This is a genomic window from Microbispora cellulosiformans, from assembly GCF_008728085.1.
GTDB classification, from domain to species: domain Bacteria; phylum Actinomycetota; class Actinomycetes; order Streptosporangiales; family Streptosporangiaceae; genus Microbispora; species Microbispora amethystogenes.
The window spans coordinates 1-57,671 of sequence record NZ_VYTZ01000011.1; the positions used below are offsets into that span (position 1 = coordinate 1).

Below are 57,671 nucleotides of genomic sequence, written 5' to 3' on the forward strand. Positions count from 1 at the left end.
AACACGTACGACACCCGGCCCGAGGCGATCGACCCGGTGTTCGCGTTGGCGGCGTAGTCGTGATACATCATCCCGGCGAACACCCCGGTCGACGACCCCCGCAGCGACCCCGGGTCGATGCCCGCCCGCTCCATCGCCTCCCACGAGGTCTCCAGCAGCAACCGCTGCTGCGGATCCATCACCAACGCCTCGTTCGGCGAGATCCCGAAGAACCCCGCGTCGAACTCCGCCGCCTCGTGCAGGAACCCACCCGACTTCACATAACTGGTGTTCGCCCGCTCCCCACTCGGATCGAACAACCCCTCCACATCCCAGCCACGATCAGCCGGCCAATCCGAAATCGCGTCCACACCATCGGACACCAGCCGCCACAAATCCTCCGGCGAGGACACCCCACCCGGATAACGGCACGCCATGCCCACGATCGCCAGCGGCTCGTCGATCGAGCCCGCCGTGGCCGCCACCGCCGTACGCCTGCTGTCCGCGCCGACCACCTCGGCCGCGATGTACTCGGCGACCGCGAGCGCGTTGGGGTAGTCGAACACCAGTGACGCCGGCAGCCGCAGCCCGACCTGGGCGTTCAGCGCGTTGCGGAACTCGACCGCCGACAGCGAGTCGAAGCCCAGCTCACCGAACGCCCGATCGGGCTCGATCGCCTCCGCCCCGGCGTGCCCCAGCACGGCAGCCGCCTGCGTACGCACGATGTCCAGCAGCGCCGCCACGCGGTCCGCTTCGGACAGCGGCGCCAGCCGCTCGACCAGTTGCGCCGCCGCCGCGGGAAGTCCGGCCGCGTTTCTGCGGGCCGGTCGCCGGACCAGGCCACCCAGCAGAGCGGGCGCCTCCGAGCCGGCCGCGGCGAGCGCGGTCAGGTTCAGCCGGATCGGCACCACCGCGGCGGCGTCCGAGGCGCAGGCCGCGTCGAACAGTTCCAGCCCCTGCTCCGCCGACAGCGGCTCCACACCGGTACGGCTCAGCCGCTGCCGCTCGACGGCGGTCAGCTCACCACCCATGCCGCCCTGGGCGTCCCAGAGACCCCAGGCCAGCGACTGGGCGGCGAGGCCACCTCCCCGGCGGTGCGCGGCCAGCGCGTCCAGGAACGCGTTCGCCGCGGCATAGCTGCCCTGACCCGGCGTCCCGAACACTCCCGAGGCCGAGGAGAACAGCACGAACGCCGACAACTCACGATCACGCGTCAGCTCGTGCAGGTTCAGCGCCGCGTCCACCTTCGGACGCAGCACCCGATCCACCCGCTCCGGCGTCAGCGACCCGATCACACCGTCGTCCAGCACACCCGCCATGTGCACCACGGCCGAGACATCCACCCCGGCCAGCAAAGCGGCCAGCGCGTCACGATCGGCCACGTCACACGCCGCCACCGACACCTCGGCGCCGAGCCCGGCGAGCTCGTCGATCAGATCGGCGGCGCTCTCGGCCGAGGCGCTCCTGCTGGTCAGCAGCAGACGACGCACCCCGTACTCCACGACCAGGTGCCGTGCCACCATCCGGCCCAGCATCCCGGTGCCACCCGTGACCAGCACCGTCCCCTCGGCGGAGAACGACGTCACCGGCTCGGTCTCAGCGGTCGCGGCGGGCACGCGGACCAGGCGGGTCGCGTAGATCACCCCGTCGCGGACCACGACCTGCGGCTCGCCGGTCGCCAGAACGGTCGCGAGGTCCACCGAGTCATCCGTGTCCAGCAGCAGGATCCGGCCCAGGTTCTCCGACTGCGCCGTACGCACCAGCCCCCAGACGGCGGCACCGGCCAGGTCGGTCACATCCTCGCCCGGCAGCCCCACGGCACCCGACGTGACCACCGCCAGCACCGCATCCGCCGACGACTCCTCCCCCGGCCACGACTGCAACGCCGACAACACCGCATGCGTCGCCCCGCGCACCGCGTCCGCCGACACACCCGGCTCACCGCGGACCACGACCACCTCGGCCGGGTCGGTCGGAGCGGTGGCCGGTGACGCGCCGCCGATCGGCGTCCACGAGAGCTGGAACAGCGGGGCGGCCTGGCGCGATCCGGCCGCGTCGAGCCCGCCGGCCGGGATCGTCCGTACGGTCAGCGACTCGACCGACGCGACCGGGGCGCCGGTGTGGTCGGCGACGGCGATGCTCACCGCGTCCGAGCCGACCGTCGTGACCTGGACACGCACCGCCTGCGCGCCGGTCGCGTGCAGGGTGACCCCCGCCCACGAGAAGGGCAGCGCCGCCTCCTCGCCGATCACGCTGGTCAGCCCGATGGCGTGCAGGCACGCGTCCAGCAGCGCCGGGTGGATCCCGAACCGATCGGCCTCCTCCTGTACGGACTCGGGGAGCGCCACCTCGGCGAAGACGTCGTCACCGCGCCGCCAGGCCGTCTTCAGGCCCTGGAAGACGGGTCCGTACGTGATTCCGGCCTCGGCCAGGTCGGCGTACAGGCTGCCGATGTCGACCGGGACGGCGCCCGCGGGGGGCCATTCGGACGCCGCGGCCGGCTGCTCCGTCACGCCCGGGGCCAGCAGTCCGGTGGCGTGGCAGACCCACGGGGCGTCGACGTCCTCACTCCGTGAGTGGACGCTGAGCGCCCGGCGGCCCGACTCGTCGGCGGCGCCGACGGAGACGCGCACCGCGACGCCGCTTTCGGGCAGCACCAGCGGAGCCTGCAGGGTCAGTTCCTCAAGCACCTCGCAGCCGACCTGGTCACCGGCGCGGATCGCCATCTCGACGAAGCCGGTGCCGGGGAACACCACGTTGCCGAGAACCTGGTGGTCGGTCAGCCATGCCTGCGTACGGGAGGACAGCCGCCCGGCCAGCACCACGCCGTCCGACTCCGGCGACGTCACGACAGCGCCCAACAGCGGGTGATCCGCCGAGTCCAGGCCCGCCGAAGCGATGTCGGCCGCCCCTGTGAAGGCCCCGGCCCATGCCTCCCTCCAGTAGTCGAGGGTGTCGAGCCAGTAGGACTCGCGCTGGAAGGCGTAGGTGGGCAGGTCAACGCGGGCGGCGCCGGTCTCGGCGTAGAAGGCCTGCCAGTCGACCGGCACGCCGGCGGTGTGGAGCTGGCCGAGGGCGGCGACGACCGTGCCGGGTTCGGGGCGTCCGGCCCGCATGGTGGCGGTGAAGATCGCGCTGTCGGCTGCCTCGTCGAGGGTCTGCTGGGCCATGGCGGTGAGTACCGCGTCCGGGCCGAGCTCCACGAACCGGGTCACGCCCTGGGCGGCGAGGGTGGTGACGGCGTCGGCGAAGCGGACCGCGCCGCGCACCTGGCCCACCCAGTACTGCGGGGTGCCGAACGCCTCGTCGGCGAGGCCGCCGGTGACGGTGGACACGATCGGGATCGACGCCGACCCGTAGTTCACGGAATCCGCCACGCTCTGGAAGTCGGCGAGCATCGGCTCCATCAGGTGGGAGTGGAAAGCGTGGGAAACGCGCAACCGGCGCGTCTTCCTCCCCTGCTCCGCCAACCGCTCCGCCAAAGCCAGGACCGGGGCTTCCTGCCCTGAGACGACCACCGCGCGGGGGCCGTTGATCGCGGCGATGTCCACCCCGTCGGTCAGGAGCGGGGTCACCTCGTCTTCGGTGGCCTGAACGGCGACCATCGCACCGCCGGACGGGAGGGCCTGCATCAGCCGGCCCCGGGCCGCCACCAGGCGGCACGCATCCGGAAGCGACAGCATCCCGGCCACGTGCGCGGCGGCCAGCTCACCCACGGAGTGACCGGCCAGGTAGTCCGGCCGCACCCCCCACGACGTCAGGAGACGGAACAGCGCGACCTCGACGGCGAACAGTCCGGCCTGAGCGTAGGCGGTCTGGTCGACCGTCTCGGCGTCGGAGCCCCAGATCACCTCACGCAACGGCCGGTCCAGGTGCGCGTCCAGCTCAGCGACAACGGCGTCGAAGGCCTCGGCGAACACGGGGAAGGTGGCGTGGAGTTCCTGGCCCATGCCGAGCCGCTGGGCGCCCTGACCGGTGAACAGCACGCCGACCTTCCCGGTGGAGCGGGCGACGCCCTGCACCACCCCGGGAGCGGTGCGACCCTCCGCCAGTGCAGCCAGCCCGTCCAACAGGGCGGCCCGGTCGGCACCGGTGACCACCGCCCGCCGCTCGAACGACGCTCGCGTCGTCGCCAGCGAGAACCCGATGTCCGCGACGCTCAGGGAGGGGCGCTCCTGCACGAAGGACAGCACCCGCGCCGCCTGCCCAGCCAACGCGTCCGCTGTCTTCCCCGACACCACCCACGCCACCGGAGCACCGGCCTGGGCCTCAACCTCACCCGCGACCACTGCGGCGGGAACCGGAGCGGGAGCCTCGGCGAGAGTGACATCGGCGGCAAGGTCGGCGGGGGCCTGCTCGATGATGACGTGGGCGTTGGTGCCACTGATGCCGAACGACGACACACCCGCGCGGCGCGGACGGTCCACCTCCGGCCACGGCATCGCCTCGGTCAGCAGCTGGACCTGACCCGCCGACCACTCGATGTGCGGAGACGGCTCGTCCACGTGCAGCGTCTTGGGCAGCACCCCGTGCCGGATCGCCTGCACCATCTTGATGACACCGCCGACACCGGCGGCGGCCTGGGCGTGACCGATGTTCGACTTCAGCGACCCCAGCCACAACGGCCGGTCCTCCGGACGCTCCTGCCCGTAGGTGGCAAGCACCGCCTGCGCCTCGATCGGGTCACCCAGCGTCGTACCGGTCCCGTGACCCTCGACCGCGTCCACGTCCTGCACCGACAAGCGGGCGTTGGCCAGCGCCTGGCGGATCACCCGCTCCTGCGACGGACCGTTCGGCGCCGTCAGGCCATTCGACGCGCCGTCCTGGTTCACCGCCGTACCCCGGACGACGGCCAGCACCCGGTGTCCCAGCCGGCGCGCGTCCGACAACCGCTCGACCAGCAGCACACCACAGCCCTCGGCCCACGCCGTGCCGTTCGCGCCCGAACCATACGCGCGGCAGCGACCATCGGGCGACAGCCCCCGCTGGCGGGAGAACTCGATGAAGGCCTCCGGTGTGGCCATCACCGCCACACCACCGACCAGCGCCAGCGAGCACTCCCCCGACCTGAGCGCCTGCCCGGCCAGGTGCAACGCCACCAGCGACGACGAACACGCGGTGTCGACCGTGACCGACGGGCCTTCGAACCCGAACACGTACGACACCCGGCCCGAGGCGATCGACCCGGTGCTGCTGTTCGCCGCGTAGTCGTGGTACATCATCCCGGCGAACACCCCGGTCGCCGACCCCCGCAGCGACGCCGGGTCGATGCCCGCCCGCTCCATCGCCTCCCACGAGGTCTCCAGCAGCAACCGCTGCTGCGGATCCATCACCAGCGCCTCGTTCGGCGAGATCCCGAAGAAGGCCGCGTCGAACTCCGCCGCCTCGTGCAGGAACCCACCCGACTTCACATAACTGGTGCCGGGTCGGGAGCCTTCGGGGTCGAAGAGCTCCTCGACGTCCCAGCCGCGGTTCACGGGGAACTCGGAGATCGCGTCCACGCCTTCGGCGACCAGCCGCCACAGGTCCTCCGGCGAGGACACCCCGCCCGGATAACGGCAGGCCATGCCCACGATCGCCAGCGGCTCGTCCGTCGCGTCCGTGGCGGACCGTACGGCGGTGACCTTCCGGCCCGCCCCGGTGAGTTCGGCGGCGAGGTGGCGGGCGAGCGCGGTCGGCGACGGGTAGTCGAAGACCAGTGAGGCGGGCAGCCGCAGGCCGGTCTCGGCGCTCAGCGCGTTGCGGAACTCCACCGCCGACAGCGAGTCGAAGCCGAACTCGCCGAAGGCCCGGTCCGGCTCGATCGCGTCGGTGGAGGCGAAGCCCAGCACCTGCGCCACGTGTCCGAGCACGAGCCGCAGCAGCATGGGCTGCCGCTCCTCCTCGGGCAGGTCGGCCAGCCGCCGCGCGAGCGCGCCGTCGGCGGATCCGGCGCCGGCGCTGCGCCGGCGGACCGCGGGGACGACGCCGCGCAGCAGATGGGGCAGGTTCTCGGCCTGGGCGCGCAGGCCGGGCAGGTTCAGGGTCAGCGGCGCCAGTACCGGCTCGGCGGTCGTGAGGGCGGCGTCGAAGGCGGCCAGCCCGGTGTCGGCGGTCAGCGGGACGAAGCCGCCCTGGGAGAAGCGCGACTGCTCCAGGGTGCCGGCCATGCCGGCCGCCCACGGGCCCCAGGCCAGCGACTGGGCGGTGAGGCCACCTCCCCGGCGGTGTGCGGCCAGCGCGTCCAGGAACGCGTTCGCCGCGGCATAGCTGCCCTGACCCGGCGTCCCGAACACCCCCGACGCCGAGGAGAACAACACGAACGCCGACAACTCACGATCACGCGTCAACTCGTGCAGGTTCAGCGCCGCGTCCACCTTCGGACGCAGCACCCGATCCACCCGCTCCGGCGTCAGCGACCCGATCACACCGTCGTCCAGCACACCCGCCATGTGCACCACGGCCGAGACATCCACCCCGGCCAGCAAAACGGCCAGCGCGTCACGATCGGCCACGTCACACGCCACCACCGACACCTCGGCGCCGAGCCCGGCGAGCTCGTCGCGCAGTTCGGCGGCGCCGGGCGCCTCCGGGCCGCGGCGGCTGGCCAGCACCAGGCGGCGCACGCCGTGCCGGGCCACCAGGTGCCGGACCACCAGCTCGCCCAGCGCACCGGTGCCGCCGGTGACCAGGACGGCTCCGTCGCCGAACCCGGCGGGCTCGGCCTCCGGCGTCGCCGTCGGCACCCGGACCAGGCGGGCCGCGTAGATCACCCCGTCGCGGACCACGACCTGCGGCTCGCCCGACGCCACCACGACCGGCACGTCCACCGAACCGTCGGTGTCCACCAGCACCACCCGGCCGGACAACTCCGACTGCGCCGAACGCACCAGCCCCCAGACGGCGGCACCGGCCAGGTCGGTCACATCCTCACCCGGCAGCCCCACGGCACCCGACGTGACCACCGCCAGCACCGCATCCGCCGACCGCTCCTCCCCCGGCCACGACTGCAACGCCGACAACACCGCATGCGTCGCCCCGCGCACCGCGTCCGCCGACACACCCGGCTCACCGCGGACCACGACCACCTCGGCCGTCGACGGTCGCGCCGCGTTCAGCGGGAGGGGCGACCACTCCACCCGGTAGAGGTTCTCCGGCAGGACCGGCGACGACGCCTGCTCGGCGGAGATCGGGCGCAGCGTCAGCGAGTCGGCCGACAGCACCGGCCGTCCGCCCGTGTCGGCGACGTCCAGCGTCACCGTCCCGGCGCCGGCCGGGGTCAGCCGTACGCGGACGGCGGGCGCGCCGGCGGCGTGCAGGGCGACCCGTGACCACGCGAACGGCACGACGGCCTGCTGCTCGAACAGCCCGGCGAAGGCCGCGGTGTGCAGGCAGGCGTCCAACAGGGCCGGGTGGATGCCGAAGTCGGCGGCGGACGACGCCGCCTGCTCGGGCAGCGCGACCTCGGCGAACACCTCGTCGCCGGAGCGCCAGACGGCCCGCAGTCCCTGGAAGACCGGGCCGTAGCCGAGGCCGGCTTCGGCGAGGTCGCCGTACAGGTCGCCGAGGTCGACCGGGACGGCCCCGGGCGGCGGCCACTCGGCCGGCACGTCCTCGGCGGGGGCGACCCCTGCGGTCAGCACGCCTTCGGCGTGCAGGGTCCACGGCAGGTCCGTGCCCGGCTCGTCGAGGCGGGAGTAGATCGCCACCGTGCGCAGGGGGGACGCGGCGTCCTGCGGGCCGAGCACCACCTGGATCCGGACGCCGCGATGCACGGAGTCCGCCTCCGGCAGCGCCAGCGGCGCGTGCAGGGTCAGCTCGTCGAGCACGGCGCAGCCGACCTGGTCACCGGCGCGGATCGCCAGTTCGACGAACGCCGTCCCGGGCACCAGGACCCGGCCCATGACGCGGTGGTCGGCGAGCCATGGCTGCGCGCGGGTGGACAGGCGGCCGGTGAGGACGACCTCCCCGGAGTCGGGCATCTGGACGACCGCGCCCAGCAGCGGGTGCCCCGGGGCGTCCAGCCCGGCGGCCGCCACGTCGGCGGTCGGAGCGGCCTCCACCCAGTATCTGCGCCGCTGGAACGCGTACGTCGGCAGGTCCGCCCGCGTGGCGCCGCTCCCGGCGAAGACGGCCCGCCAGTCGACGGGAAGGCCGCTCGTGTGCAGCCCGGCGAGGGCGGCGACCATGGCGGCGGGCTCCGGCCGGTCCTTGCGGAGGGTCGGGAGGAGCGTGCCGGTTCCGGTGGTCTGCCGGGCCATCGCGGTGAGCACCGCGTCGGGGCCGAGCTCGACGAACCGGGTCACGCCCTGGGCGGCGAGGGTGCTGACGGCGTCGGCGAACCGCACCGCGCCCCGCACCTGCTCCACCCAGTAGCGCGCGGTCCCGAAGCCCGAGTCGGCGAAGGCGCCGGTGACGGTCGACACGATCGGGACGGACGGCCGCCCGTAGGTCAGCGACTCCGCCACCTCGGCGAAGTCGGCCAGCATCGGCTCCATCAGGTGGGAGTGGAAGGCGTGGGAGACCCGCAACCGGCGCGTCTTCCGCCCCTGCTCCGCCAACCGCTCCGCCAAAGCCAGCACCGGGCCCTCCTGCCCGGACACGACCACCGCGCGGGGCCCGTTGACCGCCGCGATGTCCACCCCGTCCGTCAGGAGTGAAGTCACCTCGTCCTCGGTGGCCTCGACCGCGACCATCACCCCACCGGACGGCAGCGCCTGCATCAGCCGGCCCCGCGCCGCCACCAGACGGCACGCGTCGGCGAGCGACAGCATCCCCGCGACGTGCGCGGCGGCCAGCTCACCCACGGAGTGCCCGACCAGGTAGTCGGGCCGCACCCCCCACGACTCGACGAGGCGGAACAGGGCCACCTCCACCGCGAACAACCCCGCCTGCGCGTACGCGGTCTGGTCGACCAGGTCGGCGTCCTCGCCCCAGATCACCTCACGCAACGGCCGGTCCAGGTGCGCGTCCAGCTCGGCGACGACGGCGTCGAAGGCCTCGGCGAACACCGGGAAGGCGGCGTGCAGTTCGCGGCCCATGCCCAGGCGCTGGGCGCCCTGGCCGGTGAACAGGAAGGCGGTGTCGCTCTCGGCCGCCGAGCCCCGCACGATGGCCGCCGACGGCTCGCCCGCGCTGAGCTCGGCCAGGCCACGCAGCACGGACTCCCGGTCGGTCGCCAGCACCACCGCCCGGTGCGCGAGCGCGGCCCGGCTCGTCGCCAGGGAGTAGCCGAGATCGATGACGGACATGTCCGCCGACTCGTCCAGGTGCTCCAGCAGCCGGGCCGCCTGGGCGCGCAGGGAGTCGGCGTCGCGTGCCGAGACCGGCAGCGGCACGGGCGTCGCGGCCGGCCACCCGCGCGGGCTCACCGGAACGCTCTCCGCCTCCGGCTCGGCGGGGGGCGCCTCCTCCAGCACGACGTGGGCGTTGGTGCCGCTCACCCCGAACGACGAGACGCCGGCCCGGCGCGGCCGGTCGCCCGCCGGCCACGGCCGCCGCTCGGTCAGCAGCCGGACGTTCCCCGCCGTCCAGTCCACGTGTGAGGACGGCTCGGTGACGTGCAGAGTGCGCGGCAGCACGCCGTGCCGCATGGCCATGACCATCTTGATCACGCCGCTGACCCCGGCGGCGGCCTGCGCGTGGCCGATGTTGGACTTGATGGAGCCCAGCCACAGCGGCTGGTCCGCCGGCCGGTTCCTGCCGTAGGTGGCGAGCAGGGCCTGCGCCTCGATCGGGTCGCCGAGGGTGGTGCCGGTGCCGTGGCCCTCCACCGCGTCGACGTCCGCCGTGGTCAGCTCGGCGCCGGCGAGCGCGTCGCGGATCACCCGCTGCTGCGCCGGGCCGTTCGGCGCGGTGAGACCGTTGCTGGCGCCGTCGGAGCCGACCGCGGAGCCGCGGATCACGGCGAGCACGTGGTGCCCGTTGCGCTGCGCGTCCGACAGGCGCTCCAGCAGCAGCAGGCCGGCGCCCTCGGCCCAGCCGGTGCCGTCGGCGCTGTCGGAGAACGCCTTGCACCGGCCGTCCCGCGCGAGGCCGCTCTGCTTGCTCATCCCGATGAACGGGCCCGGCGTGGACATGACCATGACGCCGCCGGCCAGCGCGAGCGCGCACTCCCGGTTGCGCAGCGCCTGCGCCGCCAGGTGCAGCGCCACCAGGGACGACGAGCACGCGGTGTCGACCGTGAGGGTCGGCCCCTCCAGGCCGAGGGTGTAGGCCACCCGCCCGGAGATCACCGCGGACGCGGTGGCCGTGCCCAGGTAGGCCTCGGCCACCTCCGGCGCCGCGTCCAGCAGGCCCGCGTAGTCCTGCATGCCGGAGCCGACGAACACGCCGACCCGCTCACCGCGTACGGAGTGGGGGTCGAGCCCGGCGCGCTCCAGCGTCTCCCAGGCGACCTCCAGCACCAGGCGCTGCTGCGGGTCCATGGCGAGGGCCTCGCGGGGCGCGATGCCGAAGAAACCGGCGTCGAAGCCGGCCACGTCGGCGACGAAGCCGCCCTCCCGGACGTAGCTGCGCTCGGTGTCGAGGTCCCAGCCGCGGTCGACCGGGAACGGGCTGATCGCGTCGACCTCGTCGGCGACGAGCCGCCACAGCTCCTCGGGCGAGGTGACGCCGCCCGGGTAACGGCAGCCCATGGCGACGATCGCGATGGGTTCGGTGGCATCGGCCTCCACCTGGCGCAGGCGCGAGCGGGTCTGGTGCAGGTCCGCCGTGACCTTGCGCAAATATTCAAGGAGCTTCTCGTCGTTGCCCATCAGCGAGTCCCCAGTTAGTCCTCAGTCGGTGCCAGGTCGGTACCGGTCAGTGCTCTGTCATCAGTTCGGAGTCGATGAAGGCGAACAGGTCGTCCGCCGACGCCGTGGCCAGCCGCTCGGCCGTGGTCGCTGCCTCCGGCGCGGACGTCAGCCCGTCCAGCAGGGCCTGCAGCTGCGAGGCCACCCGTACGCGTTCCTCGGGCGGCAGCGCGCCCGCCTGCGCGCCGATCCGGTTGAGGTCGGCGAGCACCGCGTCCGCGGACGGCTCCTCCGGCGCGCACAGCGTGGCGCGGAGGTGCTCGGTGAGGGCCTTCGGCGAGGGGTGGTCGAACACCAGCGTGCTCGGCAGGTTCTCCCCCGTCGCGGTGTTCAGCCGGGTGCGCAGCTCGACCGCGGCGACCGAGTCGAAGCCCATGTCCTCGAACGACCGGCCGGGCTCGACCTCGGTCGCGTCGCCGTAGCCGAGCACCGCCGCCACCTGCGTACGGACCAGGTCGAGCAGCGTGCGCTGCTGTTCGGCCGGGCTCATCTCGCGCAGGCCGGACAACGCGGGCGACGGCCCGGCGGGCTCGGCGGCGAAGCCGGAGCCGGCACCGGAACCGGCCGCGGCGTCCGCGCCGGTCGGCGGCAACGCGTTCAGCAGGGGCCGCGGCCGGGCCAGGGTGTAGGCGGGGACGAAGCGCGGCCAGTCGAAGTCGGCGATCACGATCTCGGTGTCGTCGTGGTCGAGCGCCTGGCCGAGGGCCTTGACGGCCCGCTCGGGCCGCATCGCCGGGGTGCCGATCCGGCGCAGCACCGCGCCGAGTTCGGCGTCGACCATGCCGCTCTCCCAGGGGCCCCAGGCGATGGAGGTGGCTGTCAGGCCGCGGGCCCGCCGGTCGCGCGCGAGCGCGTCCAGGTAGGCGTTGGCGCTGGCGTAGGCGGTCTGCCCGCCGCTGCCCCAGATGGCCGCGCCCGACGAGAACAGCACGAACGCGTCGAGCGGACGGTCGGCGAGCAGCTCGTCGAGGTGCCGCGCGCCCGCCACCTTGGCCGCGCCGACCTCGGCGAACTCCTCGACGCTGAGGTCGGCCGGCGACGCGATCCGCTGCAGGACCCCGGCGGCGTGCACGACGGCGGTGAGCGGCGGCTCGGCGGGCAGGTTGTCCAGCAGTTCGCGTACGGCGTCCCGCTGGGCGACGTCGCAGGCGACGACGCTCACCCGCGTTCCCCGGGCGCTCAGCTCCTTGGCGAGCTCGGCCGCCCCGGGGGTGGCCTCGCCCCTGCGGCCGGCCAGCACGATGTGCTCGGCGCCGCGCTCCGCGAGCCAGCGCGCCACGTGCGCGCCCAGCCCGCCGGTGCCGCCGGTGACGAGGACGGTGCCGCGCGGCCGCCACGACCGCGCGGGTGCGGCGCCGCCGAGACCGGCCCGCACCATGCGCCGGCCGAGGATCCGTCCGGACCTGACCGCGACCTGGTCCTCCCCGGTGGCCCCGGACAGGACGGCGGCGAGGCAGTCGACGGACGCGTCGTCGATCCTCTCGGGCAGGTCGACCAGGCCGCCCCAGCGCTCGGGGTGGTCCAGGGCGACACCGATGCCGAGGCCCCAGACCGTCGCCTGGCCGGGGCTCGGCGGCGCGTCCGCGGCGTCCGTGCTCACTCCCCGCCTGGTCGCGCACCACAGCGGCGCGGTCACTCCGGCGTCGCCGAGCGCCTGCACGAGCGTGAGGGTCGCGGCGGTGCCGGCGGGCAACGATGCGTGCCGGGGATGCGGGCGCTCGTCGAAGGCCAGCAGGGACAGCACCCCCGCGAGGGGCGTCCCACCGGTGAGGGCCCGGCGGACGGCGTCGGCCGTCGCGGCGCGGTCGTCGCCGGCCTCCAGCACCTCGACCGTCGCGCCCCGGCCGGCGAGCCCGGCCGTCAGCGTCGCGACCGCCTCGCGGGCGCCGTCCCCGATCTCTCCCCCGGGTACGGCGACCAGCCAGGCGCCGGTCGGCGCGGAGCCGCCGGCCTGCACCGCGTGCCAGTCGATCGTGTAGCGCCACGCGTCCAGGTCGGCGTCCGGCAGGGCCGGGGTCTCCCGCCAGTACTGCTTGCGCTGGAAGGCGTACGTGGGAAGGTCGGTCCGGGTGCCGCCGGTGCCCTCGTAGAACGCCCGCCAGTCGATCGTACGGCCGCGCACGTGCAGGGCGCCCAGCGCCGAGACGACGTCGTGTGCCTCGCCGGCGCTGCGGGAGGACCCGCGCAGCAGCGGCACGTACGCGCGGTCCTCGCCGGGCGCGCCGTCGGCGGCCAGCGCGGTGAGCACGGCGGCGGGGCCGAGTTCGAGGAAGGTGGTGACGCCGCCGTCCGCCAGCCACCGCACGGCCTCGTGGAAGCGCACGGTCTGGCGGGCGTTGCGGAGCCAGTAGTCGGCGTTGGCCAGCTCGGCGGCGCCGACCGGCCCGCCGGTGACCGTCGAGACGAGCGGGACCCGCGGCGGGTGGTAGGTGAGCCCCTGGGCCACGGTGCGCAGCTCGGCGAGCATCGGCTCCATCAGCGGCGAGTGGAACGCGTGGGACACGCGCAGCCGCCGGATCTTGCGGCCCTTGGCCTCGAACCGCGCGGCGAGCTCGCTCACGGCGGCCTCGACGCCGGAGATCACCACGGCGGACGGCCCGTTGATCGCGGCCAGCCCGACCCGGTCGTCGAGCAGCGGCGCGATCTCCTCCTCGCTCGCCTGCACGCTGATCATCGCCCCGCCGGCCGGCAGCGCCTGCATCAGCCGCCCGCGCGCCGCCACGAGCTCGGCCGCGTCCGCGACCGACAGCACGCCCGCCGCGTGCGCGGCGGCCAGCTCGCCGACGGAGTGACCGGCCAGGTAGTCGGGCCGCAGCCCCCACGCCTCCAGCAGCCGGAACAGCGCCACCTCGATCGCGAACAGCCCGGCCTGGGTGTAGAGGGTCTGGTCGATCGCCCCGCTGTCGTCGTGCCACAGCACCTCCCGCAGGGGCCGCGCCAGGTGGACGTCCAGCTCGGCGGCGACCTCTTCGAACGCCTCCGCGAACGCGGGGAACGCGGCGTGCAGCTCCTTGCCCATCCCCGGCCGCTGCGCCCCCTGGCCGGTGAACAGGAACGCCGTCCCGCCGCGGGGCTGCGCCACGCCGCGCAGCACATCGGGGCCGTCCTCGCCGTACACCAGGGCGGTCAGGCCGCGCCGCAGGTCCTCGCGGTCGGCCGCGACCAGCACCGCGCGGTGCGGCAGCGCCGCCCGCGCGGTCGCCGAGGTGAACCCGATGTCGGGCAGTGACAGCTCCGGCCTGGCGTCCAGGTGGGTCAGCAGCCGTACGGCCTGCGCGGGCAGCGCCGCACCGGTGTGCGCGGAGAGCAGCACCGGCAGGACCGGCACCGTCGAGGCGGGCGGGCGCGAGAAGGCCTGCGGGTCCTCCTCGGTCGCCGGCGGCTCCTCGACGATCACGTGTGCGTTGGTGCCGCTGAGCCCGAACGAGGAGATCCCCGCGCGGCGCGGGCGCCCGGAGACGGCGGGCCAGGGGACCGGCTCGGCCAGCAGGCGGACGGCGCCGGCCGACCAGTCCACGTTCGGCGAGGGCTCGTCGACGTGCAGCGTCTTGGGCAGGACGCCCTGACGTAGCGCCATGACCATCTTGATGATCCCGGCCACGCCCGCCGCCGCCTGGGTGTGGGCGATGTTCGACTTCAGCGACCCCAGCCAGAGCGGCCGGTCGGCCGGGCGGTTCCGGCCGTACGTCGCGATGATCGCCTGCGCCTCGATCGGGTCGCCGAGCGTCGTCCCGGTGCCGTGGCCCTCGACCACGTCGACGTCCTGGGCGGACAGCTGTGCGCTGGCGAGCGCCTGCTGGATGAGCCGTTGCTGGGACGGCCCGTTCGGGGCGGTCAGGCCGTTGCTCGCGCCGTCGGAGTTGACCGCGCTGCCGCGGACGACCGCGAGGATCGGGTGACCGTTGCGCTGGGCGTCCACGAGACGTTCGACCAGCAGCAGGCCGACGCCCTCCCCCCAGGCCGTGCCGTCCGCCGCGGCCGCGAACGACTTGCACCGGCCGTCGGCCGCGAGCCCCCGCTCCTGGCTGAACCCGACGAACGAGTCCGGCGCGGCCATGACCGTCGCGCCGCCGACGACGGCCATCGTGCACTCACCGGTCCGCAGCGCCTGGATCGCCCAGTGCAGCGCCACGAGGGAGGACGAGCAGGCCGTGTCGACCGTGACCGCCGGGCCCTCCAGGCCGAAGCTGTAGGCGATCCGGCCGGACGCCACGCTGGCCAGCCCGCCGGCGCCGCCGCCCGGCGCGTAGTCGTGGTAGACGATGCCGGTGAAGACACCGGTACGGCTGCCGCGCAGCGTCGCCGCGTCGATCCCGGCGCGTTCGAACAGCTCCCAGGTGGTCTCCAGCAGCAGGCGCTGCTGCGGGTCGGTCTCCCGCGCCTCCCTCGGGCTGATCTTGAAGAAGTCGGCGTCGAACTGGCCCGCGTCGTGCAGGAAGCCGCCCATGGTGGTGTAGGTCTTGCCGGGCGCGCCGGGTTCCGGGTCGTAGAGCCCGGACACGTCCCAGCCGCGGTTGACGGGGAACGACGAGACGGCGTCGCCCCCGCTCGCCACCAGCTCCCACAGGTCCTCCGGAGACGAGATGCCACCCGGGTAGCGGCAGCTCATCGCGACGATCGCGATCGGCTCCCCCTGCCGGGCCTCCATGTCGCGGAGCAACCGCTTGGTCCGGCTCAGATCGGCGGTCGCCCGCTTCAGGTAGTCCCTGAGTTTGTCGACGTCAATCATGTCAATCTCCACTGGAAGGGACTGTCGGCGAATCGACGCCGAGTTCGCTGTCGATGGCCGCGAACAGTTCCTCGTCGCTGGCGTAGCTGAAGTCGTTGTCGGTCGCGGCGAGGCCGCCCATCACCCGGGAGTCCTGCCAGCGGCGCAGCAGCGCCTCCAGACGGGCGGTGATCCTGCCGGACTCGTCGCCCATCACGTCGCAGTTCTCCAGGGCCGTCTCCAGCGCGTCCAGCTCCGCGAACACCGGCGACGCCGAGCCTCCGGCACTGATCTCGCCGTCCAGGTAGGCGGCGATCGCCTGACCCGTCGGATAGTCGAAGACCAGGGTGGACGGCAGCGAGAGCCCGGTCATCGCGCTCAGCCGCTTGCGCAGCTCGATCGCGGCCAGCGAGTCGAAGCCGAGCTCGGACAGCGCGCGGTCGGCCTCGACCGGCTCCTGTGAGGAGTGGCCGAGCACCACGGCGACCTGTTCCTGGACCAGATCGAGCACCGCCTGCGCCCGTGCGGCCCCGGCCAGGCCGCCGAGCCGCTGCCGCAGCGCCGCGGCGGCGTCCTCGTCGATGGGCGGCAGGTCGACCGCCATCCGGCCCACGTTCGGCCGGTCCGCGTCGATCCAGTAGCGCTGACGCTGGAAGGCGTAGGTGGGCAGATCCACCCGGCGGGCGCCGGTCTCGGCGTAGAAGGCCTGCCAGTCGACCGGAACTCCGGCGGTGTGCAGCTGGCCCAGGGCGGCGACGACCGTGCCCGGCTCGGGCCGCTCGGCCCGCATCGTGGCGGTGAACACCGCGGTGTCGGCTGCCTCGTCGAGGGTCTGCTGGGCCATCGCGGTCAGCACCGCGTCCGGGCCCAGCTCCACGAACCGCGTAACGCCCTGGGCGGCGAGGGTGGTCACCGCGTCGGCGAACCGCACCGCGCCCCGCACCTGCCCCACCCAGTACTGCGGGGTCCCGAACGCCTCGTCGGCCAGGCCCCCGGTGACGGTGGACACGATCGGAATGGACGCCGGCCCGTAGTCCAAGGACTCCGCCACCGTCTGGAAGTCGGCGAGCATCGGCTCCATCAGGTGGGAGTGGAAGGCGTGGGAGACCCGCAACCGGCGCGTCTTCCGCCCCTGCTCCGCCAACCGCTCCGCCAGAGCAAGGACCGGGGCTTCCTGCCCGGACACGACCACCGCGCGGGGGCCGTTGACCGCGGCGATGTCCACCCCATCCGTCAGCAGAGGTAACACCTCGTCTTCGGTGGCCTGAATCGCGACCATCGCCCCACCCGTCGGCAGGGCCTGCATCAGCCGGCCCCGCGCCGCCACCAGGCGGCACGCATCCGGAAGCGACAGCATCCCGGCGACGTGCGCGGCGGCCAGCTCACCCACGGAGTGCCCGGCCAGGTAGTCCGGCCGCACCCCCCACGAGGAGATCAGCCGGAACAGCGCCACCTCGACGGCGAACAACCCGGCCTGCGCGTACGCGGTCTGGTCGACCGTCTCGGCGTCGGCGCCCCAGATCACCTCACGCAACGGCCGATCCAGATGCGCGTCCAACTCGGCGACAACCGCGTCGAACGCCTGCGCGAACACCGGGAACGCCGCGTGCAGGTCCCGGCCCATGCCGAGCCGCTGGGCGCCCTGACCGGTGAACAACACACCCACCTTCCCGGCGGAGCGGGCGACGCCCTGCACCACCCCAGGAGCGGTACGGCCCTCCGCCACCGCCGCCAGCCCCGCCAGCAGGGCGGCCCGGTCGGCACCCGTGACCACCGCCCGACGCTCGAACGCCGCCCGCGTCGTCGCCAGCGAGAACCCGACATCCGCGACGCTCAGGGAGGGGCGGTCCTGCACGAAGGACAGCACCCGCGCCGCCTGCCCGGCCAGCGCGTCCGCCGTCTTCCCCGACAGCACCCACGCCACCGGAGCGACCGGAGTTCCGGGCTCGGCCGCGCTTCCGTCCGACTGCGAATCGGCTGCGGCATCGGCGGGCTGCCCGCTCTCGGCCAGGACCAGGGCGGTGGCGTCGGCCACCTCGGCCGAGGCCGGATCGACGGTGCCGACGAGCAGGGCCGGGGCGGGAGCCTCGGCGGAGCTGACATCGGCGGCGAGGTCGGCGGGGGCCTGCTCGATGATCACGTGGGCGTTGGTCCCGCTGATGCCGAACGACGACACACCCGCCCGGCGGGGACGGTCCACCTCCGGCCACGGCATCGCCTCGGTCAGCAACTGAACCTGACCGGCCGACCACTCGATGTGCGGAGACGGCTCGTCCACATGCAGCGTCTTGGGCAGCACCCCGTGCCGGATCGCCTCCACCATCTTGATGACACCGCCCACACCGGCAGCCGCCTGGGCGTGCCCGATGTTCGACTTCAGCGACCCCAGCCACAACGGCCGCTCCTCCGGACGCTCCTGCCCGTAGGTGGCAAGCACCGCCTGCGCCTCGATCGGGTCACCCAGCGTCGTACCGGTCCCGTGACCCTCGACCGCGTCCACGTCCTGCACCGACAAGCGGGCGTTGGCCAGCGCCTGGCGGATCACCCGCTCCTGCGACGGACCGTTCGGCGCCGTCAGGCCATTCGACGCACCGTCCTGGTTCACCGCCGAACCCCGCACCACCGCGAGCACCCGGTGCCCGAGCCGGCGCGCGTCCGACAACCGCTCCACCAGCAGCACGCCGACGCCTTCGCCCAGTGAGGTGCCGTCCGCGCCCGCGCCGTACGCGCGGCAGCGGCCGTCCGGCGACAGGCCCTGCTGCTCGCTGAAGTCCACCAGCATCTCCGGGGTGGCCATCAGCGTCACTCCGCCGGCGAGGGCGAGGGAGCACTCCCCCGACCGCACCGACTGGGCCGCCAGGTGCAGCGCGACCAGCGACGACGAACACGCGGTGTCGACCGTGACCGACGGGCCCTCGAACCCGAAGACGTACGACACCCGGCCCGAGGCGATCGATCCGGTGCTGCTGTTCGCGGCGTAGTCGTGGTACATCATCCCGGCGAACACCCCGGTCGCCGACCCCCGCAGCGAGCCCGGGTCGATTCCGGCCCGCTCGATCGCCTCCCAGGAGGTCTCCAGCAGCAGCCGCTGCTGCGGGTCCATCGTCAGCGCCTCGTTCGGGGAGATCCCGAAGAATCCGGCGTCGAACTCGGCTCCGTCGTACAGGAAGCCGCCGCCCTGCGCGTACACCTTGCCCGGCGTGCCGCGCTCGGGGTCGTACAGCGCGTCGACGTCCCAGCCGCGGTCGGCGGGGAACTCGGAGATCGCGTCCACGCCGTCGGCGACCAGCCGCCACAGGTCCTCCGGCGAGGCCACCCCGCCGGGATACCGGCAGGCCATGCCGATGATCGCGATCGGCTCGTCCGCACCCGGCGCGGTCCCCGATGCGGGCGCAGGGACGGCGGCGGACGCGGCCGCCGGGGCGAGCAGTTCGGCCAGGCGGTTCGCCGCGGCGCGGCTCGTCGGATAGTCGAAGATCATCGTCGCGGGGAGCCGGAGACCGGTGGCCGCGTTGAGCCGGTTGCGCATCTCCAGCGCGGTCAGCGAGTCGAAGCCCAGCTCCTTGAAGGCCCGGTCCGGCTCGATCGCGTCGGCCGACGAGTGCCGGAGCACGTCCGCGACGCAGGTCCGCACCAGATCGAGCAGCGTACGGCCGATCTCGTCGGCCCCGAGGCCGGCCAGCCGGTCGGCGAGCGAGCCGTCGGCCGTCCCGGTGTCGCGCGCGGCCCGGCGCGGCGGCCGCCGTACCAGGTCGCCGAGCACGGTGGGCAGCGCGTCCGCGGACGCCTGGGCGCGCAGCCCGGCCGCCTCCAGGCGGACCAGGGCGAGGTGGGCGTCCCCGGCGGCGAGCGCGGCGTCGAACAGGATCAGTCCCTGCTCGGGGGTGAGCGGCGGAAGCCCGTCGCGCCGCAGTCTCCGCGCGTGCTGCTCGTCGAGCGCGTCGGCCATGCCGACCCCGGTCCACGGGCCCCAGGCCATCGAGGTCGCCGGCAGGCCCGAGGCGCGCCGGTGGGCGGCGAGCGCGTCGAGGAACGCGTTCGCCGTGGCGTAGTTGGCCTGCCCGGCGGCGCCGATGGTGCCGGCGACCGAGGAGAACAGGGCGAAGACGGCCAGGTCGAGGTGCTCGGTCAGCTCGTGCAGGTGCCAGGCGGCGTCGGCCTTGGGCCGCAGCACGGCCTCGAAGTCGTCCGGCGTGAGGGTGGCGAGCACCCCGTCGGAGAGCACGCCCGCGGTGTGCACGACGCCGGTGAGCGGGTGCCCGGCCGGAATCGCGTCGATGACGGCCGCGAGCGCGGCCCGGTCGGCCACGTCGCAGGCCGCGATGACGACGTCGGCCCCCAGGCCGGTCAGCTCCTCGCGAAGCTCCGCGGCGCCGGGCGCGGCGTCGCCCCGGCGGCTCGTCAGCACCAGGTGGCGCACGCCGTACGCGGTGACGAGGTGCCGGGCCACGCGCCCGCCCAGGCCACCGGTGCCACCCGTGATCAGCACCGTTCCGTCCCGGTCGAGCACCCGTCCGCCGGGCACCGGAGCGTCGAGCGCCCCGCCGTCCGCCGTGCCGTCCACCGTGCCGTCCTTCTCCGGGACGACCGCCAGGCGTGGCACGAAGAGCTCGCCGTCGCGCAGGGCGAGCTCGGGCTCGCCCGTGGCGGCGGCGCGGGCCAACGTCTCGGGGCCGACATCGGGATCATCGGTGTCGACCAGCACGAACGCGCCGGGGTTCTCGGCCTGCGCCGCCCGGACCAGGCCCCACACGGGCGCCTGCGCCAGATCGACGGGACCGCCGTCCACGGTCACGGCTCCCCGGGTGACCAGCACCAGCGGGCCGGTCGCGGCCCGCTCGTCGGCGAGCCGGTCGCGCAGCGCGGCGAGCACCTGCCGGACGGTCTCCCGCGCATCGCCCGGCACACCACCGCCGGACAGGACCGGGCAGTGATAGACGGCGACCTCGGCGCCCTTCGCGGGTGCATCGGCGGGTGCGGAGACCGGCCGCCAGACGATCCGGTACGGCGAGAGCGCCTTCGTCTCCGCCGCCGGAGCCAGCTGCTCGGCGGAGACCGGCCGGCTGACCAGCCCCGCCACGGTCAGCACCGGACGGCCCGCGGCGTCGGCCGCCTCCAGGCGCACCGCGTCCGGCCCCTCCGGCGTCAGCCGCACCCGCAGTTCGGTGGCGCCGACCGCGTGCAGCGTGACGCCGGTCCAGGCGAACGGCAGAACGGTGTCGCCCGACCCGGTCACCAGGGCCGTGTGCAGGGCGGCGTCCAGGGCGGCCGGGTGCACCGCGAACCGCTCGGCGTCGGCGTGGGCCTCCTCGGGGAGCCGCACCTCCGCGAACAGTTCGTCGCCGCGCCGCCAGGCCGCCCGCAGGCCCTGGAACACCGGGCCGTAGGCGTACCCGCGCTCGAGGAGCCGGTCGTACGCGCCGTCGAGCGCGATCGCGGTCGCGTCGCGCGGCGGCCAGACCGCGAGGTCGGCGCCGTACGGGGTCTCGGCATCGTCGCGCAGTGCGCCGGACGCGTGACACGTCCACGGGCCGTCGGGGTCGTCGTCCCGGCGCGAGTGGACGGCGACCGGGCGGGCGCCGGACTCGTCGGCGGGCCCGACCGCGACCTGAACCAGCACGCTCTCGTCGTCCGCCAGGATCAGCGGCGCCTGGATGGTGAGCTCTTCGAGCACCGGGCAGCCGGCCTCCTGGCCCGCGGTCAGCGCCAGGTCGACGAAGCCGGTGCCCGGCACGAGCACCGTGCCGAGCGCGTCGTGGTCGGCCAGCCAGGGGTGGGTCTTCAACGAGACCCGCCCGGTGAACAGGTGCCCGTCGCCGTCGGCGAGAGCGACGGCGGCGCGCAGCAGCGGGTGGTCGATGGGCTCCTGGCCCAGGGCGGCCACCTCGACGGCCGACTCCGGGTTCTGCCAGTAGCGCTCGCGCTGGAACGCGTACGTCGGCAGGTCGACCACGCGCGCGGCGGGCCGTCCGGCGGTCCAGTCGACCTTCGCCCCGCAGACGTGCGCGTTCGCGAGCGAGGTCAGGAACCGGGTGAGGTCGCCCTGGTCGCGGAGCAGCGACCCGACCACCGCGGCGTCGGCCTCCTCGGCCTCGAAGGTGGCCTCCACGCCGTGCCGCAGCACCGGGTGCGGGCTGCACTCGACCCACAGGTCGAAGCCGTCCCGCAGCAGTGCCCGGGTGGCCTCGTCGAACCGCACGGTCTCGCGGAGGTTGGTGTACCAGTACTCCGCGCCGAAGGCGGTGGTGTCGGCGAGGTCGCCGGTCACCGTGGAGTAGAACGCGACCGACGCGGGCCGGGGGGTCACCGGCGCGAGGATCTCGATGAGCCGCTCGCGGATGGCCTCGACGTACTGGGAGTGGGACGCGTAGTCGACCGGGATGTTCTTGGCCCGCAGGCCCTCGCCGGTCAGTTCGGTGAACAGTTCGGCCAGCGCCTCGGGGTCTCCGCAGACCACCACGGAGCCCGGGCCGTTGACCGCGGCCAGGCACAGCCGCCCGCCCCAGCGCTCGATGCGGGCGGTGGCGGCCTCCGCGCCGAGCGGGACGGACATCATGCCGCCCTGTCCGGCGAGCTCCTCGCCGATCAGCCGGCTGCGCAGCGCGACCACCCGCGCCCCGTCCTCCAGGGACAGCGCGCCCGCCACGACGGCCGCGGCGATCTCGCCCTGCGAGTGGCCGACGACGGCCTCGGGGACGACCCCGTTGGCGCGCCACAGCTCGGCCAGGGACACCATGACGGCCCACAGCACGGGCTGCACGACGTCGACCCGGTCGAAGCCCGGCGCCCCGGGCTCGCGCCGCAGCACGGCGAACAGGTCCCAGTCGACGAACGGCTCCAGCGCCCGCGCGCAGGCCGCCATCCGGTCGGCGAACGCGGGCGCCTGGTCGAGCAGGTCCGCCGCCATCCCCGCCCACTGCGACCCCTGACCGGGGAAGACGAAGACGGGACGGCGGGTCACCGGCGCGGCACCGGTGACCACCTTGGCGTCGTTCTGGCCGGCGGCGAGCGCCGCGAGGCCCGCGACCAGTTCGTCCCGGTCGCCGCCGAGGACGACGGCCCGGTGCTCGAAGCGGGCGCGGGCCGTCGCGAGCGAGTGCGCGACGTCCGCCGCCTCCAGCTCCGGGCGGGCGTCCAGGTGGGACCGGAGCTGCCCGGCCTGGGCGCGCAGCGCCTCCGGGCTCTTGGCCGACAGGATCCACGACGTCACCGGGAACGCGCCGGCCTCCGCCGGGGAGTCCGATGTGGGCTCGCCCGGGGTCTCGCTATCGGAAGCGGCCGGGGAGCCGGCCGCCTGTTCGATGATCACGTGGGCGTTGGTGCCGCTGACGCCGAACGACGACACCGCGGCACGCCGCGGCCGGTCGACCTCGGGCCAGGGCGTCGCCTCGGTCAGCAGCCGGACGTTGCCCGCCGACCAGTCGACGTTCGGGGTGGGCGCGTCCACATGCAGAGTCCTCGGCAGCAGCCCGTGCCGGATCGCCTGCACCATCTTGATGACCCCGCCCACGCCGGCCGCCGACTGGGTGTGCCCCAGGTTCGACTTGAGGGAGCCCAGCCACAGCGGCCGGTCGTCGGGACGGTTCTGGCCGTACGTCGCGATGATCGCCTGGGCCTCGATGGGGTCGCCGAGCTTGGTGCCGGTGCCGTGGCCCTCCACCGCGTCCACGTCCGCGGGCGACAGCCCGGCGTGCTCCAGCGCCCGGCGGATGAGCCGCTGCTGCGACGGCCCGTTGGGCGCGGTCAGCCCGCTGCTCGCGCCGTCCTGGTTCGTCGCCGTCGCGCGCAGCACGGCCAGCACGGGGTGGCCGTTCGCCCGCGCGTCCGACAGCCGCTCCAGCAGCAGCACGCCGCAGCCCTCGCCCCAGCCGGTCCCGTCCGCGGCCGCCGCGTACGACCGGCACCGGCCGTCCGGGGAGAGCGCCCGCTGCTTGCTGAACTCGACGAAGGCGTCCGGGCTCGCCATCAGGCACACGCCGGACGCGAGGGCCAGCGTGCTCTCCCCCGCGCGCAGGGACTGCGCGGCGAGGTGCACCGCGACGAGGGACGACGAGCAGGCCGTGTCCACCGTCACGCAGGGGCCCTCGAAGCCGAAGACGTATGACACCCGGCCCGAGGCGACGGAACCGGTGCCCTGCGCGTCGGCGTAGTCGTGGTACATCATCCCGGTGAACACGCCCGTGGCGCTGCCCTTCAGCGTCCCCGGGTCGATGCCGGCCCGTTCGAACGCCTCCCAGGTGGTCTCCAGCAGCAGCCGCTGCTGGGGGTCCATCGCCAGGGCCTCACGGGGCGAGATGCCGAAGAAGGCCGCGTCGAAGTCACCCGCGTCGTACAGGAACGCACCCTCACGGGTGTACGCCTTGCCGGGTTTGCCGGGTTCCGGGTCGTACAGGTCCTCCGGCCAGCCGCGGTCGGCGGGGAACGCCGATGTCGCGTCGACCTCGTCGACGACCAGGTTCCACAGGTCCTCCGGCGAGTCCACGCCGTGCGGGTAGCGGCACGCCATCCCGACGATCGCGACGGGTTCGCCGGAGGTCCGGTGTTCCAGCTCGGCGAGCCGTCTCTTCGCCTCCCGCAGGTCGGCGGTGGTCCGCCTGAGGTATTCGAGCAGCCTCTCCTCGTTGCCCATTTCTTCTCCGCGAGGTCCCTATGCCGAGGTCTGGGAAACGGCCGAATCAGCGGGTGCGGCGTCGAGGACGCCGGAGAAGCCGGGATACTGCGCGATCGCCTCTTCGGCGGTCAGCGGCGGCAGCTTCGGTCCACGCATCATCGCCACCAGCAGCGGCAACGTCATCATCTTCTTGGGGGTGATCACCAGGGACGCCGCGCTGTAGGTCGCGCGGGCCATGGCGGGGTGCTCGGTGACCACGCGGCTCCACCGCGCGGCCATCTTGAGCTGCGACGCGCCGCCGCGGAGGGTCAGGTTGGTCCGCACGTTCGGGAACCACCGGTCCTGGCCGATCGCGACCTCCCACCAGGGCTCGCCGGCCTTCGCGATGCGCTGCTGCGCCCGCCGGGCCAGACCCTCGGTGAACCCCGTACGCTCCACTTCCTCCCGGAGCGCGAGCGCGCCGAAGGCCGAGATCGACATCCCGGTGGCGTAGTTGGGGTTGAGCGTCATCGCCGCGTCGCCGAGCACGACGAAGCCTTCCGGGACGATCCGCTCGAAGTGCCTGCGCCGGTTGGCCAGGCCGCGGTAGGCCCGGATCTCGCCGAGCGGCGTCGCGCCCGCGAGCAGGTCCGCGATGATCGGGCTCCGCATGCTGCGGGCGAAGTCGAGCCAGCCCTCCTCGTCGGTGGGCGGGTGCGCGCCCCTGGTGCCGATCAGCGCGACGATCCAGCGGCCGTCCTCGTTGGGGAGCAGCGCGGCGCCGCGGCCGGGCTCTCCGGTGCTGTTGTCGGCCTGGATCAGGATGCCCGGGAAGTCGTCGCCCGCGGACGGCGGCGCCAGGAACGACCGTCCCGCGTACGCGAAGCCGGCGTCCAGCGTGTCCTCGGCGACCTCGGGCAGGCCCAGGTCGGTGAGCCAGCGGGGAGAGTCGGAACGGCGGCCGGCCGCGTCCACGACGAGGTCCGCCTCGATCGTCTCCTCCGGCCCGCCGTCACGCTCGACGCGTACGCCGGTGACCCGGGTGGCGTCGCCGGTCAGCCCGACGACCTTGGCCGACTGGATCAGGGTGATCCGGTGGTAGCTGAGCGCCTGGCGGCGTACGACGTGGTCGAGCAGCGGGCGGCTGCAGGTGACGACGAAGGGGTCGCCGTCGAAGCGCCGGCTCCAGCCCTGCGGGGACAGCATGGCCATCCGCTCGCCGATCCGCAGGTGGTGCGCCCCGTGCGCGTAGAGCAGGTCGGTCGTCTTGGGCAGCAGCGTGTCGAGCGCCATCGCCCCGCCGCCGAACAGCATGTGGTTGTGGTGGCCCTGGGGAAGCCCGCGCCGCTGGGCGGGCGAGCTGGGAAAGGTGTCGCTCTCGATGATGGTGACCCGGTCGACGTGGCGGGCGATCGCAGTCGCCGCCAGCATCCCGGCCATCCCACCGCCGATGATCGCCGCGTGGGTCATCGTCGCACTCCCCGGCTTCAGACGCTCGCCGCTCGGCGCTGGGCCTCCTGCTCCAGCGCCGCGAAGGTGTGGTGCATGTCGCGTGCCATGCCCTTGGCCCAGAACAGCTTGAAGACCGGCGTGAACCAGCCGGTCAGCTGGACCCGGCGGGTCACCCTGACCTGGCCGGCGCCGATCTGCTCATAGGTGTTGGTGATCGCCATGGCCCCGCCGGGCATCGGCGACTCGGTCGAGTACTCCTTGCCGGGGATGACCGCGACCACCTTGAACGGGCCTCCGGGGGCGCCGCGCGGCTTGGTCCAGCCCTCCGCGCCCGGCACGAAGTCGCCCTCGAAGCGCGACACGTCGACGTGCGGGTCCCAGCTCGCCCACGAGGCCGGGTCCGACACGGTCTCCCAGACTGAGGCGATGTCGCCGGTGATGGTGGCTGACTCCGTAAGGCTCAGCATGAGGTACCTCTTCACTCATCAGGGTTCTTCGGGTGAGCTGGCCGTCGACCACGGCGGCGAACGCTCATTTGCTGATTCATTGAATCGGGATGCAACCCCGAACCGCCAGAGGATTCGCCCCCTATCATTGGCTTAGCAGGGATAGGGGTCTATTGTCCTTTTCAAGGGGAAACGCCCTGTGCGGCGCCCGGGGGAAAATCGCCCGCATAATGGGGTTAATAGCGGGAGTGTGCGCGATATTCATCGCCGGCCACTCCATGCCCTCCGCCTGACACCGGCCAGGACCGCCGGCAGCCGTCGGCTCGCTCGAAGGACGCCCGGCAGTGCCGAGAGCGCCGGCTCGCTTGCAGGACGGCCGGGGCCGGAGCGCCACCCCCGAGGCGCTCTCCCCCGCGCGGCCGTCGCGCCGCGGTCCTTGCTCGCGCGGCCCCTGTACGCGCTGTCGTGACGTGGCGGCCGTGCGTGCGGCCGTTGGGCCGTGCGTGCGGCCGTTGTTCAGGGTGCCGGGACGCCGATCGCCCTGACGGCCGTCGCCGGGCAGGGTACGGCGTGGTGGTTCCAGACCCGATGACGGGCCTGGTGCCGAGCCCGATGACCGGCCTGGTGACGGGCGCGGCGGTGCGCCGCGTGGACGGGAGGCCGGTGACTCACACCGGGTTGCGGACCACTCCGGTCTCCCTGGCCGGCAGGGCGAAGTCACGCTGGTACCACAGCAGCGGGGTGCCGCCGACGTTCAGTCGCGTCGCCACCATCGACCCGACCAGCAGGTCGTGGTCCCCCACCGCGAGGGTGCCGCTCGACACGCAGCGGAAGGCCGCCTTCGCGTCGAGCAGGCAGGGCAGGTCGGAGTCGGGCCAGTAGCCCAGCTCGCCGCCCGCGAAGCGGTCGGCGCCGTGGGTGGCGAAGGTCCTCGCCAGGTCGCGGTGCTGCTCGCCCAGGACGTTCACCACGAACTCGCGGCAGGAGGTGATGGCCGCGTGACAGCTCGATCGGCGGTCCACGCCGACCAGCAGCAGCGGCGGCTCAAGGGATCCAGACGTGACGGAACTGGCAGTGAAACCCCAGCGACGCCCATTCTCGTCCACTGTCGTGACGATTGTGAGCGGTGCCACGAGTTCCGCCATCGCCTGGCGAAAGGCGCCTGCGTCTATAAGTGATTCCACTTGCATTGTCACGATTTGAGTTTCACATCATGCCATCGTCGGGCACATCCCCTGCTGACCCCTAACACCGACCGGAATTCGGTCGCAGGCGGGCGCGGGGAGCCCACGGCGGCAACGATGGCGGCGATCCGGCGGCCGGACAACCCCTACCGGGACCACCCCTGACAGACCCTGCAGATGCGCCCGCCGTGCCCCAAGATGGACCTCCGACGCTTTCTCCCGCGGCGCCGGCCCGCTTAACTGGCACCATGAACGAACCTGCGGCGATCAGGAGCATCCTGCCGCCCGAAGTGGTGGCGGTCGACACCTTTCACGACGCCCATGACGGGATGCTCTTCGCGGCGGAGGAGAAGGCCGTGAGCCGATCCGTGGACAAGCGCCGCAACGAATTCACCACCGCGCGCATCTGCGCACGCCGGGCGATGAAGCTGCTCGGCGTGCCCGAACAGCCCATCCTGCGGGGCGATCAGGGCGAGCCGAAGTGGCCGGCGGGCCTGGTCGGCAGCATCACCCACTGCGCCGGCTACCGGGGAGCCGTTCTCGCCCCCCGTGGTGACATCGTCACCCTGGGCATCGACGCCGAGCCCGACGACGCCCTGACGAACGGCGTGCTCGAGGCGATCTCCCTGCCCGAGGAACGCCTGGCCCTGCAGAAGCTGACCCGCAAGCATCCCGGTGTCGCGTGGGACCGGCTGCTGTTCTCGGCCAAGGAAGCGGTCTACAAGGCGTGGTTCCCGCTGACGAAGCGCTGGCTCGACTTCGAGGACGCGATGGTGACCATCGACCCCGACAACGGCCGCTTCACCGCCGCGCTGAAGGTGAAGGGGCCGTACGTCTCGGGGGCTCAGCTCACCGGCTTCTCCGGGCGCTGGATCGCCACCAACGGCCTGCTCCTGGCCGCCATCGTCGTGCCCGCCCAGTCCCGCTGAGCGGATCAGGGGCCGCAGGCGACCGTCACGTCGGCGGTCCCGAAGACGTACTCGTCGGGGTTGTACCAGGAGGCGGCGCCCACCCTGCCGGCCGTCGTCGCACCATAGGAGAGGAACCAGCCCGGGTGGTTCTCGCGGGCCTCCAGCGCGGTCGGATAGTTGCTGGGGCAACTGACCTGGAGGTTGCCGTACGAGAGGCCTCTGACGTAGACGCTCTGCTTGAACTCGGGCCGGGGAAGCCCCGCGGGCTTCATGTTGGAGCACGTGAGCGTCAGCGTGACCGTGACGACGACCGGTCCGTATTTGGCCTCCTCCTGGAAGGTCTGGGAGTTGAAGAAGTTGACCTTCGCCATCTGCGCGCTGCCGTCGGGGACGGACTGCCAGAACTCGCTGAAGTGTGTGTACGACTGGTCTTCGGCCTCCCCGGTCTTCGCCGAGGCCGTGGCGCTGGTGATGTACGGGGTCGTCGACGGGCACTTCACCAGCGTGTACTTCGCCATCTGAGCGTTCGCCGCGGAGAGGTTCGACACCGTGGCCGTCACCTCGCCGGCGGCCGCGGCGAATGCCGGAGCGGCCGGGCTCAGCAGCCCCGCGGCCGTCAGCCCCGCCACCGTCAGAGCGGTGGCCACGCCCGCGCGAGCGGTTCTCGTCGTCATCATCGTTCCCTTTCCTGCACATGTCCGCGCCACGAGGGCCCGGTGAGCGGCGCGAACGCGCTGTTCACCGGTCTCGGCGCCTTGTCCCGATCACCGTAGGGACGCAGGCTTGAGTGGGAGTTCGCCGCGGCTTTACATGCGCTTAACACCCGGCTGAGAGGCCCTGCTCCGACGGCACGGTCAGGCACGCCGAGGCGCGGCAGACCCGTCCGCGCGCGGGCGCCGGGATTCGCTCCATGGCGGACAGAAGCTTGGGACGTCTTCGCCGGAGTGCTCGGATGAATGTCTCACTCCGGCGGCGTCGCCGGCATGCCTTATGTTCAGGCCGACTCCCGGTTCGCCGCACTTATCGCATGCGGCCGCCCACCCTCCGCGTGTCCCTCCCCGGGAAATGAGTCATGCTTCTACCAGCGATCACAAGGAGGGAGCGCCGTGACCGACACCCCACGTGAGGGCGGATACCGGCCGGGCTACGAGGTGGCCGCGGAGCAGGTGCTGGAGTTGATCGCCCGGCTGGGCCTGCGTCCGGGCGACCGCATGCCGACGGAGAACGACCTGGCCGGGCAGCTGGGCACCAGCCGCACCGTCGTGCGCGAGGCGGTGAAGATCCTGTCCGCGCTCGGCCGGGTGCGCGCCCAGAAGGGCCGGGGCCTGTACGTCGCCGACGACGAGGGGATGCTCGGCGCCGGGCGGCTGGCGTCGTTCTTCCTGCCCACCGACCTCGACCACGTCTACATGCTGTTCGAGTTCCGCCGGGCCCAGGAGATGGAGACCAGCCGGCTGGCCGCCCGCCGCGCCACCCCCGCCGAGCTCAGAGCGGTCGAGGAGGCCGCCGCCGTGTGCCGCCACGGCTTCGAGACCGGGCGCGAGGACCTGTTCAACGAGGGCGACGACGCCTTCCACACCGCCATCGCCACGGCCTCGCACAACATGTTCCTCCAGATCGCCGTACGCGAGGCGAGGCGGCTCCAGGCCCAGTCCAGCATGATCGGGATGCACGGCTCGGTCGGCGGGCACGCCGCCAAGGCCGTCGAGGAACACGACGCCATCTACCAGGCGATCCGCGCCGGAGACCCGGCGGCCGCGGCCCATGCCGCCGCCGCGCACGTGGACAACACCCTGGACGACTACCGCAGGGAGATCCAGCATCGGCTCTTCTCCCCGGCCGAGCGGCCCGGCCCGGCGGTCAGCACGGGCTGGCCCGGGTGAGCGGGGCCGGTACGGGCGACGCGGCTCAGGGCTGACCGGTCGGCACGGGGTCGCTCCATAGGCACTCCGGTGCGTCACACGACTGAGTCGCGGAGTCTGACTCCTCGTCCTGGCAACTCGTCGTGACGGTGGTGGTGGGTGAGGCAGAGCAAATATCACGTGCCCGGAGCCCGTCAAGTAGGGCCCGGGCGGTCCCTCCCGCGCGCGACCCCACCTGCTCCTACGGGGCGACGATGGCCTCGTCCGGAGAGCCCGGCGTGAAAGTTTCACGCTGAACGGGTCACGGTCAGCCCGCCGCGACGATCTTCCGCTGCTGGTTCGTGCTGCGGCTGTCGGCGTACCGGTCCAGGCTGGGCCGCCGCCGGTGCGGCCCATGCCGTAGTCCGCGACGTACGACTTGCTCGATGCGCTGTGGTCGATGATGTCCTACTGGATGTCGTACTTGCTCCCGGGGCCCACCGGGCCGCCCCACGGCGGTCACCACACCTCGGCCGATACCAGGGCCGACGGAAGCCTGAACATCCGACCACTCCTGTCCTGCGATTGTCGCGGCGGAGCGAATACGACACCGGGAAGCCTGTCAAGAGCCCGCACTGTGGCCTTCCTGGCGGTTCCTCCACGCCTCCGGTGCGGCCCGTCCGCGCTCCCCTGAGGCTGGTCACGCCTCCCGTGAGGCCGAACAGTATGAAACATTCATCCGTGATGTGTCGGCATTCGGCCGGGTGACCAGGGCCTCAGGGATCCGATGACGAGTCGGAAACCGGGGGCTTGACGGACCGTTAGGTTCCGCCGATAACTGGTGTCCAGACCCTCCGAGGCCGGCTCTCCCCGGGCCAGACCTCGCGGTCCGACCATCACGCCGGGCCCGGGACACACTCCCGGACCTCCCCGCGGTGGCCGCAGGCGTCAATTGCTTCATGACAGCAATTGTTAACGCTAACATTGCGAGCCCAGAAGGAAGGACCCCCTATGAGCAGGCGAAAAGAGCCCCCGGTGCGCGGCGTCATGAGCGTCGTGGTCGCGCTCCTGGCGGTCGCGATGTCCCTGGTGGCCGTCGCCCCGGCGCGGGCGGCCGTCGGGATCACGATCAACGGCGGTTCCGGCGGGCGCACGTTCGACGGTGTCGGCGCGATCAGCGGCGGCGGGGGCAACAGCCGCCTGCTGGTCGACTACCCCGAGCCGCAGCGCACCCAGATCCTCGACTACCTGTTCAAGCCCGGGTACGGCGCGTCGATGCAGATCCTCAAGGTCGAGATCGGCGGCGACACCAACTCCACCGACGGCGCCGAGCCGAGTCACCGGCACACCTCCGGCGACATCGACTGCAACCGCGGCTACGAGTGGTGGCTGATGGAGCAGGCCAAGGCCCGCAACCCCAACATCAAACTGGTCGGCCTCGCCTGGGGCGCCCCCGGCTGGCTCGGCAACGGCAACTTCTGGTCGCAGGACACGATCAACTACCTGGTCGACTGGCTGGGCTGCGCGAAGAACAGCCACAACCTGACCATCGACTACCTGGGCGGCTGGAACGAGAAGGGCCGCGACACGAACTGGTACGTCAACCTCAACTCGGCCCTGGACTCCCGCGGCTACGGCAACGTGAAGATCATCGCCGATGACAACTTCGGCTGGGGCATGGCCGACGACGCGGTGAACAACAGCGCCTTCCGCAACGCGGTCGACGTGTACGGATCGCACTATGTCTGCGGCTACCGGGGCGCCCAGCAGAACTGTCCCAGCTCCACCAACGCGATCAACTCCGGCAAGGCGCTGTGGGCCAGTGAGAACGGGTCCGACGACTACAACGACGGGGCCAAGGCGCTGGCCCGGGGCATCAACCGCGACTACATCGACGGCAAGATGACCGCCTACATCAACTGGCCGGTGATCGCCGCGATCACCCCGAACCTGCCCTTCGCCACGATGGGCGTGGCGGTCGCGCCGCAGCCCTGGTCCGGTTACTACGCCATCGGCAAGAACGCCTGGGTGATGGCACAGACCACCCAGTTCACCGCGCCGGGCTGGAAGTACCTCGACTCCTCCAGCGGCTACATCGGCGGCAACCGGGGCAACGGCAGCTACGTGTCGCTGAAGTCGACCAACAACACCGACTACAGCACGATCATCGAGACGATGGACGCCACCTCCGCCCAGACGCTGAACTTCACCGTCACCGGTGGGCTGTCCACGGGCCAGGTGCACGTGTGGGCGACCAACCTGAACTCCGGCAACTCCGCCGACTACCTGGTCCACACCGCCGACCTCACCCCCTCCGGCGGGGCGTTCTCCCTGACCGTCCAGCCCGGGTACGTGTACTCGATCACCACGACGACCGGGCAGGGCAAGGGCACCGCGACCAGCCCGGCCCGGGGCACGATGGCCCTGCCCTACTCCGACGGCTTCGACTCCTACGCGGTGGGCCGGGAGGCGAAGTACCTGATGGACATGCAGGGCTCGTTCGAGGTCGTGGGCTGCGGCGGCGGCCGGTCGGGGCGGTGCGTGCGCCAGATGGCCCCGCGCCAGCCGATCCTGTGGACCGGCGGCTCCCACCCCTACGCCCTGCTGGGTGACCTGGCCTGGAGCAACTACACGATCTCCACCGACGTCCTGCTGGAGCAGAGTGGCTATGTCGAGATCATCGGCCGGGCCGGCGCCCAGCACTCCTTCGGCCCGGAAGGGCTGAACGCCTACTACCTGCGGGTGACCGACGGCGGCGCCTGGCAGATCATCCGTAACAACGTCGACAACGCGATGACGACGGTCCGCAGCGGCACCGTCAGCGGCCTCGGTACCGGCCGCTGGCACACCCTGGCCCTGACCTTCTCCGGCAGCACCATCACCGCGAGCATCGACGGCACACAGGTCGGTTCGGTCACCGACGGCACCTGGGGCGCGGGCCAGGCCGGCATCGGCACCAGCACGACCGAGACCGCGCAGTTCGACAACCTGTCGATCACCCCGGGCCAGGGCGGCGGCACCGGCAACGGCAACCTGCTGCGCGGCCTGGCGAGCGGCCGGTGTGTGGACGTGCCGAACCAGTCGCAGACCAACGGCACCCAGGTGGCGCTGTGGGACTGCAACGGCGGCACGAACCAGCAGTGGACCTACACCTCCGGTAAGCAGCTTCAGGTGTACGGCAGCAAGTGCCTGGAAGCGGGCACCTCCACCGGCGCCGCGGCCGTCATCAACGGCTGCTCCGGCGGGGCCGCCCAGCAGTGGAACCTCAACGCCGACGGCACCGTCACCGGCGTCCAGTCCGGCCTGTGCCTGGACGCCAACGGCGGCGGAACCGCCAACGGCACGAAGATCATCGTCTGGTCCTGCAACGGCGGCGCGAACCAGCAGTGGAGCCGCAACTGACCCTGCCCGGTCGCCCGTCCCGGCGGTCCACCGCCGGGACCCGGCCGCTCCCCGCTCCCCCGCCCGGCCGTGCTCCGGGCGGGGGCCAGGCGCCTCCCGGGCCGCTCCTCCGCAGGTCGAAGCGTTTCGACGAGCGGCGTGCCGTCACCGGGTGTCCGGCGCCTCACTCTCCCGGCGTACGCAGGCCGCGGCGAGGATGAGATAGGCGCCGGCCGTCCAGGTATAGGCGCGGTCGCGGAGGCCGGCGCCGCTGCGGGCGTCGAAGTTCTCCGCGAACCCCGACTTCTCGCACAGCATCCGGAACCGGGCGCTGATCTCGTCGGCCTGCTCCGCGTATCCGGCGCGGCGCAGGCCGTCCTCGATCAGCACGGTGGAGGGCGCCCAGATCGGCCCGCGCCAGTAGCCGTCGTCCTGGTAGTGCGGGGAGGAGGGCGGCTCGGTGGCGAGCCCGAACTCGGTCAGGTGCGCCTCGATGCCCGCGGCGAGCGCCGAGCGGACCGGTTCCGGCAGCTCGTCGCCGAGCACGATCGGCATCAGGTCGAGCAGGCTGGAGCTGGACCAGGTGCGCCCCGACAGGGCGCCCCGCGCGACGAACCGCTCACCGTCCCACAACTCCGTGAGCAGCGCCTCGCGCATCCGGTCGGCCTCCCGGCTCCAGGCCGCCGCCTCGTCCGTACGGCCGAGCCGGTCGGCGAGCCGGGCCAGCTCGCGCATCTGCAGCACCAGGAAGGCGGCCAGGTCGGCGGTCTCGACGACGCGCTCGGGGTCGAACGTGGTGGCGTTGTCCCAGCCGCTGTCGTTGCCGTGCTGGTAGTGGGCGAGCGGGCGGCCCGGCGCGCGCCGCTTCGTCAGCCAGAAGCCGGTCCACCGCTCCAGCAGCCGGTACGTCTCCAGCTCCTCTCCCTGCGAGGGCAGGCGGCGCAGCGCCCAGCCGTGGATCGGCGGCTTGACGAAGTTGTAGAGGATTTCGGAGTGAGTGACGGAGTCGGGCAGCGCGCCCGTGGCGTCCTGGTGGTCGAAGGGCACCCGGAACTGGTCCCACGCCAGCTCCGGCAGGCCGTCGGCGAGCGCCAGGGCGTTGAAGCAGTGGTCCCAGCTCCAGACCTTGTCCATCCAGTGCTTGGACATCAGCACGGCGGAGCGCGTGACGAACCCGGCCGGGCGCACCGTGGCCGACCACAGGACGTACGCCGCGAGCTCGGCGGCGGGGGTGCGGTCGCTCCGCCAGGGCGCGACCGCCTCGGTGAACGCGTCGAAATCGGCCCGGGCCGCCGCGACCACCTGGTCGAAGTCGCTCACGGCGGCATAGGGGGCGCGGGCGGTCTCGTACTCCTCGACGGCGATCTCCCACGGCTCGCCGTCGCCGGGCAGCACGACACCGCGCTCGGCCGTGCCGAGCGCTTGCGCGCCCGCCGGCTCGGCCCGCCCGGCCAGCAGGGTGATCCGGTAGCGGCGCCCGGTCTGGTAGACCGTGAAGACCCACGAGCCGTCGCAGGGATCCTGGTAGAAGTACGGCCCGCTGAACGGCGTCAGGACCGGGTCGGCCGCCTGGAGGTGCAGCCCCAGGCCGTCCCCGCGCAGCCGTACGGTGTCGGCGCTCTCGTACGCGAGGTCGATCCGGCCGGTGTCGCAGGTCCAGGTGAGCAGCTGCGGCGCGGCGGTGACCACGGTCTCCGCGCGGTCGCCCGCCACGACCGGCACCAGCCGCAGGATCGGGTGCATGCCGGTCTGGTGCGACACGAGATGGACGTCCCGCGCGTAGTTCTTCTCCCCGATCACCGGTGAGAAGCCGAACCAGGATCCGCGGAAGCTGAACGGGATCTCCTGCGGGGAGAACACCGGGCCTGCGGCGACGGTCATGAAGACGATGTCCCTTCTGTCCTGAAGAGGGCCGGTCCTGAAGAGAGCCGGGTCAGTGCTTCACCGCGCCGGCGGTGACTCCGGCGGCGACGTAGCGCTGCGCGACGACGAGGAGCACGGTGGCGGGGATCGAGGCGATCACGGCGGTGGCCATGATGGCGTTCCACTGCTGGTTGTTGTTGCCGATGTAGTGGTAGATGCCGAGGGTGATGGGCTGGTGGTCGCCGCCCTGGTCGAGGGTGCTCGCGAAGACGAAGTCCGACCAGGCCCACAGGAAGGCGAACAGCGACACCGTGATGACGGCGTTGCGGCTGACCGGCAGCACGACCGACCAGAACGTGCGGGTGGCCCCCGCGCCGTCCACGCGGGCCGCCTGCAGCAGTTCCTCGGGGATGCCGGACATGAACGTCGTCAGCACCAGCACCGCGAACGGCACCGCCAGCGTGGAGTCGGCCACGATCAGCCCGGGGAGCGTGTTGAGGAGACCGGTGCTGAGGAAGATGGCGTAGAACCCCATCGCCATGATGATCCCGGGGATCATCTGCGCGATCAGCAGCGCGAACGTCAGCGCCCCGCCGCCGCGCGGCCGGAGCTTCGCCAGCGAGTAGGCCGCGGGCGCCGCGACCAGCAGGGTCAGCGCGACCGTGCCGAGCCCCACGACCAGGCTGGTCGCGAGGTACGGCAGCTGCCGGTCGAGCACCTCGTGGTAGCCCTCCAGCGTCCCGTTCACGGGGAACCAGTTCGGCGGCGACTTGCGCATGTCCTGGTCACGGGTGAAGGAGACGTTGATCATCCAGTAGACCGGGAACAGCATCAGGCCGGTGAGCACCAGCCCGAGCGCGGTCTTCGCCGGACTGCGGGAGCCCCTCATCAGAAGGCCTGCCTTCGCTGGAGACGGATGTAGACCAGCCCGAACACCAGGGCCATGACGATCAGCAGGTTGCCGACGGCGGCGCCGGGCCCGAACGCCGGCAGCAGGTTGCCGAACCCCAGCCGGTACGACCAGGTCGCGAACGTGGTGGACGACCCGCTCGGCCCGCCCCTGGTCATGATCCAGATGATGTCGAACACCTTGAGCGTGTAGACGAGCCCGAGCAGCAGCGTGATCGCCGAGACCGGCCGCAGCAGCGGGAACGTCACCCGCCAGAACCGCTGCGAGCCGTTCGCGCCGTCCAGTTCGGCCGCCTCGTAGATCACCGGGTCGATGGCCTGCAGGCCGGAGTACAGCACGACCAGGTTGAACGGGATGCCGATCCAGATGTTGGCGATGACGACCGACCACAGCGACCAGTCCGGCGAGGTCAGCCAGTGGACCGGAGCCGCGCCGAACGCGCCGAGGACGGCGTTGACCACCCCGGAGTCGCTGTTGAGCATCCACGACCAGGTCGAGGACGACACGATCAGCGGCAGCAGCCACGGCACCAGGAACAGCGCCCGCAGTGTGGCCGACAGCCGGAAGTTCCGGTGGAAGAACATCGCCAGCGCGAGCCCGATCGTGAACTGGAAGGCCAGCGACACCACGGTGAACACCACCGTGTGCCAGAGCGCCGGACCGAACGTCGGGTCCGCCACGACCTTCGCGTAGTTGGCCGTCCCGGTGAACGGCGCGTCGCCCCGTACGAACGACCGCACGGTGTAGTCGCGCAGGCTCAGGTCGAGGTTGCGGTAGAGCGGGTAGGCGTAGAAGACCGCCAGGTAGACGACGACCGGGGCGAGGAAGGCCCACGCCGCCCACTGCCGGGACGGGGGCCGCGCCATCGCCCGGCGGCCCCGCCCCGCGGCCGGGGCGCGCGCGGCGGCGGGCGGCGCGGGCGCCTGTGTCACGTGATTCATGCTGTCCTTCGTCCGACGGGAGGCCGCGGGAGGATCTTGGACAAGGGGCCCCGGGGCGCCGATCCCCGGGGCCTGTCCATCGCCCCCGCGGCTGGCTCCTACTGCGTGGCGCTCGCCGCGGCGGTCTGGGCCTCGGCCATCGCCTGCTGCGGGCTCTTCGAGCCGCTCAGCGCGGCCTGCACCGCGTTCCACATCGGCTCGGAGATCTTCGGATACTTGGTGCCGAGGTCGTCGCTGGTGCGGCCCTTGGCCGCCTTGACCGCCTCCACCCACACCTTCAGGCCGGCGTTCTGCTCCACCTGCTTGGCCTGCACCTCCTCGGTGGGCGCGATGTACGACAGCGTCGTCGTCGTGCTGAGGGAGTTGTCCGTGCTGGTGAGGCAGGCCACCAGCTTCTGGGAGACGGCGTAGCGGGCGGTGTCCTGCTGCACCGGGATGCTCACGAACTCACCGCCGGTCGGGGCGGGCGCGGTGCCGCCGTCCTTCGCGGGAACGGGGATGATGCCGTACTCGAACCCGGCCTTCTCGGCGTTGGCGAGCTGCCAGGTGCCGTTCTCGGCGAAGGCGAAGTCGCCGCCGGCGAACTCCTGCCAGCTGGTCGTCTGGGTGTTGTTGATCACCGAGTTGGGGGCGTACCCCTTCTTCAGCCAGTCGGTCCACAGCGCGACCGCCGAGACGCCCTCGGGCGAGTCGAGCTTGGTGAGCTGCGCGCCCGAACCCCAGAACCAGGGCAGGAACTGGAAGCTGCCCTCCTCGGTGCCGATCGCGGAGAACGTGATCCCCTTCTTGCCCGCGGCCTTGACCTTCTCCAGGGCGGCGGTCAGCGAGGCCCAGTCCTTGACCGACGCGACGTCCACGCCGGCCTTCTTCAGCACCCCCTTGTTGTAGTAGAGGGCGAGGGTGTTGGCCCCGATCGGGACGCCGTAGGTCTTGCCCCCGCTCTGCCCGGCCGCGAGCAGGTTCGGCGCGATGGCGGAGGTGTCGAGCTTGTTCTCCTCGGTGCTGGTGAGGACCCCGGCCTCGGCCAGCGTGGAGACCACCGGGTTGTCGACGATGAGCACGTCGGGCGCGTTGCCCTGCTGCGCGGCGAGCAGCGTCTTGTTGGTCAGGTCGGTGGTGTCGTACGCGGTGCGCTCCACCGTGACGCCCGCCTGGGTGCCGCACGATTCGAGCAGCTTGACCCAGTCGGAGCTCTTGTCGTGCTGCGGGTAGGGGTCCCAGATCGTGTACGCCCCGCCACCGGCGGCCTGGCTACTGGACGCCTGGGCGCCCGCGCCGGTCGAGTCGCCGGACGATGTGCCGGACGAGGAGCATCCGGCGAGCCCGGACGCGACCGCCAGGGCCGCTATAGCCAGACCGGCCAGGTGCCGGCCCGGTGCCGCTGATCTCATGATCGTAACCTCCGCTGACGCGCGTTACGCGGCTGTTTCGTTGGATATCGAATCGGTTCGCATGAACATAGGCCTACATATCGCCGACGTCAATGGATACCGCCGAATCCACCCGCCTGATGGCAGGCTCATCGGTTCGACCTAGGATGGACGCGGTCGGTCGGATCAGCGGTTGGCAGGATCAAAGGGGGCGCCGGTGAACATCGGGGAGATCGCCAGACGGTCGGGCGTGGCGCGCAGCACCGTCTCCTACGCCCTGAGCGGCAAACGCCCGGTGGCCGAGGAGACCCGCCGCCGCATCCAGGCGGTCATCGACGAGCTGGGCTACCAGCCGAACGCCACCGCAAAGGCGCTCAAGGAGGGCAGGACCCGGACCCTCGGCCTCGTCATCCCCCCGGCCAGCCGGCGCCTGACCGACCTGCAGCTCGGCTTCGTCGCCAGCGTCGTCGACGCCGCCGCCCGCGCCGACCTCGACGTCCTGCTGTCGCCGTCCGGCGGGGAGCACGACCGTTCCTTCGAACGGGTGGTCAGCGGCAGGCGGGTGGACGGCGTCATCCTGATGGAGATACGGCTGGAGGACGACCGGGTCGCCCGCCTGCGGCGGAGCAGGCTGCCGTTCGTCGGCATCGGCCACACGAGCCGCCCCGACGAGATGTCCTGGGTGGACGTCGACTACGAGACCCTGATCTCCGGATGCGTGCACCACCTGGCCGATCTCGGCCACCGCCGGATCGCGCTGGTGAACCGGTCCGCCGAACTGGTGGCCGCCGGATACGGCCCCGCCCATCGGGCCCAGGCCGGTTTCACCCGCGCCGCGGCCGAACGCGGCGTGGAAGGCGTGGAGGTGTGCTGCGCCGACGACGCCCGCGCCGGGCAGTCCTGCGTCGAGCGGCTACTCGCCGATGATCCCGGCCTCACCGCCATCGCGACCATCAACGAGGCCGCGATGCCCGGCATGTTCCGCGCGATCGAGCGGGCGGGCCTGGCGGTGCCCGGCGACTTCTCCATCACCGGCGTCGCCGCGCGCCTGTGGGCCGAGAGCCTGCACCCGCCGCTCACCGCCGCCGACATGCCCGCCGACGAGCTCGGCGCGCACGCCGTCGAGATGCTCATCCAGCGCATCGCCGAGCCCGCCACCCCCCACCGTCATCTCCTCGTCGCGCCGCCCGTCTCCCTACGCGGCACGACCGGCCCCGTACGCCCCCGGAAGCCGGGCGACCAGGTCTAGGAGAAGGTCGGATAACCGTCGCAGTTGTAGCTGTTCAGCAGCTGGACCGACGAGATCTTGTCGTTGAACTTCCACTGCGGCGCCCCGAGGACGTCCACCTTCTCCCACGGGCGGATGCAGTAGCGGCGGTCCCGGAAGTCCCTGTCGTCGTAGACGACCCAGGCGAGCCAGGTGTTGTTCACGATCGAGCTCGCCCGGTCGGAGAACCCGATGCTCCCGTTCGAGTACGTGAAGACGCGGTGCTCGCCCTCGTACCAGGAGTCGTCGTAGAGGTAGAGCCCCGCCCACTCGCCCGGCTTGAGTTCGGCGTGCGCGGCGGGTGCGGCGGTGATCGTGCCGGCGACGGCGGCGGCCGCCGCCAGGCAGGTGATCGTCCTGGTCAGTCTCGACATGGTCTTCTCCCAGACAGTCGTCGTTGTCGTGTCTGGGAAGAGCATGCCGATCACCGTTTGGCCGCCACTTGGACGGCTCTTGGCGCCCGCTGGGCGCGCGCTCGTTCACCTGGTCACAGCGCCCACTCCATCGGCGCGGGCGGGGTGAAGTCCGAGGTCAGCTCGACCGGCTTGCCCGTCTCGTACGACTCCCTGGCGGCGCAGAGGATCTCCACCACGTGCGCGGCCTGACGGCCGGTGGCCCGGTGGGGGCGGTCCTCCCGGATCGCCGCGGCGAGGTCGCGCACCGCCCTCCCCCACTCCACCCCCTTCCACGGCTCCCGCAGCGGGGGCACCGGCTCGGGGTCGCGGCCGGGCGTACGGACCTCCACGGACGGGTCGAAGTCGTGCCAGCTCTCCAGCAGCAGCGAGCCGTCGTCCCCGTGGAACTCCACCCCCTGCTGCCGGGTGGAGCCGTTGGGCACGTAGAAGGAGCAGGTCAGGCGGAGCAGGACGCCGCCGTCGAACTCGACGTTGGCCACCACGTAGTCGGGCGTGGTGATCGTGAACTCGCTGCCGTCCAGGCGGGTGCGGCGGGGCCAGACGACGGAGGAGAACGCGGTGACCCGCCGGGCCGGGCCGAGGGCCGTCGTCACGATCGTGAGCGGGTAGACCCCGACGTCGAACAGCGGCCCCACGGCGTAGAAGCCGTCGGGCTCGGGGTGCCACGCCTCGATCCTGCCCCAGTTGACCTCGGCGAAGACGAGCCGCACCGGCCCGACGCGACCCTCTCTGAGCAGCTTGAGCGTGGTCTGCTGGGCCTCGCCGAGGAAGGTCGCCGGGGCGCAGCCCAGCCGTAGGCCGCGGCTCTCCGCGATCTCCACGAGACCGGCCGCCTCCTCGTGCGTCAGCGCCAGCGGCTTCTCGCTGTGCACGTGCTTGCCGGCCTCCAGGCTGCGGCGGATCACCTCGTAGTGCGCCCGGTGGACGGTCAGGTTCACCACGATGTCCACGTCGTCGTCGGCGAGCACCTCGTCGAGCGTGCCGTACACCCGGCCGCCGTGCGGGGCCGCCAGTGCCTCGGCCCGCTCCGGCAGCACGTCCTGGGCGCCGACCAGGCGCATCTCCGGGTAACGGGCCAGGTCGGCGGCGTACCGGGCGGCGATGTTGCCGCAGCCGACGATCGCCACGCCGGTGCTGTCGGAAGCCACGATCGTTCTCCTCTGATTTCAGTGAAACCGCAACATCCCGCACGAAGCTACGCCGACCTCACACAAGGGTCAATGAACAATGAAGACCGATATATGACCCCTTGACGGGTGATAGGGCCACGGCCTAGCGTCGTCAGAACGCCGAAATTTCACTGAAATTTCAGGGCTGAGACTTCAGGGCAGACACCGAGATCGATCAGGCCCGGCCGGGCCCCCTCGTGGAGGGCGTATGCGGCGGACGACGGGACGGTCCACCCTCAAGGAGGTGGCCGAGCGGGCCGGCGTCTCGATCGGCACGGCCTCCGCGGTCTTCGCCGGCAAGACGTGGGTCTCGCCCGCCACCGGCTCGGTGGTCCGCCGGGCCGCCGAGGAGCTCGGCTACCGCCCGCGGGCCCGCCGGCCTGCCGAGACGGGCATGATCGGGTTCGTGTCGTGGGTGAGCGAACTCTTCTCCCCCGGCAACCTCTACTACGCCCCCGTCGTGTACGGCGCGCAGCAGGCGTGCGCCGAGCTGGACCTCTCGATGACGTACGAGGTGATCCAGCCGCGGGGCGACCGGCTGCCGCTGTGCGTCGAGCGCGGCCAGGTCGCCGGGCTGCTCGTGCTGAACGTCGGCGCGAGCCGTGACTACCTGGCGAGGATCCTCGACGCGGGCGTGAGCTGCGTCCTGCTGGAACACGCCGTCATCGACCTCCCGGTGGACTACGTGCGCCACGACGACGAGACCGGCGGGTACCTCGCCACCCGCCACCTCATCGGGCTCGGCCACACCAGCCCGCCACCGGCGATCATCACGGCCGGGGCGCACATCGTGCCCGCCGCCCGGCGGCTGGCGGGCTATCACCGCGCCTGCGCCGAGCACGGCCTGACCCCCGACCCGGCGTACGTGCGGCCCGGCGACTTCACCGCGCGGACCGGGTACGAGCAGATGACGGCGCTGCTCGACCTGCCCGTGCCGCCCACCGCCGTGTTCTGCGCCAACGACCTCTCGGCGTTCGGGGCGCTCGACGCGCTGCGGGAGCGGGGCCTGCGCGTGCCCGGCGACGTCAGCGTGATCGGCTACGACGACGTGGCGATGGCCGCGCACGCCTCCCCGCCCCTCACCACGATCGCCTCCGACAAGGAACTGCTCGGCGCCCAGGCCGTCTGGCACCTCGTCCAGCGCGTCCGCCGTCCCGAGACGACCAGCCGCGACACGATGCTCGGCGTCCGCCTCGTCGAACGCCGCTCCACCGCTCCCCCACACCCCTGAACGGTGACCGGGGTGACGCGGTTCACGGGCCGGCCAGCTGGTCGCGGCGGCGGACGAGGTACGCCGTCTCGGCGGTGTTGGCGGAGAGGGCGATGGCCCGGTCGTACGCCGCCCGTGACTCCGCGCTGCGGCCCAGCCGGCGCAGCAGGTCGGCGCGGGTGGCGTGGAAGGCGTGGTAGCCCTCCAGCGGCAGACCGTCCACCTCCGCCAGGGCGACCTGGGGGCCGTCGATCTCGGCGACCGCGATCGCCCGGTTGAGCCGCGCGATCGGGGAGGGGTCGAGGCGGACCAGCTGGTCGTAGAGCGCGACGACCTGCGACCAGTCGGTGTCACGGACGTCGCGGGCGTCGGTGTGGACGGCGTTGATCGCGGCGAGGACCTGGTAGCGCCCCGGCGCCTGCCCGGAGGCGAGGCGGGCGCGGACCAGGGCGTGGCCCTCGGCGATCAGCTCGCGGTCCCAGGCGCCGCGGTCCTGCTCGCCGAGGGCGACCAGCTCGCCGCCCGCCGACACCCGCGCGGCCCGGCGGGCCTCCGTCAGCAGCATCAGCGCCAGCAGCCCGGCGACCTCGCCGTCCGCCGGCAGCAGCGCACGCACCAGCCGGGTCAGCCGGATCGCCTCGGCGGTCAGGTCGCCGCGAACCGGCTCCCTGGCGGGGTCCGAGGCCAGGTAGCCCTCGTTGAAGATCAGGTAGAGGACCGTGAGGACCCCGGTGACCCGGGCCGGGAGGTCCTCGCGGAACGGCACGCCGTAAGGGATCCTCGCCGCCTTGATCTTCGTCTTCGCACGCGTGATCCGCTGCCCCATGGCGGTCTCCTGGACCAGGAACGCGCGGGCGATCTCGGGCACGGTGAGCCCGCCGACCATCCGCAGGGTCAGCGCGATCCGCGCCTCCATGGCGAGAGCAGGATGGCAGCAGGTGAAGACGAGGCGGAGCCGGTCGTCGTCGACGGCGCCGAGCGGCTCGGGGGTGTCGGACAGCATCAGCGCCTCCCTGTGCTTCTCCTCGCGCCTGACCTCACGCCGGAGCCGGTCGACGGCCTTGCGGTAGGCGGTGGTGGTCAGCCATGCGCCGGGGTTCGGCGGGACCCCCTCGACCGGCCAGCGCTCGACGGCGGTCGCGAACGCCTCGGCGGCCATCTCCTCGGCGACGTCGAGGTCGCCGAGACGCCTGGCCAGGGTCGCGACCACCCGGACCCACTCCTCGCGGTGGACCCGGGCGATCACCTCGTCGACGCTGGTCATTCGCCCAGGATCGGCCGCAGCTCGACCCTCCGGTTGCAGCTCTTCGACCCCGCGGCGGCGAGCCGCAGCGCCACGTCGAGGTGGGGCGCCTCGATGATCCAGAAGCCGATGATGTGCTCCTTCGACTCCAGGTAGGGCCCGTCGGTGAACACCGGCTCCCCGTCCCGGCCGTCGACGACGGTGGCCGTGCCGGGCGACGCGAGTCCCACGGCGAACACCCAGTGACCGTCGGCCTGGAGCTGCTCGTTGAAGACGTCGATCGCGGCCTGCTCCTCGTCGGTGGCGACGGCCGACTCGTTGAGCACGGACATCAGGTACTGCGCCATCGGGATCATCTCCTGTCGTCGTGTGGCCGCCCCCTCGGGCCGCCTCTCACCCCTGCTACGAACGCCGCCGTGCGGATCCGACACCCTCCGCCGAACTTTCTCGAAGAATCTCCCACCACACCGGTCGGGTCCGTCGATGGGGGGTGTTCGCGCCGGCCCAGGGCCGGTCCGCGGGCCAGCTGTCCGCTGCTCGGGAGCCCGCGGCCCGGGTGTCCGCAGTCCGGGGCCCGGGGGTCAGCGCGCGGCGGCGAGGCCGTCGAGCAGTTCCCGCACCTTGCCGACGGCCGGATGCTCCGCGCCGTACCGCCGTTCCAGGTCGGGCAGCAGGTCACCCAGGGTGCGGCCGGCCCGCACCCGTTCACCGGCCCCCAGCTCCAGCAGCCCGATGCGGCGCCGCAGCTCCAGGATCCGGTCCTCGTCGACCCTCAGCCGCCGCTCGTCGCGCAGCAGCAGGCGCATCTGTTCGAGTGCGAGCGCGGTGTCGCCCAGCGCCGCGTGACAGTTGGCCTCCATGAGGCGGAACCGGAGGACCAGGTGGTCGTCCTCGCCCCTCCGCTCGGCGAGGTCGGCCGCCAGCCGCCGGAACTCGGGGGCGGCCCGCCGGTAGTCGCCGCCGAGGAACAGCACGTCCGCGAGCTCGATCCGCAGCTCCAGCCCCTCGTCTCCCCCGGGCTCCACGGACTGTACGGCCTCGGCCAGCAGCTCGGCGGCCTGCCGGTAACGCGACTCCCCCTTGAGCGCGCCGGCGTCCCGCCGCACCCGGCCCACGTCGTACCCACCTGGAGGCCAGTGCCCGGAGCCCTGCTGCGCCGAACCGTACGAGGCAGGGGTTTGCGGGACGGAGGGTCGCGGGACGGGCGCGGCGCTCCCGGTGGCGACGGGCTCGCGGACGGCGTTGCCCGTGACCTGTGGGGCGGCGTTCGCGGTGGCGACCCGGCCGACGACGGCGGCGTACATGCGCACGGGCTGTGCGGCGCCGCCGTCCACGAAGCCCGGCAGGGGCGGCAGCTCACGGCAGAACGGCAGCAGCCGCTCGTAGACCAGGGCGGCGCCGGACGGCCGGTCCTCGGGCTTCTTGGCGAGCAGCCAGAGGATCAGCCGTTCGAGCCCCTCGGGGACGCCCGGCCGCAGCGTCCGCACCGGCACCGGCGGCTCGTCCACATGCCTGCGCATCGAGGCCAGCGGGGTCTCGGCGGCGAACTGGTTCCTCCCGGCGAGCAGCTCGTGCAGGATCACCCCGAGCGCGTAGAGATCGGTCTGCGGGCTGGTGGTGCCGCTCATCGTCTGCTCGGGGGCCATGTACTCGGCCGTGCCGACCACGACGCCGGTGACGGTCAGCCGGGTGACCGACGGCGAGAGCGCGGCTGCCACCCCGAAGTCGAGCACCTTCACCGTACCGTCCGGGCAGAGCATCAGGTTGGCGGGCTTGAGGTCGCGATGCACGAGCGAGTTGGCGTGGGCGACGGCGAGCACCGAGCACACCTGGGCGGCGACCGCCGCGGCCCAGCCGACCGGTATCTCCTCCACCTCGTCGAGCAGGTCGTTCAACGGGGCGCCCCGGACGAGCTGCATGACCAGATAGAGGTCGTCGCCGTCGGTGCCGCAGTCGTAGACCGCGGGCACGCCGGGGTGTTCCAGGCTGGCCGTGATCCGCGACTCGCGCACGAAGCGCCTGGTCAGCTCGTCGTCCGGCCTCCCGTCCGCCAGGCGGTCGACCCGGATGAACTTGATCGCGATCGGCCGGTCCAGCCGCTTGTCGTAGCCGAACCAGACCTCCCCCATCCCGCCCCTGCGACGCGAGTTGGGGTCCAGCTCGTAACGGCCACCTATGATCTTCGCCCTCACCACGTCCACATCCCCACGACCCAATGATTTCGCAATCGCCGTGCCTGGGCCGTCTTGTCGGAGATATCAGCTCCGGCGGCAAACACGCCGCGAGCGGGGTCCGTGTGAGCGCTTCAGGTCAGGATGTGGCGTGCGAGAAAGTCACGGAGCACGGGGTCGACCGCGTAGATGACGGTCCCGCGCATGCCACGGGTGAGAAGGACCTTGTAGACATTACGGGCGAGATGGTCGAAATCCGCGTCCGGCACCGCCTTTCGATTCTTGAAGGCCGGATCCCTGTTCGCCTCGCGCACGGTGACCAGCCGTCCGTCGCGGACGCTCAGGTCGGGACCGATGATGACGCCCGACCAGTCGTACTCGAAACCTTGGGCGGTGTAGACGCATCCCACCTGGCCGAAGCCGCTCGGCTCGGTCGCCCACAGCATGCTGGGCGGCGCGTCGCCCACGGCGCGGTCCTTCTTGACGTTCCAGGGCCGGGACCAGTCGCCGATGACGACGTCGTTCACGAGGGAGTCGTCGGGGCGGGGGTCGCTCCAGGGCCAGCAGAACCCGGCGGTCATCCGAGCCGTGCCGGGCTTGGCGAGAAGGGCCGCCTCGAGTTCCTGAGGAGAGTGCGCGAGCCGTACCTCGAAGTCCTCGTCACCGGTCCATGGCGCCGGGCCGCTGCCTTCGAGTCCGAGCAGGTGGAGGACCCATCGCTCGTACTTGCGGCTACCGCCGCACCGGAACTGCTCGTCGAGGGAGACGCGGTTCACCGCGTAGCCACGCGACTGCGCGTACTGCTCGATGGCGTGCACGGTGCCGAGCTCGCCGGGCCGTACGACCTGGTGTTCGTCGAGCAGAAACACCGGCACCCGGGCGGCGGCCATCAGCTCGTCCAACTGGGACCGGCCCGTGCGCTTCGCCGCCGGGGTGAAGCGACTGGTGGATGTCTCGCGGATACGGTGCGCTTCATCGCAGATCAGGACGTCGATGCCGTTCTGCTCCGCGTCGACGAAGCTGTTGAAGTACATGAAGAGGTTCTTGATCCGCGTGCTGCCCCGGCCCGGATAGCGGCGCATGGTCTGGGTGAACGACTGTGAGCCGGTCGCGTGCAGCGCGGTCCGGCCCTGCCGGTAGAGCTCACCGAGCAGCGAGAGGGCGATCACGCTCTTGCCGCTCCCGGGGCCGCCGGTGACGATCACGACCTGCTTGAAGTCGGCGCGGCGAGCCTTGTCGACGGCGCGCATGACCAGTTCGTAGGCGACCTGCTGTTCGTCGAGGAGGGTGAACTGCTCCCGCTCGCGGATCTCGTCGGCGGCGTACGCCATGAGCTGCTTGCTCGGCGCGACCGGGCTGCTCAGCAGCCGGTCGGCGGCTTCGGCACCCGGCTTGTCGGCCAGACGTTCTCTCAGGTAGTCGAGGAAGTCACCACGGCGCTGCTTGGTGAAGAGCCTGCTCCGCTCGTCCCGCACCTGGTCATACAGCCCGTCCACGTCGAGGTCCATGGCGTTGTGCAGGTAGGCGGCGCCGTGGACCGACCTCGGCCGGTCCTTGAGCACACTCAGGAAGTCGGACATGTACTCGCAGTAGCGCCGGACCTGCTCGGCGGGATTGAGCAGGTCCCTGCCCGGCATGCCGTCCACGATGACCAGGTGCTCGCCCCGGTCGGAGGGCTCCGCCCGGCTCCACTGCTTGAGCTCGACGACGACGTAGGAGTCCTCGCCGGTACGCGGGTGCACGCCGGCCAGCACCACGTCGGCGCGCTTGCTGGTCAACGGAAGCTTGTACTCGACCAGCAGCTCTACTTTGCCGAGCCCCGCGTCGGCCAGGTCTCTGGCCAGCGCGGGAAGGCTCCGCTGCCATGATCTGACCTCGGAAGGAGACGGGCCGCGACCGGTGGTCACGCGCAGATGCTCGCTGAGCTGCTCGGCAAGCGCTGCTTCGTTGGGCGAGACGATCAGGCTCTCCACGGACAGCCGTAACGCCGTCACAGGCTTCCCCCAGGCAGCACGAAAGAACTTCGTGCGGGTGGGGGCGTATCCGCTTCGGCGTCAGCCGTACAGACGCGGAAGCCCGTCGGGCCGCATCACATGGTCATCAGGAGGCTAGTGGAGGCGCTTTTCTCGCGACAACCCAGTAGAGATCAGAATCGTAACGGCGCTTCTCTCGTCCAGATTGACCGTCGGCCGGACGCGCGGCTTCCGACGTCTCGACCACGACGCGTGGGCTTGCACCGAGAGATGATGGCGGATCCCGATGTGCCCGAGTGTGGAAGTAATAAGGCATTTGCCGAAACACGGCTGCGGCTGCCGCGCCTGCGGTTCACAGACAAGCGGCCGTTTCGCTTCGGGCCGGAGGCAGGAGTTGCGGGGCTCGAGGTCGCACCTGGTTGAAGAGAGCTTCTACCAGGGAGAAGGAAACCACCCCATCGCCAAGCACACTTGGCGATCATCTGGTCACTCATTGTAATGTCCGGTCCATGGCAACACTCGATCACGAAACCCTCTTGGGGATCGTCCGTAATCGCCCGCTGCTCGCGGTCGCGCTTCTCCGGGCTGCCGCGTTCGTGGGTGAGGATGAGCCGGCCGACGGGGAGGCGATCGTCCTGCGCTTCCCATGGACGCGCCTCGCCAGCGCGGAGGAGCCCGCTCTCGCCGCTCGCTATCGCGAGATCATCGCCGCGGCCCGCCGAACCCGCGCGAACCTCGGGGAGTCCATGTTCGGGGAGATCATCGCCTTCCTGAACGCCCGCATCGAGGAGGGCCTCCACCACACGGACCTGATCGCGCGGAAGGGCGTGCGCGACTGGCGGGCGGAGCGGGACCTGTGGGCGAAGCGGGATCGCGTGGCGTTCCTGGAGTCCATCCTCCTCGACGATTTCTACCTGGCGGTCGAGGAGCACTCCCAGGCGGAGCACCTGCTGAAGTTGGAGGCCGCGGCGTACAACTGGCACGACGACTACCAGGACGACTGGCGCGTCTGAGCCGCCGCAGGGTTCCGGCGCCCCTGGTCGGCCCCTCCAGTGCCTTCTCAGGAAACGAACGCCATCCGGCGCGTGCCGGCCTGGCTGAGACGGAGCTGCCGAAGCTGCGGCGCCGGCAGGCGACGATCCTCCATCCTGATCAAGGGGTCCGTGAGGTGTTCCCGCACCTACGGACCCCGCTGTGTGCGTCTTCACCTCCAGATACAACAGCGTGTAGCACCCCGCCTGGGCACATGTCCGGGCCGGGGAAGCGGAGGCGGCCATGCGAGCGCTGGGCGAGGCCGGCGCCGCCCTGGAAGATCACGGTGACGAGGATGAACCCGCTTACCTGTACTGGGTGAACGCCGACGAGCTGCAGATCATGGAGGCGCGCGCCTACACCGAACTACGGCGACCGGTTCGCGCCGTACCGCTGCTCACCGACGTACTACGCCGTTACGACGCCACCCCCGCCCGCGAGCTCGCTCTGTACCTCTCCTGGCTCGCCGTCGCCCTCGCTGACGCCAACGAACCGGAGGAGGCCGCACGTACGGCATCGCGGATGTTCGACCTGTCGAGGGACCTCGCCAGCGACCGAACCATGCGTCGTCATCGTCTCGTCCTCCACCGGCTTGCGCCATACCGAGACGTGTCCCAAGTGCGAGAAGTGATCGAACAGTGCCGATGAAGAGCCGGAATCACGCGGAGAGGGGCCAAGGCGTTCCGTTCCCGTAGCCGGCCGCCCCTGCGAGGATGATTTCGTGACGGAATCCGGCGAGCGGACGCGCAGTCACTGGTGGTGGCGCCCGGGCTGGCGGCAGGGCCGCTCGTCCTACACCTGGCACTTCCTTGTCGGCGATCACCCTGCCCTGCGGGAGTTCGCCGCCCGGCTACACCCTCATCTCGACGAGGCGGGCGTTTACGATCCCATTCCCTTCCAGTGGTTGCACATGACCCTGCAAGACGTGGGATTCACCGATGAGGTGAGCGACGAGGACCTGACCGCGATCAGTACGGCGGTAGCCGAGCGTGTCGCCTCTCTCCCTCCCGTCTCGGTCGAGCTGGGCCCGGCGGTCGTCGGCACCGAAGGGGTGTACCTGCCCGTGCGGCCGGCCGACCCCGTGGCCGCCGTTCGCCGGGGCATCCGCGAGAGCATCGCGAGAGTCCGGGGGAACGACCACGTGCCCGGGACCGGAGACGGCTTCCATCCGCACGTCGGCCTCGCCTACGCCAACACTTCCGGCACTCCCCTGGCTCCGATCCGGAAGGCCCTGAGCCGGCATGCCGAGATCGTGCCCATCACCCTTACGCGCGTCTCATTGATCGACCTCAATCGGGACGAGGGCATGTACCAATGGACGCTCATCACGGCCCCGCCCCTCGGCGGTTGACCTTGCGCGATCGGATCATCATCGGGCCCCTGCGCTCCCCCGCCCACGCAATCATCGTGGAGATCCAGCGCACGAAGGAGGAGGAAAAGCGGCGGCAGCTGCCACGGTACGTCGCAGCGCTGTGGCTACAGCTTGACTGCGAGGTCACGATGCTGATGATCTGTCCCAACGCGACACCGCCGCCTGGGCGGCCGAGCCGATCACCACCAAGCTGCCCGGCACCACCCTCACCTGCCAGGTGATCGGCCCCGAACAGATCCCCCCTGTGACCGATCCGGCCGAGGCTGCGACGCATCCAGCGATGGCCGCGCTGTCGGTGATGACACACGGAGACCATGTTCCGGTGGTGGAGGCGTTCATGGCCGCGCTGCATCACCTCCCCGACGAACACGCTAGTCTCCAGGCTCCGAGGCGGCATCCTGGGAGCATCGGAGCCAGAACGCGTAACCCATCACATGGCCGGAGGCCGCAGGCCGAGCCACTGCTCGGCGTCCCAGGCATGAAACCGCTCGACCTCGGTGAACCCCAGCTTTGCCGCGAGGCGCATCGAGGCGACGTTGGCGCTCTGAGTGGTGAGCACCACCGGCTCGCCGGGAACGACGCCGTCGAACCAGTCGAGAGCCGCCGCGCACGCCTCGGCGGCGTACCCGCGCCCCCAGGCCTTCGGCAGGAACAGGTAACCGAGATCAGCCTTCCCGGCAGCAACTGGGCGACGGTGCCCGACTGCTCTCCTGAGCAGGATCTGGCCGATCATCGTCCCGTCGAGTTCGACGACGAAACTCCCGGGCCATCGCTCGGGCACCTCGGGCGTCCCACGCTCAAGCTCGTCACGCGGGCGGGGACCGCCGAGGTAGGTGTGCACCTCTGGCGAGGCGCGCAGCTCGATGAACGTCGTACGGTATCGCGCCTCGGGCTCACGGAGCACGAGCCGCTCGGTCCGGATCAGCTCAGGCGGCCAAGCCACGTGCCCTAGATCTGACATGCGGGCAAGCTGACAACCCTGTAGGACGACGTCGAACGCGGGCATGAAGGCATGACCGCCCTCAGGCCGATGATCAATCCGCAGCCGACCACAGGCATCCCTGGGACATTCTGCCGGGGCTTCTTAGCCGATATTCGGCCTGCCGCGCGAGCCGGGCCCAGAAGACCGCCGCCGACAATAACGACAGTCCGAATACCGCAGGCAACGTCCGAACAGAAGGCCGCATGGCCGTGGCGGACGACTGCCGACTCCGCGGCGATGTCCTCGACCACAATTCAGGCGATCCAGAGGCCTGGAAACGGTCGTCTTTCCTAGCGATCAAGATCATTCTTGCACGGGAATACCGAAGAAGATCGCAGTATAGATCATCGTCCGTGACCCTCTCACCGGTGTGGAGTGGCCGACTGTGGCCATCCGGGAACTTTCCGTGAGTGGCCTATTTACAGCTATTAGCCGACCGGTCACCATATGACCGTGGCCACACCCCCTCATTGATCAGCGGCTGGTGCGAATTGGTATCCGCTCGCGCCGACACACGAGGAGAGGACGTTCCGGGCGGCGCAATCACAGAGATTTTGCACGGCCAGTGATCCCGAATTCGTTGTGGCATAACGCCGCACCAGAAGGAATGACACCGTGAGAATGACGCGAGGAGTCCGGGCCGCCGTGTGCGCGGTCGTGACCGGTGCGATGCTGGTGGCCGGGGTAGGGACGGCGTCCGCCGCGCCCGGGGTCACCCCGGCGGACGTGACGCTGAAACTGGGTCCGGGCGGATCGACGACGATCGCCAAGACCGTGTCCACTCCGGCGATCCCGCCCAAGCCGGATATCACGTTCCTGATCGACACGACTGGGAGCATGGGCGGGGTCATCTCGAACGTGCGGACCAACGCGAACACCATCTTGTCCAACGTCGCTTCGGCGCAGCCGGACGCGCAGTTCGCGGTCGCCGAGTACAAGGACGCGGGGGACGCGACGCCGTTCCGGGTCGCGCAGAACCTCACCGCCAACCAGAGCGACGTCACCAACGGCATCAACTCGCTGGCCGCGTCGGGCGGCGGCGACTACCCCGAGGACGGCATCAACGGGCTGTTCCAGGTCGCGTCCGGTGCGGTCGCCTTCCGGCCGAACAGCACGCGGATCGTGTTGCTGATCGGGGACGCCCCCAGCCATGACCCCAGCAACGGCCACACACTGGCCGACGCGATCAGCGCCCTGCAGGCGGCCGACATCACCGTGCTCGCGTTCGACCTGTCCGGGCTGAACTCGACCGGGCAGGCGACCGCGATCACCAACGCCACGGGCGGTCAGCTGTTCTCCGGCCTCAACGCCTCCGAGGTCAGCGATACCATCCTGACGGCCCTGCACAACCTGCCGGTCACGGTCACCCACCAGCTGCGCGACTGCGATCCGAACCTGTCGGTGTCCCTGACCCCGGGCAGCCGGACGGTGACCAGCGGCGATGACGCCACCTTCACCGAGACCGTCTCCGTCGGCGCCGGAGCCGTGCCGGGAAGCACCATCACCTGCAAGGTGGACTTCCTGCTCAACGGCGTCCTGTCACCGGGCTTCACCGAAACGATCAACGAGCAGGTGCCGAAGGCGACCCCGTCGATCGCCACGACGCCGTCAGGCCAGGTGCCCGCGGGCGGGAACGTCTCCGACACGGCGACCCTGTCCGGCGGCTACCACCCGACGGGCACCGTCACGTTCCAGCTGTACGGCCCGGGCGACACCACCTGCACGACGCCCATCGCGACGCGTACCGGGACGGTGTCGGGCAGTGGCACCGCCGCGTCCGGGAACGTCGCCGCGGGCGGCGTGGGCACCTACCGCTGGGTGGCCTCCTACAGCGGCGACGCCGCCAACAACCCGGTCACCTCCCCGTGCGGCGACGAACAGGTCGTGGTCGTCAAGGCCACCCCGGGCATCGCCACCACCCCGTCGGGGTCCGTGCCGGCCGGCGGCGTCGTGTCCGACACCGCCACCGTCTCCGGCGGGTACCACCCCACCGGCACCGTTACATTCCAGCTGTACGGCCCGGGCGACACCGCCTGCGCGACGCCGATCGCCACCCGCACCGGCACGCTGTCCGGCAGCGGTACCGCCGCGTCCGGCGACGTGACGATCGGCGCGGCCGGCACCTACCGGTGGACCGCCACCTACAGTGGCAACGCCGACAACAACTCCGTCACCTCACCGTGCAGCGACGAACAGGTCACCGTCACGCCGCAGCGGCTGACCGGACGGGCCTACGGCCTGACCGCGAACGCCGCCCTGGCCGGCATCCAACTGGTCAACATCGCACCCGTTCCTGACACCGGCCATATCTCCACGACCTCGACCAGTGCCACCTCGGTGCCCTGCACGGCCACCCTCAGCGGGCTGATCAGCGCGCACGCCCTCTGCGCCAAGGTCGCGACCACCGAATTCCCCGGCAAGTCCGTGGCGACCGCCTCCATCGACGACACGACCATCGGGATCACCGGCATCCCGGTGATCACCGTCAAGACCGTCAACTCCAGCTCCACGACCACCTGCGCCGGATCCACCGGGACCACCACGATCGCCTTCCTCAAGGTCGGCGGCACGGTGGTCATCGCGGAACCCACCACTATCCAGCCCAACACCGCGATCGACGTCGGCGTCGTCAAGCTCGTCCTCAACGAGCAGAAGTCGTTCTCCACCCCCGACAAGGGCCTGACCGTCAACGCCGTCCACGTCACCGTCGACGCGCTCGGCCTGGCCAAGACGAACGTCGTCCTGGCCTCCTCCGAAAGCGACATCGGCAACTGCCCGTAACCCCACCCCACTGACCGATCGATTCCGAGGCCGGGCGGACACCACGGATCCGCCCGGCCTCGGCCAGGCTCCAGGCATCCCGGAGACTCCTATTCCGGCGGGCTGAGCTCGCCCTTGCCGAAGCCCTTGACGATGGACGCGACGGCGGCGCGACCGGCGGCACCGATGTCGCGAAGCTCCTCTTCGAACTCGAAGACCTTGCGGAACGTCTCGCCGTACCGCCGCTGCTCCTCGACGGGGATGCGCGGGACCTGCACGCGGCGCGGGTCGAACCGGCTGATGCTCGACTGGGTGCCACCGGGTGACGGCGTGGAGAGCGCTCTGAGGAACCCCGCGAGGAAGTACGCGTCGATGCGCTGCGGGTCGGGCCGCAGGAGGGTGAGCCGGGGGCCGAGCACGACGCCCTTGTCCGAGACGACCCGTACGGCGAGCTCCCCCGCGCGGGCGGCCACGACGACGTCGCCCGGTTCCGTGACGACCCGGTCGTCCGGCTGGGTGCGGGCCTGCGGCGCGGCGCCGGAGAGGAGGTCCTGGTCGGTGAGGACGAGATCGCCGGAACCGGTGACGTCGTAGCGCCCCGAGCTGAGCACCTTGATCGCCCCGGCCCGCTCGGTCTCGGCGAGGTCGACCGTGGGCATCGTCCTCGCCGGGACGGCGACGACGTCGGGGATCATCGCCGACAGCCGGTCGAGGCGTTCGAGAAGCCGCTCGCGCACCGCCGGGAACCGCTGCGCCGGGGCCTGGTCGTCCGCGCTCACGTGCCGGCCGGGGGTGAGGTCGACGTTCTCGTCCATCAACTCGATGATGGGGACCGTACGCGCCGGGCCCGTCCGTGCGTCCGGATCCGGGGCCGTACGCGTCTCGTGCCAGCGGCGCGCGACCTCCTCGAACGTCTCCGGCTCGGCCTCCGCCAGGAAGACGTGGGACGGCACGGGGTCGTGGCCGGACGGCTTGCGCAGCACCCACAGGTGCAGGGGAAGGCCCGTGCCCACACCCATCCGGGACGGCAGGCCGATGACCGCCTGCAGCGCCCCCTGACGCAGGAGGTTGCTCCTGATCCGCCGGCCGGACCGGCGGTTGGCGGCCACGGCGGGCATCAGCAGGACGGCGACGCCGCCGGGTTTCAGGTGCGCCAGGGCGTGCTGCACCCAGGCGAGCTCCGACTCGGCCTTCGGCGGCAGACCATACTCCCAGCGGGGGTCGCTGACCAGGTCGTCGTACCCCCAGTTGCGCTCGTTGAACGGCGGGTGGCACAGCACCGCGTCCACGGCGAGGCCGGGCCAGGAGTCGCGGCGCAGCGAGTCACCGGTGCGTACGGCTTCCTCGATGCCCGCGAGAGCCAGTCGCGTGCGGGCGAGCCGCGCGACGGTGTCGTCCGCCTCCTGGCCGTGGGCCTGGTCGAGGTGGCCGATGGTGGTCAAAAGTGTGCCGAGGCCACAGGCGGGGTCGAGGACCGACCGGACGCCCGGACCGGCCAGGTCCGCCATGAACCGCGCGATCTCCGGTGGGGTCTCGAACAGGCGGCGGGAGTGGACCTCGGCGTAGCGGCCGAGCAGGAACCGCGCCGCCTCGGCGCTCCCCTGCTCCTCGGCGAGTTCCTGGAGGAGCCACCAGGCCGGGGCCGCGACGAGACGCCGTCTGCCCTGCCCCAGCAGCAGCTCGGCGGCCTCGGCGACCACCGCGCCCAGATGCAGGTCGTCGGCGGCGTTCCTGATCTGCTGCCGGCTGCCTCAAAGCCCTGCTGATCGGCGGCGCCGTACTCGTGGGCCTGATCGTCCTCGGCACGCTCCTCGGCGGCGGCGGGAAGAACGACACGAGCGCGAAGCCGGCCGACTCCGCCGAGCACACCGGTCAGGCCGCCAAGCCGAAGAAGCCCCAGACCGACGAGCCGGAGCAGCCCCAGGACGAGCCGGAGCAGCCTCAGGCCCCCGGCCTCGGAGACGTGGTCAAGGACGGCAAGTTCGCCTTCAAGGTCATCAAGGTCGAGAAGGGCCTGTCCCAGGTCGGCGAGGGCTTCACGATCTCCAGAGCCCAGGGCCAGTATGTCCTCGTCCACCTGACCGTGAAGAACATCGGCGACGAGGCGCAGATGTTCAGCGACTCGGAGCAGAAGCTCGTCGACGCCAGAGGCCGCACCTTCGACGCCGACTCCGGAGCCGCCGCGCTCGGGCTCAAGGACTCGAACGCGTTCCTCAAAAACATCAACCCCGGCAATAGCGTCAAGGGGATCCTGCTGTTCGACGTGCCGAAGAACCTGACCCTCAGGTCGGTCGAACTGCACGACTCGATCTTCTCCGACGGCGTGACCGTCTCCCTGGCCCGGTGAGCCATGGGGTACTACTCGCGGTTCATGGGCTGCGTGCTCGGCGGCGCCGGCGGAGACGCCCTGGGCAGACCGGTCGAGTTCACGCCGCTCGCGGAAATCCGTGACGCGTACGGGCCGGACGGGCTGCGCGACATGGTCTCTTCCGAGATCACCGACGACACGCAGATGACCCTGTTCACCGCCGAGGGGCTGATCCGGGCACGCCTGCACGGCGTGGACCCCGTGGCGGCCGTCCACCACGCCTACCTGCGCCGGCTCGACACCCAGCAGTTCGCCGAGCACGCCCGCCGACGAAGCCGTACGCAACGGATGGCTCAGGCAGGAGGCCTGGCTGTACGCCCGGCGCGCGCCGGGCACGGCCTGCCTGTCCGGGCTGTACGCCGCCGACCGGCGGGTGGACGTCCCCGCCCCGGGCGCCATCGGTGACATCAACGCGTTGTCGAAGGGCTGCGGGTCGGTCATGCGCTCCGCGCCCTTCGGACTGTCGGTGTCCGACCCGTTCGAGACGGCGGGCCGCTGTGGCCGAACCCGACCCCCGCGAGGCCCTCCTCCTCGCGGTCAACCACTCCGGCGACTCCGACTCCACCGGCGCCGTCTGCGGCAACATCCTGGGCGCCCGGTACGGCCTGCGGGCGCTGCCTGCCGACTGCCTCGACGCCGTCGAGGGCCGCCCCACCATCGTGGAGCTCACCTTCGACCTCATGGCCGACCCCGCTCTCCCCAACAACTGGGCCGACCGCTACCCCTCTTGAACGAGCTCGCCGATCACCGGGCGGCCGGCTGCGGCTCGGTGACGGGTCCGGTGCTCCCGGTGTCCCCGGCCGCCGTGGAGGCGGGGTTCTCCGGGCCGCGCAGGGCGACATAGACGAACAGGGCGCCCATGACGGCGACGCCTGCCCACATGGCCTGCTGCCAGCCGTCGACGAAGGACTGCTGGGCGGCGTTGATCAGGGTCCGCGCGTACGAGCCGGCGCCGCCGGCCGCCTCGACGGCGTTGGCGACGCCTTCCCGGGCCGTACTCGCGGCCTCCGGAGGGATGCCGCCCAGCCTGCCGTCGATGGCGCCGCGGTAGCCGGCGGACAGCAGCGCGCCGAGCAGGGCGACGCCAAGGGCGGTGCCGAACTCACGGGTGACGTCGTTGAGCGCGGAGGCGACGCCCTGCTTCTCGCGCGGCAGAGAGCCGGTGATGGCCTCGGTGGAGGGCGTCATCGACAGGCCCATCCCGACGCCCATGGCGAGCATGCCGGGCAGGATGGTCGGATAACCCCCGTCGACGGAGACGAAGAGGGCCATGAGCGCCAGTCCGGCGCCGCCCAGCGCGACGCCCGCGGCCATGGTCGGACGGGAGCCGATGCGTACGGCCAGCTTGGGAGCGAGA

Annotated in this window: 32 protein-coding genes and 2 pseudogenes (1 of these 34 running past the window's edge); 13 read left to right on the forward strand and 21 right to left on the reverse strand. The window is 72.0% G+C overall.

Going from position 1 to position 57,671, the window contains the following annotated elements:
* From F5972_RS26925 to F5972_RS26955, 6 genes are all read right to left on the reverse strand, one after another.
* The coding region (locus F5972_RS26925) for a type I polyketide synthase (protein WP_150937155.1) at nt 1-10,715 on the reverse strand (10,715 nt) is incomplete at its 3' end.
* Nucleotides 10,716-10,761: 46 nt separating this feature from the next.
* Nucleotides 10,762-15,483 (reverse strand): type I polyketide synthase, encoded by a 4,722-nt coding sequence (locus F5972_RS26930; RefSeq protein WP_150937157.1) that lies wholly within the window; start codon nt 15,481-15,483, stop codon nt 10,762-10,764.
* A 1-nt stretch (nt 15,484) separates the two neighbouring features.
* Complete coding sequence (locus tag F5972_RS37495) at nt 15,485-24,091, reverse strand: type I polyketide synthase (protein WP_191910327.1); 8,607 nt, start codon at nt 24,089-24,091, stop codon at nt 15,485-15,487.
* 18 nt (nt 24,092-24,109) lie between these two features.
* Nucleotides 24,110-25,522 (reverse strand): NAD(P)/FAD-dependent oxidoreductase, encoded by a 1,413-nt coding sequence (locus F5972_RS26945; protein ID WP_150937159.1) that lies wholly within the window; start codon nt 25,520-25,522, stop codon nt 24,110-24,112.
* Between the two features lie 17 nt (nt 25,523-25,539).
* Nucleotides 25,540-25,971: an SRPBCC family protein gene (locus F5972_RS26950; RefSeq protein WP_117408109.1), complete on the reverse strand. Its 432-nt coding sequence runs from the start codon at nt 25,969-25,971 to the stop codon at nt 25,540-25,542.
* A 647-nt stretch (nt 25,972-26,618) separates the two neighbouring features.
* Complete coding sequence (locus F5972_RS26955; RefSeq protein WP_150937419.1) at nt 26,619-27,140, reverse strand: flavin reductase family protein; 522 nt, start codon at nt 27,138-27,140, stop codon at nt 26,619-26,621.
* 242 nt (nt 27,141-27,382) lie between these two features.
* On the opposite strand from F5972_RS26955, the gene F5972_RS26960 reads away from it, so the two are divergent.
* Entirely contained in the window at nt 27,383-28,063 is a 681-nt protein-coding gene (locus F5972_RS26960) for a 4'-phosphopantetheinyl transferase family protein (protein ID WP_150937161.1), read from the forward strand.
* Nucleotides 28,064-28,068: 5 nt separating this feature from the next.
* Here F5972_RS26960 and F5972_RS26965 read toward each other — a convergent pair whose 3' ends face one another.
* Complete coding sequence (locus F5972_RS26965) at nt 28,069-28,722, reverse strand: hypothetical protein (RefSeq protein WP_150937164.1); 654 nt, start codon at nt 28,720-28,722, stop codon at nt 28,069-28,071.
* A gap of 429 nt (nt 28,723-29,151) precedes the next feature.
* Here F5972_RS26965 and F5972_RS26970 point away from each other — a divergent pair, with 429 nt between their 5' ends.
* Both F5972_RS26970 and F5972_RS26975 read left to right on the forward strand, forming a co-directional pair.
* Entirely contained in the window at nt 29,152-29,928 is a 777-nt protein-coding gene (locus tag F5972_RS26970; protein ID WP_225311924.1) for a FadR/GntR family transcriptional regulator, read from the forward strand.
* A 969-nt stretch (nt 29,929-30,897) separates the two neighbouring features.
* The gene (locus F5972_RS26975; RefSeq protein WP_150937168.1) at nt 30,898-33,288 is read left to right on the forward strand and encodes a ricin-type beta-trefoil lectin domain protein; all 2,391 of its coding nucleotides are present in this window, start codon (nt 30,898-30,900) and stop codon (nt 33,286-33,288) included.
* Between the two features lie 144 nt (nt 33,289-33,432).
* On the opposite strand, the gene F5972_RS26980 is transcribed toward F5972_RS26975, so the two are convergent.
* The 4 genes from F5972_RS26980 to F5972_RS26995 form a co-directional block, all read right to left on the reverse strand.
* Nucleotides 33,433-35,148: an amylo-alpha-1,6-glucosidase gene (locus tag F5972_RS26980; protein WP_150937170.1), complete on the reverse strand. Its 1,716-nt coding sequence runs from the start codon at nt 35,146-35,148 to the stop codon at nt 33,433-33,435.
* Between the two features lie 52 nt (nt 35,149-35,200).
* Nucleotides 35,201-36,019, reverse strand: coding sequence for a carbohydrate ABC transporter permease (locus F5972_RS26985; protein WP_150937172.1), 819 nt, complete (start codon nt 36,017-36,019; stop codon nt 35,201-35,203).
* The gene (locus tag F5972_RS26990; protein ID WP_225311926.1) at nt 36,019-36,972 is read right to left on the reverse strand and encodes a carbohydrate ABC transporter permease; all 954 of its coding nucleotides are present in this window, start codon (nt 36,970-36,972) and stop codon (nt 36,019-36,021) included. The genes F5972_RS26985 and F5972_RS26990 overlap by 1 nt, the downstream gene beginning before the upstream one ends.
* Before the next feature lie 107 nt (nt 36,973-37,079).
* Nucleotides 37,080-38,372, reverse strand: coding sequence for a sugar ABC transporter substrate-binding protein (locus F5972_RS26995; protein WP_150937176.1), 1,293 nt, complete (start codon nt 38,370-38,372; stop codon nt 37,080-37,082).
* A gap of 196 nt (nt 38,373-38,568) precedes the next feature.
* Between F5972_RS26995 and F5972_RS27000 the strand changes: the two genes are divergently transcribed.
* Nucleotides 38,569-39,600 carry a LacI family DNA-binding transcriptional regulator gene (locus F5972_RS27000; protein WP_150937178.1) on the forward strand — a complete coding sequence of 344 codons (1,032 nt, stop codon included), beginning with the start codon at nt 38,569-38,571 and terminating at the stop codon, nt 39,598-39,600.
* On the opposite strand, the gene F5972_RS27005 is transcribed toward F5972_RS27000, so the two are convergent.
* Together F5972_RS27005 and F5972_RS27010 are read right to left on the reverse strand one after the other, a co-directional pair.
* Entirely contained in the window at nt 39,597-39,992 is a 396-nt protein-coding gene (locus F5972_RS27005) for a peptidase inhibitor family I36 protein (RefSeq protein WP_150937180.1), read from the reverse strand. The genes F5972_RS27000 and F5972_RS27005 overlap by 4 nt on opposite strands.
* Before the next feature lie 113 nt (nt 39,993-40,105).
* Nucleotides 40,106-41,182: a Gfo/Idh/MocA family protein gene (locus F5972_RS27010; RefSeq protein WP_150937182.1), complete on the reverse strand. Its 1,077-nt coding sequence runs from the start codon at nt 41,180-41,182 to the stop codon at nt 40,106-40,108.
* 229 nt (nt 41,183-41,411) lie between these two features.
* Between F5972_RS27010 and F5972_RS27015 the strand changes: the two genes are divergently transcribed.
* Entirely contained in the window at nt 41,412-42,434 is a 1,023-nt protein-coding gene (locus F5972_RS27015; protein ID WP_150937184.1) for a LacI family DNA-binding transcriptional regulator, read from the forward strand.
* 22 nt (nt 42,435-42,456) lie between these two features.
* Here the strand turns inward: F5972_RS27015 and F5972_RS27020 are convergent, their stop codons facing one another.
* The 4 genes from F5972_RS27020 to F5972_RS27035 form a co-directional block, all read right to left on the reverse strand.
* A complete protein-coding gene (locus tag F5972_RS27020; protein ID WP_150937186.1) occupies nt 42,457-43,677 on the reverse strand; it encodes an RNA polymerase sigma factor in 1,221 nt (406 codons plus the stop codon).
* Nucleotides 43,674-44,003: a YciI family protein gene (locus tag F5972_RS27025; protein ID WP_150937188.1), complete on the reverse strand. Its 330-nt coding sequence runs from the start codon at nt 44,001-44,003 to the stop codon at nt 43,674-43,676. The genes F5972_RS27020 and F5972_RS27025 overlap by 4 nt, the downstream gene beginning before the upstream one ends.
* Nucleotides 44,004-44,237: 234 nt before the next feature.
* Entirely contained in the window at nt 44,238-45,848 is a 1,611-nt protein-coding gene (locus F5972_RS27030) for a serine/threonine-protein kinase (RefSeq protein ID WP_225311928.1), read from the reverse strand.
* A gap of 113 nt (nt 45,849-45,961) precedes the next feature.
* Nucleotides 45,962-47,821 (reverse strand): DUF2075 domain-containing protein, encoded by a 1,860-nt coding sequence (locus F5972_RS27035; RefSeq protein ID WP_225311930.1) that lies wholly within the window; start codon nt 47,819-47,821, stop codon nt 45,962-45,964.
* A gap of 488 nt (nt 47,822-48,309) precedes the next feature.
* Here F5972_RS27035 and F5972_RS27040 point away from each other — a divergent pair, with 488 nt between their 5' ends.
* The 3 genes from F5972_RS27040 to F5972_RS27050 all read left to right on the forward strand — a co-directional run bounded on the left by F5972_RS27040 (nt 48,310) and on the right by F5972_RS27050 (nt 50,183).
* Nucleotides 48,310-48,813: a hypothetical protein gene (locus tag F5972_RS27040; RefSeq protein ID WP_150937189.1), complete on the forward strand. Its 504-nt coding sequence runs from the start codon at nt 48,310-48,312 to the stop codon at nt 48,811-48,813.
* Between the two features lie 262 nt (nt 48,814-49,075).
* Nucleotides 49,076-49,480 carry a hypothetical protein gene (locus tag F5972_RS27045; RefSeq protein WP_191910328.1) on the forward strand — a complete coding sequence of 135 codons (405 nt, stop codon included), beginning with the start codon at nt 49,076-49,078 and terminating at the stop codon, nt 49,478-49,480.
* Nucleotides 49,481-49,553: 73 nt separating this feature from the next.
* Entirely contained in the window at nt 49,554-50,183 is a 630-nt protein-coding gene (locus F5972_RS27050; RefSeq protein ID WP_150937190.1) for a 2'-5' RNA ligase family protein, read from the forward strand.
* On the opposite strand, the gene F5972_RS38385 is transcribed toward F5972_RS27050, so the two are convergent.
* The gene (locus F5972_RS38385) at nt 50,158-50,574 is read right to left on the reverse strand and encodes a hypothetical protein (protein WP_150937191.1); all 417 of its coding nucleotides are present in this window, start codon (nt 50,572-50,574) and stop codon (nt 50,158-50,160) included. The genes F5972_RS27050 and F5972_RS38385 overlap by 26 nt on opposite strands.
* Nucleotides 50,575-50,634: 60 nt before the next feature.
* Nucleotides 50,635-51,147 carry a GNAT family N-acetyltransferase gene (locus F5972_RS27060; protein ID WP_225311932.1) on the reverse strand — a complete coding sequence of 171 codons (513 nt, stop codon included), beginning with the start codon at nt 51,145-51,147 and terminating at the stop codon, nt 50,635-50,637.
* 660 nt (nt 51,148-51,807) lie between these two features.
* On the opposite strand from F5972_RS27060, the gene F5972_RS27065 reads away from it, so the two are divergent.
* Entirely contained in the window at nt 51,808-53,967 is a 2,160-nt protein-coding gene (locus tag F5972_RS27065; protein ID WP_225311952.1) for a vWA domain-containing protein, read from the forward strand.
* An 89-nt stretch (nt 53,968-54,056) separates the two neighbouring features.
* Here the strand turns inward: F5972_RS27065 and F5972_RS27070 are convergent, their stop codons facing one another.
* Nucleotides 54,057-55,646 carry an N-6 DNA methylase gene (locus tag F5972_RS27070; RefSeq protein ID WP_191910329.1) on the reverse strand — a complete coding sequence of 530 codons (1,590 nt, stop codon included), beginning with the start codon at nt 55,644-55,646 and terminating at the stop codon, nt 54,057-54,059.
* An 83-nt stretch (nt 55,647-55,729) separates the two neighbouring features.
* Between F5972_RS27070 and F5972_RS27075 the strand changes: the two genes are divergently transcribed.
* The 4 genes and pseudogenes from F5972_RS27075 (at nt 55,730) to F5972_RS38395 (ending at nt 57,045) form a co-directional block, all read left to right on the forward strand.
* The gene (locus tag F5972_RS27075; protein WP_191910330.1) at nt 55,730-56,293 is read left to right on the forward strand and encodes a DUF4352 domain-containing protein; all 564 of its coding nucleotides are present in this window, start codon (nt 55,730-55,732) and stop codon (nt 56,291-56,293) included.
* Between the two features lie 24 nt (nt 56,294-56,317).
* Nucleotides 56,318-56,482 (forward strand): annotated as a pseudogene (locus F5972_RS38955) (ADP-ribosylglycohydrolase family protein); the annotation flags it as partial.
* Between the two features lie 175 nt (nt 56,483-56,657).
* Nucleotides 56,658-56,741: pseudogene (locus F5972_RS38960) on the forward strand (hypothetical protein); the annotation flags it as partial.
* Nucleotides 56,742-56,811: 70 nt separating this feature from the next.
* Nucleotides 56,812-57,045 carry an ADP-ribosylglycohydrolase family protein gene (locus tag F5972_RS38395; protein WP_225311934.1) on the forward strand — a complete coding sequence of 78 codons (234 nt, stop codon included), beginning with the start codon at nt 56,812-56,814 and terminating at the stop codon, nt 57,043-57,045.
* A gap of 13 nt (nt 57,046-57,058) precedes the next feature.
* On the opposite strand, the gene F5972_RS27085 is transcribed toward F5972_RS38395, so the two are convergent.
* Nucleotides 57,059-57,671, reverse strand: the end of a protein-coding gene (locus tag F5972_RS27085) for an MFS transporter (protein WP_150937196.1). Its footprint extends 1,001 nt past the window's final position; 613 of the gene's 1,614 nt are visible here — the last part of the coding sequence; its start codon lies beyond the right edge, outside the window — the gene reads right to left on this strand; the stop codon is at nt 57,059-57,061.

Coding starts and splice junctions, on each gene's coding strand:
- F5972_RS27045 (WP_191910328.1), top strand. CDS start 49,076: ATGCGAGCGCTGGGCGAGGCCGGCGCCGCCCTGGAAGATCACGGTGAC.
- F5972_RS26955 (WP_150937419.1), bottom strand. CDS start 27,140: ATGCAAGTGGAATCACTTATAGACGCAGGCGCCTTTCGCCAGGCGATG.
- F5972_RS26950 (WP_117408109.1), bottom strand. CDS start 25,971: ATGCTGAGCCTTACGGAGTCAGCCACCATCACCGGCGACATCGCCTCA.
- F5972_RS26930 (WP_150937157.1), bottom strand. CDS start 15,483: ATGATTGACGTCGACAAACTCAGGGACTACCTGAAGCGGGCGACCGCC.
- F5972_RS26980 (WP_150937170.1), bottom strand. CDS start 35,148: ATGACCGTCGCCGCAGGCCCGGTGTTCTCCCCGCAGGAGATCCCGTTC.
- F5972_RS27015 (WP_150937184.1), top strand. CDS start 41,412: ATGCGGCGGACGACGGGACGGTCCACCCTCAAGGAGGTGGCCGAGCGG.
- F5972_RS27040 (WP_150937189.1), top strand. CDS start 48,310: ATGGCAACACTCGATCACGAAACCCTCTTGGGGATCGTCCGTAATCGC.
- F5972_RS26975 (WP_150937168.1), top strand. CDS start 30,898: ATGAGCAGGCGAAAAGAGCCCCCGGTGCGCGGCGTCATGAGCGTCGTG.
- F5972_RS27020 (WP_150937186.1), bottom strand. CDS start 43,677: ATGACCAGCGTCGACGAGGTGATCGCCCGGGTCCACCGCGAGGAGTGG.
- F5972_RS26945 (WP_150937159.1), bottom strand. CDS start 25,522: ATGACCCACGCGGCGATCATCGGCGGTGGGATGGCCGGGATGCTGGCG.
- F5972_RS26960 (WP_150937161.1), top strand. CDS start 27,383: ATGAACGAACCTGCGGCGATCAGGAGCATCCTGCCGCCCGAAGTGGTG.
- F5972_RS27025 (WP_150937188.1), bottom strand. CDS start 44,003: ATGGCGCAGTACCTGATGTCCGTGCTCAACGAGTCGGCCGTCGCCACC.
- F5972_RS27065 (WP_225311952.1), top strand. CDS start 51,808: ATGACGCGAGGAGTCCGGGCCGCCGTGTGCGCGGTCGTGACCGGTGCG.
- F5972_RS37495 (WP_191910327.1), bottom strand. CDS start 24,091: ATGGGCAACGAGGAGAGGCTGCTCGAATACCTCAGGCGGACCACCGCC.
- F5972_RS26985 (WP_150937172.1), bottom strand. CDS start 36,019: ATGAGGGGCTCCCGCAGTCCGGCGAAGACCGCGCTCGGGCTGGTGCTC.
- F5972_RS27005 (WP_150937180.1), bottom strand. CDS start 39,992: ATGTCGAGACTGACCAGGACGATCACCTGCCTGGCGGCGGCCGCCGCC.
- F5972_RS26995 (WP_150937176.1), bottom strand. CDS start 38,372: ATGAGATCAGCGGCACCGGGCCGGCACCTGGCCGGTCTGGCTATAGCG.
- F5972_RS26965 (WP_150937164.1), bottom strand. CDS start 28,722: ATGATGACGACGAGAACCGCTCGCGCGGGCGTGGCCACCGCTCTGACG.